This is a genomic window from Streptomyces sp. NPDC005017 (assembly GCF_042873115.1).
In the GTDB taxonomy this organism is placed as follows: domain Bacteria; phylum Actinomycetota; class Actinomycetes; order Streptomycetales; family Streptomycetaceae; genus Streptomyces.
On sequence record NZ_JBIALD010000005.1, the window covers coordinates 226,325 to 282,633 of the forward strand.

Below are 56,309 nucleotides of genomic sequence, written 5' to 3' on the forward strand. Positions count from 1 at the left end.
ATGAAGGCCCGGACGCCGAAGGGTGCGGTCGGGCCTGCCCATGGAGGTGTGGTGCGCGGAGTCGTGCGCAGGGTCCGTACGTGCATGACGTGCATGCGTGACGTACGCGGATGTCCTGCGTGATTCCGGTAGCCGTGACGGCATGGGCGCGTCACGGTGAGCGCGTCGTACTGGTGGGCCGGGAGCGTGCCTCTGGGGGAGCGGTGGTGCTTCGATCTGCGGGGCCGGGCTGTCTGGCAAGGGGTGTGGCTTCGTTGCGGGGAGGTGGTGCTGCTTCGTTGCGTGAGGCGGGCATCCGGGGATGCCGTCCGGCTTCGTCCTGGGGGTGGTCCTGCGAGGCAGGGCATCTGCGGGAGCACGGCGGTCAGCGCTGGAGCGGGATCGTGGCGCTCAGGGTGCCCTGGTGGCTGACGGTGGGGCCGACGGGGCTGTCGGTACGGCCGCTGGTGCGGCTGAGGGGGGAACCGCCGGCGTTGCCTGCCGCGGAGCCGCTGGTGATGCCGTCGGTGTGGCCGGCCGCGGAGCTGTCGGTACGGCCGTCGGTGTGGGTGTCGGACTCGGTGCCGGTGGCGCAGGAACCGGTCTGCGGCGCGTCGGCTTCCTCGGCGTCCGTGAGTGGGAGGGTGCGGCAGCCTGGAGTCCTGCCATGGGCCTCGGCACGGATGCGCTGCTTCATCGTGGGAGGCAGTGACCTGGCTTGGGACCAGGCCGCCCAGAGCGGCGTCGCCGCCGACGCCGCGAGCGGGGCGTCGGTGTTGCGGGCGGCCTCGCTCTGCGGTACCGACGCGGCCGCGGCCGTACCGGCGGTGGTGGTGACGAGACCGAGCGCCGTGCAGAGCGCGAGGAAGGCGGTGACGAAGGCGGTCCACAGCTGCATGACCTTGTTCCGGGCCATGACACCTCACTTTCGGGTTGGGCGATTTGCGTACTTTCCTCATGATGTGTATGCGGGCTGCGAAGTGGTGGACCGACGCCCGGGGCGCGTCGATCGTCAGATGAACACCACCCGGATGGACGCGGCGGCCCCCGAAAAGGCCCGGGAATGCCCGGGCTCGGCTCGGAAGGTCAGAGGAAGGAATGAATTGTCACGTTCCGTGGAGGTGTGATCACCCTCAGATCGCAATGATGTCCGGCCGTCTACTGCGCTGCCCCGGAACGGAGTTGAGGCCCGGACACAGGTCACCGATCGATATCGGTCGGTGTGTATAGTCGGGCGCCAGAGGTCCCCTACGTCAACGAAAGACGAGGTCGCGCGGTGAAGAAGCTTCTCCTGGTCGCACTGGCCGCCATCGGCGGGCTCCTCGTGTACCGCCAGATCCAGGCGGATCGCGCCGAGCAGGATCTGTGGACGGAGGCGACCGACTCCGTGCCCACGGGTTCCTGAGTCCCAGAATTCAAGATTCCGAACAGACCCCGGCCGCCTGTGCGGTCGGGGTTTTGTGTGTCCGGGGCGCGCGGCAGGATGGGCCCCTGGCCGACGAGGAGGGGTGGCACGCGATGGGGCGGCGTACGGGCTGGTGGCCGACGAGGGCGGAACGCGGCCGGCTCCCGGCAAGCGCACTCCCCCGCATGTTCTCGGCCGCACGCGTGGCCGCGTCGATGGTGTGCGTGGCCGCCGCCCTCGGCGCGCTGACCGGGACGTACCCGCAACCCGCCGCCGCGGCCGAGACTGCGGACGGCTACGCCTTCGCCGACGACGCCCTCCCCGTCACGGCCGCGCAGAGCACCACGGGCGCCGAGCGCCTGCGACTGGGCGGCACCTACCGCAGCAGCGTGGCGGTCGCCACGCAGGCGTACTACCGCCTCGACCTCGACGCCGCGGCCGACGCCTATGTCGCGGCCACGGTCGTCCCGCCGCCGGGCACCTCCGTCACCACGCTCGACGGGATCAAGGTGTCGGTCCAGGACGTCGACGGCGGCGTCTGCGACCAGGACACCGAGACCTTCGGCAGCGTCCGCAGCGCCCGCCCGCTCACCGCGTGGGCCGTACGGGAACTGACCTCCCGCCGCTCACGCTGCCAGGAGGCGGGGACGTACTACGTCGTCGTCGAGGCGGTGAAGTCCGACGACGAGGTGTTCGCGCCGGAGGAATGGGAGCTGGAGCTGGTCACCGTGTCGGAGCCGAAACTCGAGCGGTCCGGAGCCACCGAGGCGCCCGACTCCTGGAACTCAGCCCCGCCCTCCGGCCTGACCGGCGACCCCGGTCCCCGTACCGGCGGCGCGGGCTTCACACAGGCCACCCGCCTCGGTCAGGGCGTCTGGGAGGACGAGGTCCGGCCCGGGCAGACCCTCTTCTACGAGGTACCCCTGGGCTGGGGACAGCAGCTGTACGCCACCGCCGAGCTGGGCAGCTCGCCCGGCGGGTCCGGTGCCACGGCCGGCGCTCTCGAGCTGACCCTCTACAACCCGGTGCGCGGTCCGGTCGAGGACGAACGCGTCGGGTACTACGGGCGGCAGCAGTCCGCCGAACTGGACCCGCTGCCGCCGGTCGCCCACGAGAACCGGTTCGCCGTGTCCGACCGGATCAGCGGCATGCGGTTCGCGGGTTCGTACTACCTCGTCGTGCACCTCGCCGACCAGGTGGCAGAACGTTTCGGCGACGAGGCTCTCGGCCTCACGCTGCGCGTGCGCGTCGAAGGTGTGCCGCGCTCCGGGCCGGACTACGCGGGGGAGTCGCAGCCGAAGGGGCTGTTCGAGGCCGAGGGGGCGAGCGGACTGCCCTCGTCGCCCGGGGGAGGCGGGTCGGGGACGGCCACGGCTCGCGAGGCGACCGACGACGACACGGCGATGACGGCACTCGCGGTGGGCGGCCTCGGTGGCGGTACCGCTCTGCTGGCGGGGCTGGGGGTCTGGACGGTTGCGGCGCGGCGGCGGGCGGGGTAGGGCGCGTTGCGGGGGCCGCGGGGCTCGTGGGGCCTGCGAAGCCGTCGAGACGTGTCAGCCGTCCAGTGTGTCGTGCCGTTCAGATCTGCCGAACGGCTCAGATCCGCGTCAGAGCCCAGAAGCCCACGGCGTAGCAGACCAGCGCGAGCAGCAGCACCGGGACGGTCACGGCCGGGGGCGGCCCCGGGCGCCTACGGCGACGGCGGCGGTGCTGGCCGTCACCGCGGGGGGCGGGGGTGGCCGCGGGCCGCGGATCTTCCTGCGCGGGAGTGGGAACCCGCGAGTCCCGGGCGGTGTACGAGGCAGTGGAGGCATCGCTGAGCGGCTGAGGGGCGAACGGGGCATGAGCGGGTTGGCGGGGCGTCCGCGGGGAGGGCGCCTCGGCGGGGCGGGGCGGGCCCGGGGGAGCCTGTGGGAGCTGGTCCTCGCCGTGTATCTGCTGGTGACGAGGGTGGACGCCGGACGGCGGGGGAGCCGGGGGGCCGGTCGGTGCCTGGGGCCGGTGCTGGGCCGGGTCCGGGGGCTGTGGGACGGATCGTGGCCGGGAAGCCGTCACGGGAGGCGGCAGATGGAAGCTCCCGGTGTCCGACATGGAGACCTGGGCGGCGGACCCGCTGTCGGCTCGGCCGGAGTCCGGCACCGACCCCAGGCCCTGACGGGGATCGCTCGGCACAGAGCCGGTGGAGCCGGTGCCGCTCCCGCGCACGGGAGGAGCGGCCGGGGAAGCAGGGGGGGAACCGGCGGCGAGGCCGGCCCGGACCGTCGTCCCCGATGTGTCTCCCGACGGCTCCTCCACACCCGGCGCCCGCTTGAGCGGCCCGGTGGCCCCGAACCCCGAGGGCAGCGGCCCCAGCTGGTCGAAGATCTCGATCAGCTCGTCGTCGACCCCCGGCTCCGGCAGCAGCTCGGTCGTGGAGGCGAGCGCCTTGCGGGCTCCGTTGGCGGTGCGGAAGCGCGCCTGCGGGTCCGGCTGCAGCAGGGTCGCCACGATCTGCCACAGCGGCTCGGGAATGCCCTTGGGGGCGCTGGGTGTGCCATGGGCCGTGAAGTAGTCGACGAGGGCCTTGCTGTCCGGCTTGGCGCCCTCCAGGAGGTACAGCGCGACCAGGCCGACGGCGAACAGGTCGGACGGGAAGTCCGGTTCCGCGCCCAGGAGTTGTTCGGGGGCGAGATAACCGGGTGTGCCCACCACGAGGTTGGTCTCGGTCAGGCGTGGCTCGCCCAGCCGCATGGCGATGCCGAAGTCGGACAGCCGTAGCCGGGGACGCCCGGTTCCGGTGGCCTCCAGCAGCAGGTTGGCGGGCTTGATGTCGCGGTGCACCACGCCCTCGGCGTGCACGGCGGCCAGGCCGGAGAGCAGCTGGTCGAGCAGAAGGGCGACGAAGGAGGGCGGCAGGGGGCCGTAGTCCCCGACGAGGCGGACCAGCGACCCTCCGGCGACCAGGTCCATCGTGAACAGGACCTTGTCGTCGTCGGCGGCCCAGCTGGCGGGAGCGAGGACATGGGGGTGATCGATCCGCAGCGCCTGCTCACGGACGAACCGCAGCAGTGAGTGGGCGTCGCGCTGCTGGAGCACCTTGGCGGCCACGTACCGGCGCCGGCGGTGGTCCCAGGCGCGCCAGACGGCGCCGACGCCTCCGCGTCCGATCGGATCGGCCAGTTCGTACCGGCCGGCGAACACCTCACCCATCGCTGTGCGCTGCTCCTCCCCCTGCGCAGGACGTCCGCCCAGGCCCCCGAGATCCCTCGCTCCCCTTACTCCCCCGGCATTGCGCCGGTACTCCCCCGTGGCCCGACCCCGTGGCCCGACCTCGGGGCCCGACCCCGTAGTCCGGGACCGTCCTACCCGACGGTCCTCAGGAGCCGCTCTACCCGACGGCTGCCAGCCCGGCCGCCGCCCCCACGGCGCGCCGGGCCGGACGGTCAGTTCTGGTGGGACTGGTAGTGGGCGACGGCGTCGGAGGTACGGCCGGCGCCGTAGACACGGAGGAACTCCGCGAGCTCGGGGTGGGTGGGCGCGAGGGAGTCGGCGGCGTCGATGATGTCACCGGCGGCGGCGACGGAACGCAGCAGCGACTGGATCTCCCGGACGACGCGCTTGACGGTCGGGGCACCCGAAGTGCTGGTCGCCTGCGTCACGTTGCTCAGCACTGAGCCCCCTTGCGACTTCTTGATCTCGTCCATCCGCTCGGTGGCCTCGGCGGCGCTGACACTGCCGTCGGCGACCTGCGCGGCCAGCTCCTGGAGCAGCTGGACGCGCTGGACGACGGCAGGGTTGCCGATCTTCGCCCGCTGACCGCTCATCAGCTGCGACAGCATCGGTGCCGAGAGTCCCAGTACCCCCGCGAGACGAGCCTGGTTGAGCCCAAGATCGTCGATGAGCTTACGGAAGAGCGCCCCCAGCGGCTCCCCGTACCAGTTCCGCTGCAGTTCCCGCGCTCTCGCGGTGGCTTCCTGCTGTGCGGCGTCCATTGCGTCTCCCCATCGCTTCCCCAAGAACCGCGGTTCGCTGTAGCGAACCACGGTTGAGCATCTTACGGAGAGTGGTCGGCCACAGGGAGCCCCAATCTTTTTGCGAGATCCCGGGGGTGACCCGGTACTCTGGTCTGCGGCGCCTGCCGGTGCGAACGACTTCCGGCGGGGCGCTTGTCGCGGGGCCTTAGCTCAGTTGGTAGAGCGCTGTCTTTGCATGGCAGATGTCAGGGGTTCGACTCCCCTAGGCTCCACCCCGTACAACCCCTTCCACCTGCGGAAACGCGGTGGGAGGGGTTGTTTTTTCGTCCCCGGGCGTGAAGCGCGGGCGGTGCGCGGCGGTCGCGAAGTACGGGGCTGTGCGCGGCAGTTCCGTGTGAGGGGGGTCCGGGCGCGGGCTCCGCCCCCGGGAAACGGCGGAGCCGCCCGCGGTGTCCCGCGGGCGGCTCACCGGCCGGTCGTCCCTTCGGGGCTCAGCGCCCGTCCTCCCGCTCGGCCGCCTCTTCCTCGGCCTCCTTGGCCTGGACCTCCGGGTCGAGGACGTCGCTGCCGTCCACGGACGTCAGGGGGCCGGACTCGGGGACCTCGGTAGCGGCGGGGGGCTCCACCAGCCAGTCCGGGTTGGACTGCTTGTCCCACCACTTCCAGGCAGCGAAGGCGGTACCCGCCAGCAGGCCGGTCACGGCGAGGAACTTCACCGCGCGACGGCCTCGGGCCCGGCGCTCGTGATGGCGGATGATCTTGCGGATGTCCTCGGGCGTGACCTGGCCGCGCAGGGCGGCCAGTGTGGCGACGCCCCGGGCGGCCGCCTCGTCCCTCACGGGTCCGGCCGCGGCCACGGCCTGCTCGATCATCGGCCGGGAGTATTCGGCGGCCTGACGCGAGTACTCCGCTGCCTGCCGGGCGGCCACGCGCGCGCGTGCCGCCGCGTCATGCGCGGCCAGGTCGACCATGGGCGGCACATGGGTACGTACTTCCGCGATACGGGGCGCGAGATGGGACTCGTACTGCACACGGGCCTGCCCGGCGGCCAGGGCGACCTTCGGCGCGATGCGTACGCGCGCCTCCTGCGCGTAGTGCGCGGCCCTTTCCTTGGCGGTGTCGGCGTAGGGCGCCACCACTTCCGCGGCGTGCAGCACGCTGTCCTTCGCCGAGCCGGTCGCGGCGCGCACGCTGTCGATGCGGGTCACGGGATCCTCCTCCTCGGTGGCGATACGTTAATTCGACTTTCCACCCTTTTACGGATCATGCCTGCTGGAGCGTCCTGCGGCATGTGAGGGCGGGCATTTGGGTTCCGATGGACATGATCGACCCCAAAAGGGGCGAATGAGAGGCAACGGGGGCTTGTCGTCGACAATGCCACGGATTGCCCCGTCCCGCTGCGGAACACCGGGGGCGGGCGACGGACGGCGCCCGGCGTGCGAGGATCGGGGGGTCACAGAAAGACAACGGAAGGCAGATCGTGGCCGAGCAGCTCTACGCCACCCTGAAGACCAACCACGGCGACATCGAGATCCGGCTGTTCCCGGACCACGCGCCGCAGACGGTCAAGAACTTCGTCGAGCTCGCCCAGGGCGAGCGGGAGTGGGTCAACCCGGCCACCGGCGCGAAGTCCACGGACAGGCTCTACGACGGCACGGTCTTCCACCGCGTCATCAGCGGCTTCATGATCCAGGGCGGTGACCCGCTGGGCAACGGCACGGGCGGCCCGGGCTACCAGTTCGGGGACGAGTTCCACCCGGACCTGCGCTTCGACAAGCCGTACCTGCTGGCCATGGCCAACGCCGGCCCGGGCACCAACGGCTCGCAGTTCTTCATCACCGTCTCCCCGACGGCCTGGCTGACCCGCAAGCACACCATCTTCGGTGAGGTCACCGACGCGGCGAGCCAGAAGATCGTGGACGCCATCGCGGGTATCCAGACCAACCCGCGCACCGACCGCCCGCTGAACGACGTGGTCATCGAGTCGGTCGTGGTCGAGAAGCGCTAGGGCCTGCCCGGCAGAGCCCGGAGCCGGCCGGTCCCGGGCCCGTCGGGTCCGGCACCGGCCGCAGGGAACCATCGGCCCCGCTCGTCCGTAGGGATGGGCGGGGCTACTTTTACGCCCCCGGACGACGACTCACGACCTCAGACGACTCACGACCTCAGACGACGACCGAGGTGACATCGATGGAGCAGCAGGTGCCGGACGCGCAGCCCGTCCCGGTGTGCTACCGCCACCCGGACCGCGAGACCGGCGTGCGCTGCACCCGCTGCGAGCGCCCCATCTGCCCCGAGTGCATGATCAGCGCCTCGGTGGGCTTCCAGTGCCCCGACTGTGTGCGGGGGACCGGCGGGAGCGGCCCCGCCTCGCGGGCGACGGCTCCGCGCACCATCGCCGGCGCCACGATGGTGGGCGACACCCGCCTGGTCACCAAGATCCTGATCGGGATCAATCTCGCGGTCTTCATCGCGGTCCAGGTGTCGGACGAGCTGCTGGCGAGGCTGGTCCTGATCGGGTCCTGGCCGCCCGCCCCCTGGATGCCGACGGAGGGCGTCGCGGAGGGCGAGTGGTACCGGCTGCTGACCTCGGCGTTCACCCACCAGGAGTTCTGGCACATCGGCTTCAACCTGCTGAACCTGTGGCTGCTGGGCAGCCAGGTGGAGGCGACCCTGGGCCGGGCGCGCTATCTCACGCTCTATCTGGTGTCCGGGCTCGCGGGCAGTACCGTCGCCTATCTGCTGGAGTCGCCGACCACGGCGACGCTGGGGGCCTCCGGTGCCGTCTTCGGCCTGTTCGGCGCCTACGGCGTCCTGATGCGCAGACAGAACTACGACCTGCGTCCGATGGTGCTGCTGCTGGCGATCAGCATGATCTTCGCCTTCAGTCCCGGCTCGAACGTCTCCTGGCAGGCGCATCTCGGCGGTCTGGTGGCCGGCGTCGTGATCACCTACGCGATGGTGCACGCCCCGCGGGAGCGGCGGGCGCTCGTGCAGTACGGGACCTGTGGGCTGGTGCTCGGCGTGATCGTTCTCGCCACCCTTTTGAGGACCCTCCAGCTCACCTGAGCGGCCTGTTGTCCACAGCCTGTCGCGGATCTTGTGCACAGTGTGCGGGAACAACTGTGCCCCCTGTAGCTGAACCGTGGTTCCGCAGGTCAGGCAGGGGGCAAACAGGTTTTCGAGCTGACGGTGACGCCGGTAGTTCCGTCACACCGGCGTCAACCTCGGCGAGGTTATCCACAGATCGTCTTTCTTTTCCCCAGCATGTGGAAAGGTGCTGTGGATAACTCAGTGGATAGCCGTGGGCAGAGCTGCGTTCAGCCCCGGGCCACCGTCACTTCCACTGGGTGGAGACGCCGAATCCGGCCGCGATGAACCCGAAGCCGACCACGATGTTCCAGTTGTCCAGGCTGTCGATCGGCAGCGAACCGTCGGTCACGTAGAAGACGACGATCCAGGCCAGGCCGATGAGGAACATGGCCAGCATGACCGGCGCGACCCAGGCGCGGTTGGTGAGCTTGATGGCCTGCGCCTGCTTGGAGGGCGGCGGCGTGTAATCGGCCTTCTTGCGGATACGTGACTTCGGCACGAGGGTCTCTCCTGTCGATGCGCTGCGTGGCCGCGCAGGGTTTGGGTCGGGCTCGGGGCAGCGTACAAGGGGACACTGAGCGCTCCCCCGGGCGTCAGTTAGCGTAGTGCTTCCGTGGCGCCTAAGGAGATAAGGGTACGTTGAGCAATTCTGCCGACTCCCCCCAGCCGGGATCCAGTCCCGACCGCCGAGGACGATTCCGTCCCGCGCGGGTGCTCACGGTCGCCGTCTTCGCGCTCGCGGGCCTCATTTTCTTCACCAGCTTCAATACGGCCAAGGGCACCAACATCCGCACGGACACGTCCCTGTTGAAGCTTTCCGACCTCATCCAGGAACGCAGCCACAAGAACGGCGAACTGGACGAGACGAACGCCACCCTGCGCGACCGGGTCGACGCCCTCGCCGACGCCGACGACGGCAGCACCGAGGCCGAGGACGCCCGGCTCGCCGCTCTGGAGAAGAGCGCGGGCACCCAGAAGCTCAAGGGCGAGGCGATCACCGTCACCCTGAACGACGCCCCGCCGGACGCCACCGCCAAGCTCCCCGGCTACCCCGAGCCGCAGCCCGACTACCTGGTCATCCACCAGCAGGACCTCCAGGCCGTGGTGAACGCCCTGTGGCAGGGCGGGGCCGAGGGCATCAAGGTCATGGACCAGCGGCTGATCTCCACCAGCGCCGTGCGCTGCGTCGGCAACACCCTGATCCTCCAGGGCCGCGTCTACTCACCGCCGTACAAGATCACGGCCGTGGGCGACCCGGAGAAGCTCCAGAAGGCGCTCGGCGCCAGCCCGGCGATCCAGAACTACATGGTGTACGTCAACGTCTACGGCCTCGGCTGGAAAGTGGAGGAGAACGGGACGGTGACTCTGCCGGGTTACTCGGGCACAGTGGATCTGCACTACGCCGAGCCCGTGGAGTAACCCCCCTCTGGAGGCGCCGGTGCGCGTCGTCGTGAGGACCGTCAGCGAGCTGTGCATCACCGCCGGCACCGTGATCGTTCTCTTCGTCGGGTACGTGCTGTTCTGGACCGGAGTGCGGGCCGACGACGCCATGGACGAGCAGATCGACCGGCTCCAGGAGCAGTGGGCCCGTGAGCCCGCGCACCCCGCCGGGAGCACCCCGGCCCCGAAGCCGTACGTGGACGGCCGCCCTTTCGCGATCATGTACATCCCCCGGCTCGGTTTCACGTGGAACAAGCCGGTCCTGGAGGGCACCTCCACCGAGACCCTGAAGAAGGGCCTCGGCCACTACGCGGCCACCACCCGGCTCGGCGGCAGGGGCAACTTCGCCGTCGCCGGGCACCGCCGCACCTACGGCGACCCGTTCAAGGACTTCCCCCGGCTGCGGCCCGGCGACGCGGTGGTCCTGACCGACGGGACGACCTGGTTCACGTACCGCGTCGACAAGGGGCCGTACCGCACGGTCCCGACGGACGTGGCGGTCGTCGACCCGGTCCCGCGCAGGTCCGGCTACACCCGGCCCGGCCGCTACCTCACCCTCACCACCTGCGACCCCGAGTGGGGCCACAGCCACCGGCTGATCGTCTGGGCCCATCTCGACCGCACCGAGCCTGTGGACAACGGCGAACCGGAAGCCCTCCGCCGTTAATCTGGTGCGGGCGGCGTGAGTCAGGTGCCGTGGTACGGACGTAAGGGGCGGCATGTACGGCTGGATCTGGCGGCATCTGCCGGGCAACGCATGGGTGAGGGCGCTGATCTCGCTCGTGCTGGTGCTCGCGGTCGTCTACGTCCTGTTCCAGTACGTCTTCCCGTGGGCGGAACCGCTGCTTCCCTTCAACGATGTGACGGTGGACAACCAGTGAGCGCGCGCATTCTCGTCGTCGACAACTACGACAGCTTCGTCTTCAACCTCGTGCAGTACCTGTACCAGCTCGGCGCCGAGTGCGAAGTGCTGCGCAACGACGAGGTGTCCACCGCGCACGCCCAGGACGGCTTCGACGGCGTGCTCCTCTCGCCAGGCCCCGGCGCCCCCGAGCAGGCAGGCGTCTGCATCGAGATGGTCCGCCACTGCGCGGCCACCGGCGTCCCCGTCTTCGGCGTCTGCCTGGGCATGCAGTCGATGCAGGTGGCCTACGGCGGTGTCGTGGACCGGGCGCCCGAGCTGCTGCACGGCAAGACCTCGCCGGTCGAGCACGAGGGCAAGGGCGTCTTCGCCGGACTGCCCTCGCCCTTCACCGCGACCCGCTACCACTCGCTCGCCGCCGAACCCGCCACGGTCCCGGCCGGGCTGGAGGTCACGGCCCGCACCCACGACGGCATCATCATGGGCCTGCGCCACCGGGAACTCCCGGTCGAGGGCGTGCAGTTCCATCCCGAGTCGGTGCTCACCGAGCACGGCCACCGGATGCTGGCCAACTGGCTGGTGGAATGCGGCGACCAGGGCGCGGTGGCGCGGTCCGCGGGGCTCGCCCCGGTGGTGGGCAGGGCCACGGCGTGACCTCGGACTGGTACGGCTCGGAGGGGTACGCGACGGCGCAGGAGCCGTACGCGCCGTACCCGTCCGACGAGCCGTACCGGACGCCGTACGAACCGCCGTACGGGCCGCCGGCCGACGACGAGACGGTCGCGCTGCGGATACCCGGTGAATCCATGACGGGTCCTCTGCGGGCCTCGGAGGCGGCTGGGGCGCCCGAACCCCCGGCCGGGGGGCGAGCGGCCCGCAGAAAGGCCGCCAAGCGCCGCCAGGGGCGCCACGGAGGCAACACCCGCCCCTCCGGCACCGGGGAGGCGGCTCCCGGCCAGCCGCTGTCCCGGGTGGAGGCACGCCGGCTCGCGCGCTCCCGCAAGCCCGGCCCGGCGGTCGTCGTCAGCCGGGTGGTCGGCGAGCTGTTCATCACCACCGGCGTGCTGATGCTGCTCTTCGTCACCTACCAGCTCTGGTGGACGAACGTCCGCGCCCACGCGCAGGCCGGTGACGAGGCCAGCGACCTCCAGCGGGACTGGGAGAACGGCAGACGCAACCCCGGCGTCTTCGAGCCCGGCCAGGGCTTCGCGATCCTGCGCATCCCCAGACTGGACGTGGTGGTGCCGATCGCCGAGGGCGTCGACAACAAGAAGGTCCTCGACAAGGGCATGGTCGGCCACTACGGCGAGGGCGACCTGAAGACGGCGATGCCGGACGCGAAGACCGGCAACTTCGGCCTGGCCGGACACCGCAACACCCATGGGGAACCGTTCCGGTACATCAACCGGCTGGAGCCCGGCGACCCGATCGTGGTCGAGACCCAGGACACCTACTACGTCTACAAGATGGCCTCGATCCTGCCGGTCACCCCGCCCAGCAACGTCAGCGTCCTCGACCCGGTCCCGCCGGGCTCCGGTTTCACCGCTCCGGGGCGCTACATCACCCTCACGACATGCACGCCGGAGTTCACCAGCAAGTACCGGATGATCGTCTGGGGCAAGATGGTCGAGGAACGGCCGCGCAGCAAGGGCAAACCCGATGCGCTCGTCAGATAGGTCGTCGGCCGGGCGTCAGTCGAGGGCGGGAGAACAGTGGCAGCGACCACCGAAGGCACCGAAGAGCACACCGGGACCGACCGCCCGGACCACGTCCCGGCCCCCCGCCGCGGGCCCGGTCCGATCGCCACGGCGGTCAGCGTCTTCGGCGAACTCCTCATCACCGCGGGCCTGATCCTCGGCCTGTTCGTCGTCTACTCGCTGTGGTGGACCAACGTCCTGGCCGACCGAAAGGCGGGCCGCGAGGGCGACAGGGTCCGCGACCACTGGGCCCAGGACACCGGCCCCGGAGCCCTGGACACCAAGGACGGCATCGGCTTCCTCCACGTCCCCGCGATGGGCGGGGGCGAGATCCTGGTCAAGAAGGGCACCGCCGCGCAGCTCCTCAACGACGGGGTGGCCGGGTACTACACCGACCCCGTCAAGGCGACCCTCCCCACCTCCGGCCGCAACGGCAACTTCTCCCTCGCCGCCCACCGCGACGGCCACGGCGCCAAGTTCCACAAGATCGACCGGCTGCACGAGGGCGACCCGATCGTCTTCGAGACCAAGGACAAGTGGTACGTCTACAAGGTCTACGCGACCCTCCCCGAGACCTCGAAGTACAACGTCGCGGTCCTCGGCGCCGTCCCCCAGGAGTCCGGCAGGAAGAAGGCCGGCAAGTACATCACCCTGACCACCTGCACCCCCGTCTACACCAGCCGCTACCGGTACGTGGTGTGGGGCGAACTGGTCCGTGTCCAGAAGGTCGACAGCGAGCGCACCCCGCCCAGGGAACTGCTCGGCTGATCCCCGGGACACCCCGGACGGCGCGGAGCCCCGGCCCCCCGTGAGGGGCCGGGGCTCCGTCGTGCGCGGACCGGTCCGGTCAGTCGAGGCCTCCGATGATGCCCCCGTCGCCGCCGTTGCCGCCGCCGTTGTTCTGGCCGAAGGTGACGGTCGTCAGGGTGATCTGCTGGCCCGCCGGGTCCTCGGTCTTCTTGTCGGGCTTCGGGTCCTGGTCGATGACGAAGGCGTTGTCGTTGCCGTCGCCGTTGATCACGATGTTGGTGAAGCCCTGGGACGCCAGGATCGCCTTGGCCTCGCCGAGCGTCCGGTTGCGGACCTCGGGGACCTGGACCTCCTGCTTCTTCTTCTCACCGATGTTGATCGTCACCGTCGAACCCGGCTCGACCTGCTGGCCGATCGCGGGAACGGTGTCGATCACCACGTTGACCTTGCTGTCGTCGTCCGTGGGGACGTTGACGCAGTTGCCCTGGAGGTTGTTGGCCTCCAGCTGTGCCTTGGCGGCGTCGCAGCCCTGGCCGGCGACGTTCGGGACGGTCGCCTGCTCCTTCTCCTTGGCGACGGTGAGCTCCACGGTCGAGCCCTTCTCCACCTCGTCGCCGAGCTCCGGAGTCTGCTCCAGGACCGTGTTCGCCTCCTCGGTGGACGACTCCTCGTACGTCACCTTGACGGTGAAGTTGTACTTGTCGTCCTCCAGGATCGACTTGGCCTCGTCCAGGCTCTTGCCGGTCACACTCGGCACGGCCACCTTGGGTGCGCCCGTGGACACCACGAGGGTGACCGTCGAGCCCTTGTCGACCTCGTTGCCCGCCTTGACGTCCTGCTCGCAGATCTTGTCCTTGGCCGTGTTCTCGCACGGTTTGGGGTTGAACGTGAGCTTGAGCGAGACGTTGTCGGCTTGTCGCTGGGCCTCGTCCTTCGTCAGGTCGACGAAGTTCGGGACGGTCGCCGTGGCGTTGTCGGCGCCGTTGCCGTTGAAGATCCACTTGCCGATGAGGATCGCGCCGACCAGGACCAGGACGGCCGCCACGACCAGCAGGATCGTGGAGTTGCTCGACTTCTTCTGACGCCGCCGGTCGGGGCGGTCGTCGTAGCCGAAGCCGCCGTCGTCCGGGTTCATCGGGGGCAGCATCGAGGTGGCGCCCCCGTCGGCCTGGCGCAGGGCCGTGGTCGGCTGGTCGTCGGGGTAGCCGCCGTAGCCGACCGCGCCCATGGCGGCCGTCGCGGCGACCGGCTGGCCGTCGAGGCAGGCCTCGATGTCGGCGCGCATCTCGTCGGCCGACTGGTAGCGGTAGTTGGGGTCCTTGACCAGTGCCTTGAGGACGATCGCGTCCATCTCCGGCGTGATCTCGGGGTCGAAGACCGACGGAGGCTGCGCCTCCTCCCGCACGTGCTGGTAGGCCACCGCGACCGGGGAGTCGCCCACGAAGGGCGGCCGGACCGTCAGCAGCTCGTAGAGCAGACAGCCGGTGGAGTACAGGTCGGACCGGGCGTCGACCTGCTCGCCCTTGGCCTGCTCCGGCGAGAGGTACTGCGCGGTGCCGATCACGGCCGAGGTCTGGGTCATCGTCATGCCGGAGTCGCCCATGGCACGGGCGATGCCGAAGTCCATCACCTTGACCTGGCCGTTGCGCGTCAGCATGACGTTCGCCGGCTTGATGTCGCGGTGGACGATGTTGTTGCGGTGCGAGTACTCCAGCGCCTGGAGGATGCCGATGGTCATCTCCATCGAGCGCTCCGGCAGCAGCTTGCGGCCGCTGTGCAGCAACTCACGGAGCGTGGAGCCGTCGACGTACTCCATGACGATGTACGGGATCGAGACCCCGTCGATGTAGTCCTCGCCCGTGTCGTAGACCGCGACGATCGCGGGGTGGTTGAGCGAGGCGGCCGACTGGGCCTCCCGGCGGAACCGGGCCTGGAAGGAAGGATCGCGCGCGAGATCCGCGCGCAGCGTCTTCACCGCCACGGTGCGGCCGAGGCGCGTGTCATGCGCGAGGTAGACCTCGGCCATGCCACCACGGCCGAGCACCTGGCCCAGCTCGTACCGGCCGCCGAGGCGACGCGGCTCTTCCATAGCTACCTACCAGCCCTCTCCGTCGGGTCCCGGTCCGCACGCCTGTGCGGCCGGAGGCTGCCGTCCGGGCCTACCGTACCCGGCTCTCTTTGTGCGACCTGGCCAAGCCCGTCAACCCGATACAGGACCGGTATCGCAGCGTGCAACGATGTGAAGGGGATGTGCTCGGCATCACTTCTTGCTGTCGATGACCGCCTTCATCACATCCCGGGCGATCGGACCGGCCAGACCGCCACCCGAGATGTCGTCACGGTTGGCGGCGCCGTCCTCCACGACCACGGCCACGGCGACGGGCGCGCTGTCCCCGACCTTGGCGTAGGAGATGAACCAGGCGTAAGGCTTCTCACTGTTGTTCAGACCGTGCTGGGCCGTACCGGTCTTGCCGCCGACCGTGGCGTTCTCGATCTTGGCCTTTCCGCCGGTGCCCTGCGGTTCGTTGACGACGGACTCCATCATCTGCTGGAGCTTCTGCGCCGTCTCCGGGGAGACCGCCTGGGACAGCTCCTCGGGGTCGGTCGTCTCGATGGTGTCCAGGCTCGCGGTCTTGATCTGGTCGACCATGTACGGCTTCATCAGCGTGCCGTTGTTGGCGATGGCCGCGACGACCATGGCCATCTGGAGCGGGGTGGCCCGGTTGGAGGCCTGGCCGATGCCGTCCATGGCGTTCTGCGGCCGGTTGTCCTCGGGGTAGATGCTCTCCGCGGCGCGGACCGGGGTGTCCAGCTCCTTGTTGTTGTAGCCGAACTTCTCCGCCTGCTCGATCATCTTCTCGTTGGTGACGGAGTCCGCGAGCTTCGCGAAGACGGTGTTGCAGGACACCATGAGCGCGTACCGCAGGGTGGCGTTCTTGCACTCGCCGTGCTGGTTGGTCAGGTCGGTGCGGGTGCCCGGCAGCTCGTACGGGTCCGGGGTCTTGGTCTTGTCGTCGATGCCCGAGACGACACCGTTCTCCAGGGCCGCGGCCGCGGTGACGACCTTGAAGGTCGAGCCGGGCGGGTAGACCTCGCGCAGCGCCCGGTTCAGCATCGGGTCGTCGGCGTTGTTCTTCTTCTGGACGGCGTTCCAGGCCTTCTCGTCGTCGCCGGAGGTGCCGGCGAACTTCGAGGGGTCGTAGGACGGCGTGGAGACCAGTGCGAGGATCTTGCCGGTGGACGGCTCGATCGCGGCGACGGCGCCCTTCTTGTTGCCCAGACCCTCGTAGGCGGCCTTCTGCGCGGCCGCGTTCAGGGTGGTGACGACGCTGCCGCCCTCGCGCTCCTTGCCGGTGAGCATGTCCAGGGTGTTGCGGAAGAACAGCCGGTCGTCGTTGCCCGTGAGGATGCCGTCCTCGAGCTTCTCCAGCTGGTTGGCGCCGAAGGCCTGCGAGGAGTAGCCGGTGACCGGCGCCCACATGGGGCCGTTCACCCAGGTCCGCTTGTACTTGAAGTCGCCGGACTCGTTCTCGACGGAGCCGGTGATCGGCTTGCCGTCGACGATGATGTTGCCGCGCGGGATGGAGTAGCGCGCGATGTTGACCCGGCGGTTGTTGTCGTCGGTGGCCAGCTCGTTCGCCTTGACGTACTGGAGCCAGTTGTCGCGGATGAGCAGCGTCAGGATGAGCAGCCCGCAGAAGATCGCGATCCGGCGCAGGGGCTTGTTCACGGGCGGACCACCTGGGTCATCTCGGCGTCGGGGTTCGGGGCGGGGGACGGCGCCGGGCGGCGCGCGGTGTCGCTGATTCTGAGCAGGATGCCGATCAGCGCCCAGTTGGCGATGACGGAGGAACCGCCGTACGCCAGGAAGGGCATCGTCATACCGGTCAGCGGGATCAGCCCCATGACGCCGCCCGCGACGACGAAGACCTGGAGGGCGAAGGCGCCGGACAGGCCGATCGCGAGCAGCTTGCCGAAGGGGTCGCGGGCGGCGAGGGCGGTGCGCACGCCGCGTTCCACGATCAGGGCGTAGACGAGCAGGACCGCCATCAGGCCGGCCAGGCCCAGCTCCTCGCCGAAGGTGGCGAGGATGAAGTCGGAGTTGGCGGCGAAGCGGATCAGCTCGGAGTGGCCCTGGCCCCAGCCGGTGCCGAGGGTGCCGCCGGAGCCGAACGCCCACAGGGCCTGCATGGCCTGCTCGGAGTGGCCGCCCACACCCTGGCGGGAGAGCGTGTACTCGCGCATCGGGTCGAGCCAGGCGTCCACACGCTGCTGGATGTGCGGCTCGAAGGAGGCCACACCCACGGCGCCGACCGCGGACATCAGCAGACCGAAGACGATCCAGCTGGTCCGCTCGGTGGCGACGTACAGCATGATGACGAACATTCCGAAGAACAGCAGCGACGTACCGAGGTCGGTCTCGAAGACCAGGATGAGGATCGAGATCCCCCACACGACCAGGATCGGGCCGAGGTCGCGGCCGCGGGGCAGGTACAGGCCCATGAAGCGGCGGCTGGCCAGGGCGAGCGCGTCGCGCTTCACCATCAGGTAGCCGGCGAAGAAGATCGCGAGGACGATCTTCGCGAACTCACCGGGCTGGATGGAGAAGCCGGCGACGGAGATCCAGATCTTGGCGCCGTAGATGTTCTGGCCGAGGCCCGGCACCAGTGGCAGCAGCAGCAGGAACACGGCGCCGAGCATGGAGATGTACGTGTAGCGCTGGAGGACGCGGTGGTCCTTCAGGAAGATCAGCACCACGATGAACAGCGCGATGCCCATCGCCGTGTACAGCAGCTGACGGGGCGCGGCCGTACCGGCCTGCCCGATCGACTGCAGCAGCTCGGACTGGTCCAGGCGCCAGATCGCGACGAGCCCGAGTCCGTTGAGCAGCGTGGCCAGCGGCAGCAGCAGCGGGTCCGCGTACGGGGCGAACTTGCGTACGGCCAGATGGCCGACGCCGGCCAGCAGGCCGAGGCCGAACCCGTAGGCCAGCAGACCGGAGGGCACCTCGTCGTTGATGGCCAGGCCCACGTTGGCGTAGGCGAAGACCGGGATGACGACGGCGAACACGAGCAGCGCGAGCTCGGTGTTGCGCCTGCTGGGCGCTCCGATGGCGCCGATCGTGGACGTGTGGTGCGTCGACGTGTTGGTAGTACTGCTCATCGTGTGACGGGGCCTCTCACGGCTCGCCTACTGCTTACCGCAGAGCGAGACGACCTTCTGCTCTTCCTCCGACAGGCTCGGGCCGGGGCTGGGAGTGGTCGCGGTGGGGGACGTGGACGGGTCGGGGGTGGTGGCCGACGGGTTCGGCGATGGCGAGGCCGACGGTGTCGGCGACGCCTTGGACGCGAACGAGGTGCGGGTGGTTCCCGTGGTGCCGCCGGCCTCGCCCTCGCCGGTCTTCGCGTTCTTCTCGCTCTCCGCGGCGCGCCGCTCGGCGCTCTTGCGGCACGCGGAGGCCTGCACGGACAGCTCGTCGATTTTCGTCTGGGCGTTCTTCAGGCCGCCCTCGGCGATCGTCGCCTTGACCGCCTTCTGCTGGTACGGCGGCAGGTACTTGAGTTCGATCTCGGGGTGGTCCTTCTCCACCTTCGACAGCGACACCCAGGCCAGGTCCTGGCTGATGCCGCGGTAGAGGGCGACGTGCTCGTCGTTGGTGCCGACGTAGTACTGGGTCTGCGTCCAGCGGTAGCCGCCGTACAGACCCGCTCCCACGACGGCCAGCGCGAGCCCGATGTAGACCGAGCGCTTCAGCCATCTGCGGCGGGGACGCTCCTTGACGAAGTCGTCGTCGCCGAAACCGAAGCCGTCGGTGGGGATGAACCCGGTGATGTCGCCGGAGCCGGGCGGGCCGAACTCGCCGCCGCCCTGCTGCTGCCTGCGGCCGAGGCCGGAGGCGCGGCCGGCGGGCGTCTGCATGATGCCGTTGTCGTGCAGCTGGTGCTGGTTCTCGGCGACCGCGCCGACCACCACGGGGGCGTCGGAGATGTGGCCGGCGAGGGTGTCACCGGTGTCCAGGTCGAGGACGTCCGCGATGATCACGGTGATGTTGTCGGGGCCGCCGCCGCGCAGCGCGAGCTGGATCAGCTCGTGCACGGTCTCCTGCGGGCCCTGGTAGCTGGCGAGGGTGTCCTCCAGGGTCTGGTGGGACACCACGCCGGACAGGCCGTCGGAGCAGATCAGATAGCGGTCGCCCGCCCTGACCTCGCGGATCGACAGGTCGGGCTCGACATGGTCGCCGCTGCCCAGCGCGCGCATCAGCAGGGAGCGCTGCGGGTGGGTGGTGGCCTCTTCCTCGGTGATCCGGCCCTCGTCGACGAGGCGCTGCACCCAGGTGTGGTCCTGGGTGATCTGCGTCAGGACGCCGTCGCGCAGCAGATAGGCGCGGGAGTCCCCGACGTGGACGAGGCCGAGGCGCTGGCCGGTCCAGAGCAGGGCGGTGAGCGTGGTGCCCATGCCCTCCAGCTGGGGGTCCTCCTCGACCATGGAGCGCAGCTGGTCGTTGGCCCGCTGCACGGCGGCGCCGAGGGAGGTGAGCACGTCGGAGCCGGGGATGTCGTCGTCCAGGGCGACGATGGTGGAGATCGCCTCGGAGGAGGCGACCTCACCCGCGGCGGCGCCGCCCATGCCGTCGGCGATCGCGAGCAGCCGGGGACCGGCGTAACCGGAGTCCTCGTTGCCCTCGCGGATCATGCCCTTGTGCGATCCGGCGGCGAAGCGCAGTGACAGACTCATGCCCACCTCGCCCGTCGGCTCCGCATGCAGCCGGTCGTGTCGAGCCACACTGCCCACCCTCCGGTCGGGAGCGCGCCGGTGCCCGGGGTGCCGGTCTCCGCCGCGTGCTCGCTCCGCTCGCGCTCATTCATGATGTAGCACTACTTCCGCAGCTCGATGACGGTCTTGCCGATGCGGATCGGCGCACCCAGCGGAATCGGTGTGGGGGTCGTCAGCCGGCCGCGGTCGAGGTAGGTGCCGTTGGTGGAGCCCAGGTCCTCGACGATCCACTGACCGTCCCGGTCCGGGTAGATCCTGGCATGGCGGCTGGAGGCGTAGTCGTCGTCCAGCACGATCGTGCTGTCGTGCGCACGGCCCAGCGAGATGGTCTGCCCCTGCAGGGCGACGGTGGTGCCGGTCAGTGTGCCTTCTGTCACCACCAGCTTGGTGGGAGCGTTACGGCGGCCCCGGCCGCCCGCGGGTGCGGGCTGCTGGCGCTGCTGGGGCGGCGCCTGGCGGGCAGCCTGCTGCTGCCGCCCGGCGTCGCGGCGCGATCCGCGCTGGGTGACGCGCGTACCGAACAGGTCGCTGCGGATGACCTGCACGGCCACGATCACGAACAGCCACAGTACGGCCAGGAAACCCAGCCGCATGACCGTGAGGGTCAGCTCTGACATTGCCCCCGGATCACCCTTCGGCTTGCCTATAGATAACGGTGGTGCTGCCCACGACGATCCGCGAGCCGTCGCGGAGCGTAGCGCGGGTGGTGTGCTGCCCGTCCACCACGATGCCGTTGGTGGAGCCGAGATCCTGGACAGTCGAGGGCGTTCCGGTCCGGATCTCGCAGTGCCGTCGGCTCACACCGGGGTCGTCGATCCGTACGTCGGCCTCGGTGCTGCGGCCCATCACGAGCGTGGCGCGGGAGATCTGGTGGCGGGTGCCGTTGATCTCGATCCAGTAGCGGGTGCGTCCGCCGGCCGCGGGGCTGACGGGGGCGCCGCCGTGCCGCGGTCCGGCGGGCGGCTGCGGGGCGGGGGCGGGCTGCGGGTAGCCGTAGCCGCCGGCCCGGGCGCCGGGCGGCGGTGCGGCCGGCATCGGCGGGGCGCCCGCGGGGGCGCCTCCCGGCTGCGGGTATCCGTAGCCGCCGGGACGCTGGTTCGCGGCGGGGGCGCCGGGCGCCGGGGCCTGGCTGCTGGAGGAGGCGAGGGTGCGGCTGCGTACGCGGTACAGGCCGGTGTCGAGGTCCTCGGCCTTCTCCAGGTTGACCTTGATCGGTCCCATGAAGGTGTAGCGCTGCTGCTTGGCGTAGTCGCGGACCATGCCGGCGAGCTCGTCGCCGAGCTGCCCGGAGTACGGGCTGAGCCGCTCGAAGTCCGGTGTGCTCAACTCCACGATGAAGTCGTTCGGTACGACGGTCCGGTCGCGGTTCCAGATGGTCGCGTTGTTGTCGCACTCGCGCTGGAGCGCGCCGGCGATCTCCACGGGCTGGACCTCGGACTTGAAGACCTTGGCGAAGGTGCCGTTGACCATGCCTTCGAGACGCTGCTCGAAACGCTTCAGGACTCCCATGAGGCACCTCCTCTGTCGCTGTCGTCCTGCCTGCTGCTGCTTCTTGCCTGGCTGTTTCCTACCGGTACTGCTTACTGATCGTATCCACGCACCGGTGGATCGGCTGGTTCCCCCTGGTGAACCGGCCGACCGGTGTCATCAGGTGCCGACCGGCGACCGTCCGGAGCCGGCCCGGGTGGTGCCCGGGGCCGCTTGTCGCCGTCCGTGGTGCCGACTGGTTGCCGACGCCTCCGACAGTTCCCCCCGCGGGGCCCGTTCGAACTCCGCCGGGCTCCGCTTCTGCCATGGATCGTAGAGGCGGCCCCGGACCAGTGTCCCGCACGTGGCTGTGCTCGCGGTCCTGCTCCTGTGAGGACGGGGTGGACCGGTACAGGGTTGATACGTGCCACCGCCTGCCTCGGGCGGCCCCTGGGGGGCCGGGGAAAGGGATGTGAATCCATCCCGTCCAGCGTGCTAATGTTCTGCATGTCGGAAGGCGCCGCACCGAGAGGGAACGGAGCCCGAGGACACACCCAATGCGCGGGTGGCGGAATAGGCAGACGCGCTGGATTCAGGTTCCAGTGCCCGCAAGGGCGTGGGGGTTCAACTCCCCCCTCGCGCACCAGACGAGACGGTCGTCATCGTGAAAACGATGGCGGCCGTTTTGCGTTGGGCTTCTGGTCGCGGTTGTCCGGGGTGGGATGCCGGACAGGGTCTGGGCCGTGGTCTGCGTGGGGCCGGTCTTCGCGGCGGGGCGGCTCCGTGACGGGGCGGGTTCCTGGCGGGGCGGGTCCGTGGCGATGGCCGCACGGGGGCTACGGGGGACCGCGGGGCGAAGCCCGTTTCGCGGGGGCCGCGTTCGTGTGATGAAGGCCACGGGTGGGCGGGGCGTTGTCCACAGGGTGGCAGGCCACGGTGCGGACGGATGGAGTTGTCCACAGGGTCTGACGTGTTTCGGCCACCGGCTGTACGGTTCGGGCCTGATTGATGTTCATGTCGATGCGGCGCGGCAGGTACGCGTCCGTGGAGTGCGGGGGAGGCGGTCCTGGTGGCCGACGGTGCGGAGCGGCGACTGCCGCGGGTGCGGGGGTTCGCCGAGTGGCCGGGCGCTGGTTCGCCCCGTGAGGAGGGCAAGGAACTGCGCCGCCGGGTGCCGCGCGAGGCACACGCCCTCCTCGACCTCGACGACTCCCGGCCGGACGCGCTCGGTGCCGTGGAGGAGTCCAGCCGCGGCCGTCTGCCCGAGCTGGCGCCGATAAGGGTCGGCAGGATGGCGGCCAGCCCGTTCGCCTTCCTGCGCGGCTCGGCGGGCCTGATGGCCCATGACCTGGCCCGCACCCCCATGACCGGGATCCGCGCCCAGATCTGTGGCGATGCCCACGCCGCCAACTTCGGCCTCTACGGCGACGCCCGCGGCGGCCTGGTCATCGACCTGAACGACTTCGACGAGACCGTCGTCGGCCCCTGGGAGTGGGACCTCAAGCGCCTCGCCGCCTCGCTCGTGCTCGCGGGCCGGGAGGCAGGCGCCGACGAGGACACCTGCCGCAAGGCCGCCCGCGACGCCGCCGGTGCCTACCGGCGCACCATGCGGCTGCTCGCCAAGCTGCCCGTGCTGGACGCGTGGAACGCCATCGCGGACGAGGAACTCGTCTCCCACACCGACGCCCACGACCTGCTCGGCACGCTGGAGCGGGTGATGGAGAAGGCGCGCGCCAACACCAGCGGGCGCTTCGCCGCGAAGGCGACCGAGCCCGCCCCGGACGGCGGGCGCCGCTTCCAGGACGCCCCGCCCGTGCTACGGCGGATCCCGGACGCGGAGGCCGCCGCGGTGGCCGCCTCCCTCGGGGACTACCTCGGCACGCTCTCCGAGGACCGCCTGCCGCTGCTCGCCCGGTACGCGGTGCAGGACGTGGCCTTCCGCATCGTCGGCACCGGCAGCGTGGGCACGCGCTCCTACGTCGTGCTGCTCCTCGACCACCGCGGGGAGTCCCTGGTCCTCCAGGTGAAGGAGGCCCGTCCGTCCGCGCTGCTGCCGCATCTGGCCGCCGCCGGCCTGGAGGCGCCCGCCGCCGGGCACGAGGGCCGGCGGGTGGTGCTCGGGCAGAAGCGCATGCAGGTGGTCAGCGACATCCTGCTGGGCTGGACCACCGTCGACGGCCGGGACTTCCAGGTGCGGCAGTTCCGCAACCGCAAGGGCAGCGTCGACCCGGCCGCGCTCGCCGCCGACCAGGTCGACGACTACGCCCGGATGACCGGCGCCCTGCTCGCCCGCGCCCACTCGCACAGCGCCGACCCGCGCCTGGTCGCCGGGTACTGCGGGAAGAACGAGGAGCTGGACGAGGCGATCGCCACGTTCGCCGTCGCCTACGCGGACCGTACCGAGGCGGATCACGCGGAGCTGGTGGCCGGGGTCCGCGCGGGACGGATCGCCGCGGAGATGGGGGTCTGAGGCCGTGGTGGGTCGTGTGGGGTCGGGGGTCTGAGGGTGTGGCGGGTTCTGCGGAGGCAGGAGTCTGAGGTCGTGGTGGGTCCTGCGGTTCTCACGTTTCGGGAGGTCGTTCAGCCGTGTCCTACGCTGGTCGGGTGACGAGCTCGGAAGCTGAGCAGGGCGAGGGCAACGTGGCCGGGGTGACCGGGCCGGTGCCCGAGGGTGGTGTGCCGGGGTCCGGTGACGGGTCCCCGGAAGCGGGGGGCGGCCCGGGGGCCGGGGAGGGCTCGCAGGGCTCTTCGGCCGGCCAGGCCCCGCCGGAGGCTCAGGGTGCGCCGGAGGCGGCCGGCTCTCCGGGCGCGCAGGACCCTGGGGCCGAGCAGGGCCCGCAGGCCGCTACGCAGGCCGCCGCGCAGGCCTCGCCGGGCTCCGAGTCGCCCGAGGAGCGGCTGGAGCGGGCGGTGCGGGCGGCCGAGCAGGCGCTGATCGAGTTCGAGATCGCGGTGGAGACCTTCCGCATCGAGGTCGAGAACTTCTCCCGGCTCCACCACCAGCGGCTCGGCCCGATGTACGCCCGGCTCGAGGAACTGGACGCCCTCATAGCCGAGGCGCGCGCGGCCCGTACCCAGGACCCCGAGGACCTGCGGGTCGCCCAGGAGCTGCGGGCCCGGGTGCTGCCCATGCCCAGCGTCGAGGAGCTGTTCCACGGCTGGATGGACGGGGACGGACTGTTCCCGGAGGCCACGGCGATGCTGACCGGTCAGGCCGTGCAGCCGCCCGCGCGGGTGCGCCCCAGCGAGGAGGCCCGCAAGCTCTATCGCGAGCTGGCCCGCAAGGCGCATCCCGACCTGGCGCAGGAGGAGGGCGAGCGCATGCGGCGTGAGGAGTTCATCACCCGGGTGAACTCCGCCTACGCCCGCGGCGACGTGGCGCAGCTGCGGCAGCTGGCCGAGGAGTGGGCGCAGGGCCCCGCGCCCGTGGACCGCGGCCCGACCCGCAGCGAGGAGCTGTACGCCCGCCTCGACTGGCTGGCCCGGCGCAAGGAGATGCTCTCCGTGATCGCCAAGGAGCTGGAGGAGGGCGCGATCGGCGCGATGCTCCGGATCGCCCCGGACGACCCGGACCGGCTGCTGGACGAGATCGCCGAGCAGCTGCTGACGGAGGTCGCCAAGCGGGAGGCGGAGCTGGCGGGGCTCCAGGGGTAGGGCGTAGCTCCACGGGGGCTTCGTCCGGTGGGCGTCGGCCGACCGACGGTGGCCGGTCGGCGGTCGGCGGTGGCCCGACCGACGGTGGCGGGTCGGCGGTGGGCGGATCGCGGGCCCGCGGTGCTTCGGCCGAGGTCGGGTAGCGTCGGAGGCATGAATTTCGGAGGAGTGCCCACGGTCGAGGTCACGGACCTCAAGGACGACGACTTCCTGCTGGACGTCCGTGAGAACGACGAATGGCAGGCCGGTCACGCCGAGGGGGCGCTGCACATCCCCATCAGCGAGTTCGTGGCCCGCTACGGCGAGCTGACCGAGGCCGCGCCGCAGGACGGCCGGGTCCATGTGATCTGCCGCTCCGGCGGGCGTTCGGCGCAGGTCACCATGTACCTGGTCCAGCAGGGCATCGACGCGGTGAACGTGGACGGCGGCATGCAGGTGTGGGCTGCCGTGGGCCGGCCCGTCGTGACGAACGAGGGGCAGCCCGGGTTCGTCCTGTGATCGCGGACCTGGGGCGGCTCGGGTCGGTCTTGTGAGCCGCCCCGGGCGCGCTCCCGTCGCCGCGGCCCGTCCGGCGGTCAGCCGCTGAGGGGGTGGGCCGCCAGCAGGTCTCCCAGGGCTTCCTCGTGGGCCGCCGCCGGGCCGAGCGACAGTTCCAGGTGCTTGGCCCAGGCGTGATAGCGGTGCAGGGGGTAGTCGACGTCCGCGCCGAAGCCGCCGTGCAGATGCTGGGCCGTCTGCACCACGCGGCGCACCCCCTCCGACGCCCAGATCTTCGCGACGGCCACGTCCCCGGACACCGGGAGCGCGCCCGGCGTCCCCGAACCGAGCCGCCAGGCCGCCTGCCAGAGGGTGATCTCCATCGCGCGCAGGTCGATGTAGCGGTCGGCGGCCTGTACGGCGACCGCCTGGAACGTGGCGAGCGGGTGCCCGAACTGCTCGCGTGTGCCGGTGTAGTCGGCGGTCATCCGCAGCACCCGTTCCCCGAGGCCCAGCGCCAGGGCGCAGGTTCCGGCGGCCAGCAGCCCGCGCAGCCACTCCCAGGCCCCGTCCGCCGTCACCACGCATCGCCGCGGCAGACGTGCCGAGTCCAGCCGCAGTTCGCCGAGGCGTTCGCCGGCCGTGGAGATCTGCTCGGCGAGGGTGGTGCCGGGGTGGCCGTGCGGGACCAGGGCGAGGACGCTGCGGCCGCTGCCGGTGTGCGCGGGCACGAGGACGTGGTCGGCGTCGAACGCCCACGGCACCGCCGTCTGCACGCCGTCCAGCACCCATTCCGGCCCGTCCGGGCGCGCGGTGACGGCCAGTTCGGCCGGGTCGTGGCCGGTACGGCCGTGCGCGGCGACGGTCAGCACGACCTCGCCCCGGCCGGTTCCGGCGAGCAGCCCGGACGTCAACTCCGGTTCGGCGTGGGCCTGGAGGGCGGCGGCGGCCGCACAGCTCTCCAGCAGGGGGACGCGGGCCAGCACCTTCCCGGACTCGCGCAGCACCCCGCACAGCGCGACCGCGTCCAGGCCCGCTCCGCCGTGCGTCTCGTCCAGCAGCAGGCTCAGCAGATCCGCCTCGGCCAGCCTGGCCCACAGCTCCCGGTCGAAGCCCTCGGCGACGGCGCCCCTGGTGAGCGAGGGGCTGGGTACGGAGTCGGGCGCCACGTCCGCGAACACCCCGCGGGCCGCCTCGGCGGCCGCCTCCTGCTCCTCGGTGAAGGTGAAGTCCACGGTCCTGGCCTCCCGGCGACTCCGCCGGCCCGGCACGGCTGCCGGACCTGACGGGGCGTCAAGATAGAACAGGTTCCAGGAGAAGGGAATGCCGTGTCCTCAGCGGTCTCAGCGGTCGAAGTCCAGCTCCACCTTCTCCGTCGCCGGGTGCGACTGGCAGGCGAGGACGTATCCGGCGTCCGTCTCCTCCGGCTCCAGCGCGAAGTTGCGGTCCATGCGGACCTCGCCGGAGACGAGGAAGGCCCGGCAGGTGCCGCAGACCCCGCCCTTGCAGGCGTAGGGCGCGTCGGGGCGGTTGCGCAGCACCGTGTCGAGCAGGGACTCGCCGTCCTGCACCGGCCAGGTGCCGCCGCGGCCGTCGAGCCGCGCGGTCACCGTGCTGTGCGCGGGGGTGGCGATACGGGCCCTCGGGGCGTCGCCGTTGTCCACGTGGAAGATCTCCTCGTGGATCCGGGTGCGGGGCACGCCGAGGCCGCGCAGTGTCTGCTCGGCGCCCTGCACCAGGCCGTACGGCCCGCACAGGAACCAGCCCGCGACCTCGTCCACCGGCAGCAGCGCGGGCAGCAGCCCGGTCAGCCGCTGCCGGTCGAGCCGGCCCGTGGGCAGCCCGGCCTGCTGCTCCTCCCGGGAGAGGACCGTGACCAGCTGGAACCGCTCGGGGTAGCGGTCCTTCAGGTCGGCGACCTCTTCCAGGAACATCGTCGAGGCGGCCGTGCGGTCGCCGCGTATCAGGCAGAACCGCGCTCCGGGCTCGCGCGCCAGCAGGGTGGAGACGATCGACAGCACGGGGGTGATCCCGCTGCCGCCGACGATCGCCGCGTACAGTCCGGGCGCCGGGTCGAGGGTGAAACGGCCGGCCGGGGTCATCACCTCCAGCTCGTCGCCGATGTTCACCTCCTTGAGCGCGTACGTCGAGAACGCGCCGCCGTCCACCAGGCGCACGCCGACCCGCAGGGTGCGGGGGCCTTCGTCACCGGGTGCGGGGGCGGGGGCGCAGATCGAGTACGTCCGCCGGATCTCGGCCCCGTCGGCAGGCCGCCGCAGCGCCAGATGCTGGCCGGGCGCGAAGCGGTAGGTCTCGCGCAGCTCCGGGGGCACGGCGAAGGTGAGGGCCACGGAGTCGTCGGTGAGCCGGTCGACCGCGGCCACCGGGAGCGTGTGGAAGCGGGCCATCACAACTCCTTGAAGTGGTCGAAGGGTTCACGGCAGTCGAGGCAGCGGCGCAGGGCCTTGCAGGCCGTGGAGGAGAAGCGGGTGAGCAGCTCGGTGTCGGCGGAGCCGCAGTGCGGGCAGGTCACCGGCTCCGCACCGGGGCCGGGCCCGGCCGCCGTGGGGGCCGCGGTGCGGGTCGCGCCGAGGGTCAGGGCCACCGGCCCGGAGTCGTGAAGCGCCCGCGGGGGCGCGATGCCGAACTCCCGCAGCTTGCGGCGGCCTTCGGCCGATATGTCGTCCGTGGACCAGGCCGGGGCGAGCACCGTGCGGACCGTGACCTCGCGCATCCCGTGCGCGTGCAGCACCCGTTCGATGTCGGCGGACATGGTCTCCAGCGCCGGACAGCCGGTGTACGTCGGGGTCAGCTCGACCTCGACCGCGTCCGCGCCGCGCAGATGCACGGCACGCAGTACGCCCAGCTCCTCCAGGGTGATCACGGGGAGCTCGGGGTCGGGCACCGATCCGGCGAGCGCGAGCAGCTCGGCCTCCAGCGGGGTGACGGTCACCATGACGCCCCCGGGTGGCTGCGGTGCAGGTGCTGCATCTCGGCGAGCATCCGGCCGAACGACTCGGTGTGCAGGCCCTCGCGGCCCGCTCCGGCCGCCCAGGCCCCGGTGCGCGGGCCCTCGGGGACGGTCAGGGTGGCCTCGCGCAGCACGTCCTCGACGGCGGCGAGCCAGGCCGCCTCCAGGGTCTCGCGATCCACGTCCAGGCCTTCCACCGGGCGGAACATCTCGCCGGTGAACCGCCACAGCGCCTGACAGGCCCGCTGCATGCGCTCATGGCTGACGTCGGTGCCGTCGCCCAGGCGCAGGGTCCACTGCCGGGCGTGGTCGCGGTGGTAGGCGACCTCCTTGACGGCCTTCGCGGCGAGCGGGGCGAAGGGGCCGTCGCCCGCGGCCAGTTCGGCGTACAGCAGGTGCTGGTAGGTGGAGAAGTACAGCTGGCGGGCGATGATGTGCGCGAAGTCGCCGCCGGGCTGCTCCACCAGCTGGAGGTTGGTGAAGGCGCGCTCCTCGCGCAGGTAGGCCAGTTCGTCCTCGTCGCCCGCCATCGACAGCAGCACGCGCGCCTGGCCGAGCAGGTCGAGCGCGATGTTGGCGAGGGCGACCTCCTCCTCCAGGACGGGGGCGTGGCCGATGGTCTCTCCCAGGCGGTGGGAGAGCACGAGGGCGTCGTCGCCGAGGGCGAGGGCGGCCGTGACGGTGCTGGTGACGGTCGCCTCGGGGGTGACGGTCGTCTCGGAAGCGGTCACAGGTGCTTCACCCCCTCCGGGATCTCGTAGAACGTCGGGTGCCGGTACGGCTTGTCGGCGGACGGCTCGAAGAACGGGTCCTTCTCGTCCGGGGAGGACGCGGTGATCGCCGACGAGGGCACGACCCAGATGGACACGCCCTCGCCGCGCCGGGTGTACAGATCGCGGGCGTTGCGCAGGGCGAACTCCGCGTCCGGTGCGTGCAGGCTGCCGGCGTGGGTGTGGGAGAGGCCTCGGCGCGAGCGCACGAAGACCTCCCACAGGGGCCAGTCGGTGGTGCTCATGCGTGCGTCTCCTCGCGCTCACCGATGTGCTGGGTGCTGTGCTTGGCCGCGTAGGCCGCGGCCGCGTCCCGGACCCACGCGCCTTCGTCGTGGGCCTGCCTGCGCTGGGTCAGGCGCTGTTCGTTGCAGGGGCCGTTGCCCTTGAGGACGTCCCAGAACTCCGTCCAGTCGATGGCGCCGAAGTCGTGCTGTCCCCGCTCCTCGTTCCACTTCAGGTCCGGGTCGGGCAGCGTCAGGCCCAGGGACTCGGCCTGCGGGACGCAGATGTCGACGAAACGCTGGCGCAGCTCGTCGTTGGAGTGGCGCTTGATCTTCCACTCCATCGACTGCGCGGAGTGCTGTGACTCGTCGTCGGGCGGGCCGAACATCATCAGCGACGGCCACCACCAGCGGTCGACCGCGTCCTGCGCCATGGCGTGCTGCTCCGGGGTGCCGTTGCTCAGCGCCAGCAGCGCTTCGTACCCCTGGCGCTGGTGGAACGACTCCTCCTTGCAGATCCGGACCATCGCGCGCGCGTACGGCCCGTAGGAGCAGCGGCACAGCGGCACCTGGTTGGTGATCGCGGCGCCGTCCACCAGCCAGCCGATCGCGCCGACGTCCGCCCAGGTCAGGGTGGGGTAGTTGAAGATCGAGGAGTACTTCTGGCGGCCGCTGTGCAACTTGTCGAGCAGCTCGTCACGGCTGGTGCCGAGCGTCTCGGCCGCGCTGTACAGATACAGCCCGTGGCCCGCCTCGTCCTGGACCTTGGCCATCAGGATCGCCTTGCGGCGCAGCGAGGGCGCGCGGGTGATCCAGTTGGCCTCCGGCTGCATGCCGATGATCTCGGAGTGCGCGTGCTGCGCGATCTGGCGGACCAGGGTCGCGCGGTAGGCGTCCGGCATCCAGTCGCGCGGCTCGATGCGCTCCTCCGCGGCCACGGCCGCGTCGAAGACGCGCTGGTACGCCTCGGCGGCCTCGTCGGTGCCGCCGGGGCCTTGCTGCTCCGGTGTACGGGCCGTCTGGTGCGCGGCTGCTGTCGCCATGAGGTCCCCTCGACCACGGGCTCTGCCCTGAGCCTCTCCCGACCGATCGTTCGGTCCGTGCGATTCCATGGTGGGACGGGCGCCGTAAGGTGTCAACCGTTGTGGATAACCCGTCCGGGGTCGCAGGTCCGTCGTGGGTCCCCGCCGGGGGCTGCGCCGGGACGGCCGGGCTGAGTACCGTTCCGCGTGCGAGTGCCGGGGGACGGTCCGTGCGGACCTCTCGAGTCCGTCGGCCGTGGCGCTCGCCGCATCGACGGGCCGGCTGCGAGGGCCGCACCGCGGGTCGGCGCGGGTCGGCGCACGCGGGCGCGGGTGGTCGCGGGCAGTCGCAGGTATCGGACCGGCGGGGAATCGGGGAATCGGGGCGTGATGGACGCGCACGGCGCTAGGGACGCGGACGAGGGGCGCACGCCTGCCCTCGGCGAACCGCCGGAGGGCCGTTCCGCGGCGGATGCCCGCCCTGTGACTCGAGCCGTTCCCGAGCCGGAGCGCGGGTCCGTCTCCGCTGCCGAAGCCGAGGCGGTGCCGGAGCCTCGTTCCGTGCCCGCTGCCGAAGCCGAGTCGGTGCCCGGGGCCGGTTCCGTGCCTGTTGAGGAAGCCGAGGCGGTGCCCCGGCCCGGTTTCGTACCTCATGCCGAAGCCGAGTCGGTGCCGGAGCCTCGTTCCGTGCCCGCTGCCGAAGCCGAGTCGGTGCCCGGGGCCGGTTCCGTGCCTCCGGCCGCCGGGGTGGCGCCTGTCGGCGGCGTTCCCCGCGTAGGGGCGCGTACCGGGATCGCCGCGCTCTCCCCGCGCTACCAGGTCGGTGTCGCGCTGGCGCTCGCCGCTGTCGCCGTAGGGGTCTGTGTGCACCTGGGCATGGTGTTCCTGCACATCGCGCCGTCGAACACGCTCTCGAAGAAGCACGCCGAGACGATCGACGACTGGGTGTACCCGGAGTTCGAGCAGAACTGGAAGCTCTTCGCGCCCAACCCGCTCCAGCAGAACATCGCCGTCCAGGTGAGGGCGCAGATCAGCACGCCGGACGGCGGCAGGCGGCTCACCGGCTGGCAGGACCTGTCGGCGCAGGACGGCCGCGCGATAGACGGCAACATCTCGCCCAGCCACACGCAGCAGAACGAGCTGCGCCGGGCCTGGGACTTCTTCCAGTCGACGCACGACGCCGACAACCGTCCGGCCGGGGTGCGCGGAATGCTCGCCGAGTCCTATCTGCGGCGGATCGTGGTGCTGCGCCTGGAGCGGGCAGGCACGACCGGCCGGGGCGAGGCCGTCGAGCTGGTCCAGGTGCGCTCCAGCACGACGAACGTGCCGCCGCCCGAGTGGAGCGAGGAAGAGGTGTCGCTGAAGCCGGCCCACCGGGTGTTGCCCTGGTGGACGGTGTCGCGGGACGAGGCGGAGGAGGCCGAGGGATGAACCGGTTCTCCCTGGCCGTCTCCGGCGCCATAGCCCGGGTCACCGAGGCGGCCCTCGGCCCTTACCAGGCGGCCGTGATCCGTATCGGCTTCGCCCTGACCTGGCTGCTGTTCCTGCTGCGCGAGTTCCCGCACCGCCATGAGCTGTACGGCCCCGACAGCCCGTGGAGCTGGGAGCTCGGGCAGCAGCTGGTCGACCTCAACCACGCGTTCACCGTGCTGATGTGGACGGACAGCCGGTTCTGGTTCGAGGCCGTCTATCTGCTCGCCGTGCTGTCCGCCGCGCTGCTGCTGGTGGGCTGGCGGACCCGGGCGATGTCCGTGGTGTTCATGGTCGGCGTGCTGTCGCTCCAGAACCGCAGCGTCCTGATGGGCGACGGCGGCGACAACGTGCTGCATCTGATGAGCATCTATCTGGTGTTCACGCGCTGCGGCCTGGTCTGGTCGCTGGACGCGCGCCGGGCGCGGCGCGGCGAGGCGGCACGCGCGCGTGGGGCGGACGTCGTGGACCGCGCGGGGCCGGTGCTGTGGGGTCTGGCCGGTCTGGTGCTGGTCGTCGCGACCCTGGCCGGGAAGCTCGGCGACGACTGGATGCTGAAGGCGGCCGAGTCCGGCGGCGGCGGTGCGGCGGAGCGGGTGTGGATCTTCCTCGTCTCCGCCGTCAACGGCCCCGGCATGGTCCCGGCCCTGCTGTGGTCGGCGTGGGCGGCGCAGGGACTGTGGTGGTTCGCCGTCCGCAGGGCCCGCACCGAGCAGCCGCGCATCCTGCTGGACGTCGTGGCGAACATCCTGCACAACGCCGCCCTGCTGGTGATCATGGCCGAGGCGTGTCTGATCTATGCCACGGCCGGCTGGTACAAGGTCCAGGGTTCGCGCTGGCAGGACGGCACGGCGGTCTACTACCCGCTGCACCTCGACTACTTCTCCCCCTGGCCCGCGCTGAGCGGCGCGCTGTCCGCGAGCGCCACGATGCTGATGCTGGTGACCTACGGGACGGTGCTGGTCCAGGTCGCCTTCCCGTTCACCCTGCTCAACCGGCGGGTGAAGAACGTCCTGCTCGCGGTCATGATCACCGAGCACGCGGTGATCGCCGTGGTGCTCGGGCTGCCGTTCTTCTCCCTGGCCATGATCGCCGCGGACGCGGTGTTCCTGCCCACGGCGTTCCTGCGCCGGCTGGGCACGCTCGCGGCACGCGCGCGTGGCCGGCTGTTCCGCGCGGACCCGGGCCCGGAGCTCCCCGATCGGCTGGTACGGGAGGTGCCGGAGCAGCCGGGGCCCTCGCGGGTCACCCGCACGTAGGCTTCGGCGCATGAACGACCCCGTCGGCGCCTGGCGCCGCCTCGCCGAGGGAGACGCCCGCGTCCTGCTCGACGGCTTCCACGCCCTCAAGCACGCCCTGCGCTTCGGCGCCGAGGTCCCCGTCGCGGTGACCGCCGACCGGGCCGCCACGCTGGCCCTGGCCGACGAGCTGGCACCCGATGTGCGCCCGGCGCTGGAGGAACTGCTGGCCGAGGTGGAGCAGGCGGTGTACGCCTCGCTGGTGCCGCGCCCGCACCCCACGGCCGTGGCCGCGCTCGCCGTACGGCCCTCGCGGGCGGGTCATCTGGAACGGCTCGCGCGCTCCCCGCGCACCGCTCCCGTGGTACTGCTCGACCAGCCGCGCAACCTCGGCAACGCGGGGGCGGTGATCCGTCTGGCTGCCGGGTTCGGCGCGACCGGCGTGGTCACCACCGGCACCCTCGACCCCTGGCACCCCACGGTGGTGCGCGGCGGGGCGGGCCTGCACTTCGCGACCGCGGTGGAGCGCCTGGAGGTGGCCGAACTGCCGCCCGGTCCGCTGTTCGCGCTCGACCCGGAGGGCGACGACATCCGGGGCGTGAAGCTCCCGGACGACGCCGTCCTCGCCTTCGGGTCGGAGCGCAGCGGCCTGTCCGCGGAGGTACGCGCGCGGGCGGACCACCTGGTGGCCCTGCCGATGCGCCCCCAGGTCTCCAGCTACAACCTCGCCACCAGCGTGGCCATGACGCTGTACCACTGGAGCCTGGGCGGCGCCCCGGACCTCCGTCAGTAGGCTCAGGCCTCCCGGCGCACCTCGACCACCCGGAAGCGGTTGGCGACGAACGCCCCGTCGCACAGGGCGGCGTTGGCCGCCGGGTTGCCGCCCGAGCCGTGGAAGTCGGAGAAGGCGGCGGTCTGGTTGACGTACACCCCGCCGGTGAGGTTGAGCGAGAGCTGCGCGGCCTCCTCCAGGCAGACCTCCTGCACGGCCTGCTCGACCTCGGGGTCGACGGTGTAGGCGCCCACGGTCATGGCGCCCTTGTCGCGGATCGTGCGCCGCAGCAGTTCCACCGCGTCGGCGGCGGAGTCGACGGCGACGGCGAAGGACACGGGGCCGAAGCACTCGTTCATGTAGGCGGCCTCGTCGTCCGGCTTGGCGCCGTCCAGCTTCACGATCACCGGGGTGCGCACGACCGCGTCCGGGAACTCCGGGTTGGCGACCTCGCGCGAGGCCAGCGCGACCTCGCCGAGGCCGGCGGCCGCCTCCAGGCGGGCCTTGACGTCCGGGTTGACGATCGCGCCCAGCAGCGCGTTCGCTCGGGCGTCGTCGCCGAGCAGGCCGTCCACCGCGCGGGCGATGTCGGCGGCGACCTCGTCGTAGGTCCTGGGGCCCTCGTCGGTGCGGATGCCGTCGCGCGGGATCAGCAGGTTCTGCGGGGTGGTGCACATCTGGCCGCTGTAGAGCGAGAGCGAGAAGGCCAGATTGGAGAGCATCCCCTTGTAGTTGTCGGTGGAGTCCACCAGGACCGTGTTGACGCCGGCCTTCTCGGTGTAGACCTGCGCCTGGCGGGCGTTGGCCTCCAGCCAGTCGCCGAAGGCGGTGGAACCGGTGTAGTCGATGATCCGGATCTCGGGGCGGGTGGCGAGGGCCTTGGCGATGCCCTCGCCGGGGCGCTCGGCGGCCAGCGCCACCAGGTTGGCGTCGAAGCCCGCCTCGGCGAGCACCTCGCGCGCGACCTGCACGGTCAGCGCCAGCGGGAGCACCGCGCGCGGGTGGGGCTTGACCAGGACCGCGTTGCCGGTGGCGAGGGAGGCGAAGAGGCCCGGGTAGCCGTTCCACGTCGGGAAGGTGTTGCAGCCGATGACCAGGCCGATGCCACGCGCGACGGGCGTGAACTGCTTGGTGAGCGCGAGCGGGTCCCGCTTGCCCTGCGGCTTCGTCCACTCGGCGGTGTCGGGGGTGCGCACCTGCTCCACGTACGCGTACGCCACGGCCTCCAGGCCGCGGTCCTGGGCGTGCGGGCCGCCGGCCTGGAACGACATCATGAAGGCCTGGCCGGAGGTGTGCATCACCGCGTGCGCGAACTCGTGCGTCCGGTCGCTGATCCGCTTGATGATCTCCAGACAGACCGCCGCCCGCAGCTCCGCGCCCGCGTCGCGCCAGGCACGCTGTCCGGCCTTCATGGCGGGCAGCAGGACGTCGAGGTCCGCGTGCGGGTAGGTGACGCCGAGCTCGATGCCGTACGGGGAGACCTCGCCGCCGACCCAGTCGTCGGTGCCGGGCTGGCCGAGGTCCACGCGGGTGCCGAGGAGGGCGTCGAAGGCGGCCTTGCCCGCGGCCGCGTCCAGGCTGCCGTTCTCCCCGTAGGCCTTGGGATGCTCGGGATGCGGGGACCAGTACGCGCGCGTGCGGATCGCTTCCAGCGCCTGGTCGAGGGTGGGCCGGTGCTGGGCGATCAGCTGGTGCGCGGTGAGTTCGGCGGCCATGCGGGACCAACTCCTCGTGTGGAGAACTCTTCCTTGAGCTCGTGACCTGTCCCGAAACATGGGCGGGGACAGGCGGTCAGAGTTAGAGTAACCGAACGATCGGTCGGTTCAAGGGGGACCGCCGCATCTGTGGAAAACCCCGTGCGGGAGGATCGCGCACATGACAGCACTCGACCTCGGCAGCCCTGTGGCGGTCGTCGGCACCGGCACCATGGGCCAGGGCATCGCCCAGGTCGCCCTGGTCGCGGGCCATCCCGTACGCCTGTACGACGCTGCTCCCGGGCGTGCCCGGGAGGCGGCCGACGCGATCGGCGCCCGCCTGGACCGGCTCGTCGAGAAGGGCCGGCTCGCCGCCGCCGACCGCGACGCCGCGCGCGCCCGACTGGAGCCCGTGGAGGACATCGCCGGGCTCGCCGACTGCGGGCTGGTCGTCGAGGCGATCCTGGAGCGGCTCGACGTCAAGCAGGAGCTGTTCCGCGCGCTGGAGGACGTCGTCGCGGACGACTGTCTGCTGGCCACCAACACCTCGTCCCTGTCGGTCACGGCCATCGGCGGCGCGCTCGCCCACCCCGGCCGGTTCGTGGGCCTGCACTTCTTCAACCCGGCCCCGCTGCTGCCGCTGGTCGAGGTCGTCTCCGGGTTCGCCACCGACGTCACCTCGGCCACGCGCGCGTACGAGACCGCCCGGGCCTGGGGCAAGACGCCGGTCGCCTGCGCCGACACCCCCGGCTTCATCGTCAACCGCATCGCCCGGCCCTTCTACGCCGAGGCCTTCGCCGTCCTCGAGTCCCAGGGCGCCGACCCGGCCACCGTCGACGCCGTGCTGCGCGAGTCGGGCGGCTTCCGGATGGGCGCGTTCGAGCTGACCGACCTGATCGGGCAGGACGTCAACGAGTCGGTGACGCACTCGGTGTGGACGTCCTTCTTCCAGGACATCCGCTTCACGCCCTCCCTCGCCCAGCGCCGCCTCGTCGAGGCGGGCCGGCTCGGCCGCAAGTCCGGACACGGCTGGTACGACTACGCCGACGACGCCGAGCGCCCCGAGCCGCACACGGCCGAGAGGGAGCAGCCGCCCGCCTACGTCGTCGCCGAGGGCGACCTCGGTCCGGCCTCCGAGGTGCTCGCGCTGATCCGCGAGGCGGGCATCCAGGTCCGCGAGGAGGAAGAGGACCACGGCACCCGCCTGGTGCTGCCCAGCGGCGGCCAGCTGGCCCTCGCCGACGGCCAGACCTCCGTCGAGTTCCGCGACGTCGTCTACTTCGACCTGGCGCTGGACTACCGCGCGGCCACCCGCGTCGCCCTGTCCGCCTCCCGGGACACCTCCCCGCAGACCCTCGGCGAGGCCGTCGGCCTGTTCCAGGCGCTCGGCAAGAAGGTCAGCGTCATCGGGGACGTCCCGGGCATGATCGTCGCCCGTACGGTCGCCCGGATCATCGACCTCGCGCACGACGCCGTCGCCAAGGGCGTGGCCACCGAGGAGGACATCGACACCGCGATGCGCCTCGGCGTCAACTACCCGCTCGGCCCCTTCGAGTGGAGCCGCAGGCTCGGCCGGAACTGGGCGTACGCCCTGCTCGACGACCTGCATCTGCGGGACCCCTCCGGCCGCTACGCACCGTCCCTCGCGCTGTACCGCCACGCGTACGCGTCCGACAAGCGGGAGGGGAGCACCTCATGACCACGGCCAGACGCGACACCTACACGCCCGAGACGCTGCTGTCGGTGGCCGTCCAGGTGTTCAACGAGCGCGGCTACGACGGCACGTCCATGGAGCACCTGTCCAAGGCGGCCGGCATCTCCAAGTCCTCGATCTACCACCATGTCGCGGGCAAGGAGGAACTGCTGCGCCGCGCGGTGAGCCGGGCGCTCGACGGGCTGTTCGGCATCCTGGAGGAGGAGCACGCGCGCGTGGGGAGCGCCGCCGAGCGCCTCGAGTACGTCGTGCGGCGCATGGTCGAGGTGCTGATGGCCGAACTGCCGTACGTGACGCTGCTGCTGCGGGTGCGCGGCAACACCGGCACCGAGCGGTGGGCGCTGGAGCGGCGCCGCGAGTTCGACCACCGGGTCGCCGACCTGCTGAAGGCGGCCGCCGCGGACGGCGAGGTGCGCGGCGACGTGGAGGTGCGGCTCGCCACCCGGCTGCTCTTCGGCATGATCAACTCGATCGTCGAGTGGTACCGCCCGGACGGCCGCGGCGCCAGCGAGCGCGAAGTGGCGGACGCGGTGGTGCGGCTGGCCTTCGGCGGGCTGCGGCGCGAGGACTGAGTCCGGGCGCGGCGGCGGGGCTCGCGCCGAGCACCCCGGCGCGCGGCGGCCCGGACCCGGCCGAGTCCTTCCCTTGAGGACGCGCGCGTGCCGGGATGAGCACGCCGCCCCATGACCCGGCCCGGCACGCGCTGATGGGGTGGGGGCATGCCGCAGAACGCCGTGCGAACCGACTCCCCCGCCCGGGGCGCCGCCCACCCGACCTGGTGGCGGGCGCCCCTCGTGGCCACCCTGGCCGGGCTGCCGTTCCTGGTGCTGGAGTTCCACTGGTTCCGGTCGCAGGACGGCTTCGGCTTGCTCGGGGGACTGTTCTCCTGGTCGTCGGGCCTGCTCGTCCTCGCCCGGGTGCTGCCGCGCCGACGGTCCCTGCGGACGCCGCGGATGCTGATCTCCGGTGCCGGGCTCGGCTGCGTGATGCTGCCGGTGCTGTTCGCGCCGGCGCTCGGCATGGCCATGAGCTAGGGCTGAGACCCGCCCTCGCGGGTCAGCCCTGCGGCTCCAGGTCCTCCTCCTCGAACACCAGCAACGTGCGGCTGCTGAGCACCTCCGGGATCGCCTGGAGCCGGGTGAGCACCAGTTCGCGCAGCGCGCGGTTGTCGGAGGTGTGCACCAGCAGCAGGACGTCGAAGTCGCCGCCCACCAGGGCGATGTGGGCCGCTCCGGGCAGCTGCCTGAGCTGCTCGCGCACCGTGCGCCAGGAGTTCTGGACGATCTTCAGAGTGATGTACGCCGAGGTGCCCTGGCCCGCGCGCTCATGGTTGACGCGGGCGCCGAACCCGCGGATGACCCCGTCCTCGACGAGCCGGTTGATACGGGCGTAGGCGTTGGCCCGGGAGACGTGGACCCGCTCGGCCACGGAACGGACGGAGGCGCGCCCGTCGGCCTGGAGCATCCGCAGGATGTCCTGGTCCACCGCGTCCAGCGGTCGCGCCGACGGCGGTACGGCGGCGTCGGGGCCGTCGGCCATTTGTTCAGGTGCCATGTCCCCCCGCCTCCCTGCCATGGACGTACTGCATCCATCTCAGGCTGTGGAGAACCGTTTGTCCACAGCCTGGTGCCGCCTGTAGCCAAAATGTGCCGACGACCGAACAATCGGTAGGTGAGGCGCATCACAGGAGCTGCGTCTCCTAGTCGCTCCCACGAGGAGGTGCCGTCATGACGGTCATGGAGCAGCGGGGCGGGTACCGGCCGTCCCCGCCGCCCGCCTGGCAGCCCCGCACGGACCCCGCGCCGCTGCTGCCGGACCCGGAGCCCTACCGCGTCCTCGGCACCGAGGCGGCCGCCAAGGCCGACCCGCAGCTGCTGCGTCGGCTCTACGCGGAACTGGTGCGCGGCCGCCGCTACAACACGCAGGCCACGGCCCTCACCAAGCAGGGCCGCCTCGCCGTGTACCCGTCCAGCACCGGCCAGGAGGCCTGCGAGGTCGCCGCCGCGCTGGCCCTGGAGGAGCGCGACTGGCTCTTCCCGAGCTACCGCGACACGCTCGCCGTCGTCGCGCGCGGTGTCGAGCCGGTCGAGGCGCTCACGCTGCTGCGCGGCGACTGGCACACCGGCTACGACCCGCACGAGCACCGGGTGGCCCCTCTCAGCACCCCGCTGGCCACCCAGCTGCCGCACGCCGTGGGCCTCGCGCACGCCGCGCGCATCAAGGGCGACGACGTCGTGGCGCTCGCCATGGTCGGCGACGGCGGCACCAGCGAGGGCGACTTCCACGAGGCGCTGAACTTCGCCGCCGTCTGGCAGGCCCCGGTCGTCTTCCTCGTGCAGAACAACGGCTTCGCCATCTCCGTCCCGCTCGCCAAGCAGACCGCGGCGCCCACCCTGGCCCACAAGGCCGTCGGGTACGGCATGCCGGGCCGCCTGGTCGACGGCAACGACGCCGCCGCGGTGCACGAGGTGCTGACCGAAGCCGTGCGCCGTGCGCGCGAGGGCGGCGGGCCGACCCTGGTGGAGGCGGTGACGTACCGGATCGACGCCCACACCAACGCCGACGACGCCACCCGTTACCGCGGCGACGCCGAGGTCGAGGCCTGGCGCGACCACGACCCGATCCTGCTCCTGGAGCGCGAGCTCACCGACCGCGGACTGCTCGACGAGCAGGCGATCGACGCGGCCCGCGAGAACGCCGAGACCATGGCCGCCGCCCTGCGCGAGCAGATGAACCAGGACCCGGTGCTCGACCCCATGGACCTCTTCGCCCACGTCTACGCCGAACCCACGCCCCAACTGCGCGAACAGCAGGCCCATCTGCGCGCCGAGTTCGACGCCGAGGCCGACACCCAGGAAGGGACCGCGCGATGACCACCGTCGCCGTGAAGCCCGCCACCATGGCGCAGGCCCTCACGCGCGCGATGCGCGACGCCATGGCAGCCGACCCGTCCGTGCACGTCATGGGCGAGGACGTCGGCACCCTCGGCGGTGTCTTCCGCGTCACCGACGGCCTGGCCAAGGAGTTCGGCGAGGACCGCTGCACCGACACCCCGCTGGCCGAGGCCGGCATCCTCGGCACCGCGGTGGGCATGGCCATGTACGGCCTGCGGCCGGTCGTGGAGATGCAGTTCGACGCGTTCGCCTACCCGGCGTTCGAGCAGCTCATCAGCCATGTCGCCCGTATGCGCAACCGCACCCGCGGCCGCATGCCGCTGCCGATCACCATCCGCGTCCCCTACGGCGGCGGCATCGGCGGCGTCGAGCACCACAGCGACTCCTCCGAGGCGTACTACATCGCGACGCCGGGGCTCCACGTCGTCACACCCGCCACCGTGCCCGACGCCTACGGCCTGCTGCGCGCCGCCATCGCCTCAGACGACCCGGTCGTCTTCCTGGAGCCGAAGCGGCTGTACTGGTCGAAGGACTCCTGGAACCCGGAGGACCCCCAGAGCGTTGAGCCGATAGGCCGCGCGGTGGTGCGGCGCACCGGCCGGAGCGCCACACTCATCACGTACGGTCCGTCCGTTCCGGTCTGCCTCGAAGCCGCCGAGGCCGCCCGGGCCGAGGGGTGGGACCTCGAAGTCGTCGACCTGCGCTCGCTGGTGCCGTTCGACGACGAGACGGTCTGCGCCTCGGTGCGCCGGACCGGGCGAGCGGTCGTCGTCCACGAGTCGGGCGGGTTCGGCGGACCGGGCGGGGAGATCGCGGCCCGGGTCACGGAGCGCTGCTTCCACCATCTGGAGGCACCGGTGCTGCGCGTGGCCGGGTTCGACATCCCCTATCCGCCGCCGATGCTGGAGAAGCACCACCTGCCCGGCGTCGACCGGATCCTGGACGCCGTGGCGCGTCTGCAATGGGAGGCCGAGAGCTGATGGCACAGGTGCTGGAGTTCAAGCTCCCCGACCTCGGGGAGGGGCTCACCGAGGCGGAGATCGTCCGCTGGCTGGTGGAGGTCGGCGACGTCGTCGCCATCGACCAGCCGGTCGTCGAGGTCGAGACGGCCAAGGCGATGGTCGAGGTGCCCTGCCCCTACGGCGGTGTGGTCACCGCCAGATTCGGCGAGGAGGGCAGCGAACTGCCCGTCGGGGCACCGCTGCTGACGGTCGCCGTGGGCGCGTCCGCCTCCGACGGTCCGGCCGGGACACCGGGCGGACAGCCGGGCGGGGCCTCCTCCATCGGTTCCGGAACGGACTCCGGCCCCGCCGGCAGGGCGTCCGCGGCCTCCGGCAACGGCTCGGCCGAAGGCTCGGGCAACGTCCTGGTGGGCTACGGCACGAGCGCTCCCCCGGAGCGCCGCCGCCGGGTGCGCCGCCCGGCCGTCACCCCGGCGGCCACCGCGGGCACGGCCGGTACACCCGCCGCCACGTTCGCGGCCGACGCCCCCGTCGTCGAGACCTCGCGGGGCGAGGGCCCCGTTCCGGTGATCTCGCCGCTGGTGCGCCGCCTCGCCCGGGAGAACGGCCTGGATCTGCGTGATCTCACGGGCTCCGGCCCCGAGGGCCTGATCCTGCGGGCGGACGTGGAGTACGCGCTGAAGGCGGCAGCCGCGCAGGGCCGCGTCGCCCAGCCGTCGGCCGGTCCGCACCCGCACGTGGCGGAGGCCGCGGCGAACGCGGCACCCGCCGTCGCACGGGTCCGCTCCTCCGCCACGCAGGGAGGGGTCCGTGTGCCCCTCAAGGGCGTGCGCGGCGCGGTCGCCGACAAGCTCTCGCGCAGCCGGCGCGAGATCCCGGACGCCACCTGCTGGGTGGACGCCGACGCGACCGAACTGATGCGGTCGCGTGCCGCGATGAACGCCGCCGGCGGGACGAAGATCTCCCTGCTCGCCCTGCTGGCCCGGATCTGCACGGCCGCGCTCGCCCGGTTCCCCGAGCTGAACTCCACGGTCGACCTGGACAACCGCGAGATCGTCCGGCTGGAGCAGGTCCACCTCGGCTTCGCCGCGCAGACCGAGCGGGGCCTGGTCGTGCCCGTCGTCCGGGACGCGCAGGCGCGGGACGCCGAGGGCCTGACCGCGGAGTTCGCGCGGCTCACCGAGGCGGGCCGCGCCGGGACGCTCACCCCCGCGGAGCTGACCGGCGGCACGTTCACGCTGAACAACTACGGGGTGTTCGGGGTCGACGGCTCCACGCCGATCATCAACCACCCCGAGGCCGCGATGCTCGGCGTGGGCCGCATCATCCCCAAGCCGTGGGTGCACGAAGGTGAACTGGCGGTCCGCCAGGTCGTGCAGCTGTCGCTGACGTTCGACCACCGCGTGTGCGACGGCGGCACGGCGGGCGGCTTCCTGCGCTATGTGGCGGACTGCGTGGAACAGCCGGCGGTGCTGCTGCGCACCCTCTGAGGGGCGTCGCGCTCCGAGGTGCCTCGCGGGGGCGTTCCGGCGCCCCCGCGGGCCCCGCACCGGACCGGTGGCCTGTTGCCCGTCCGTGGGCCGGCCTGTCGCCCGGCCCCCCGACTGGCTGTGGAAGGCCTCACCCGGATACCCGTGGGCCCCGGCGGGCCCGCATACTCAGGGGGTGACCGAGAGCGCCCCTTCCGACACCGCGTACGACGCCGTCGTGCTCGCCGGAGGCGCCGCGCGCCGGCTCGGCGGGACGGACAAGCCCGGAGTACGGGTGGGCGGCCGCGCCCTGCTCGACCGCGTGCTCACCGCCTGCGCGGACGCGGGGACGACCGTGGTCGTCGCCGATCCGCGGCCCACGGCCCGGCCCGTGCGCTGGGCGCGCGAGGAGCCGCCCGGAGGCGGACCGCTCGCCGCGCTGGACGCCGGGCTGCGGTCCGTCGGCGCGCCGTACGCCGCCGTGCTCTCCGCCGATCTGCCCTTCCTGCGGGAGGGAACCGTCCACCGGCTGCTGGCCGCGGCACGGGCGGGCGGCACCGACGGAGTGCTGCTCAGCGACGCCGACGGCCGTGACCAGCCGCTGGTCGCGGTCTACCGGACGGCCGCCCTGCGCCACGGTCTGGCCGCCCTCACCGCCGAGCACGGCTCGCTCACCGGGCTGCCGCTGCGGCGGCTGACCGGCGGCCTCGGTCTCACCCGCCTCACCGACCCCGTCGCGGCCTTCGACTGCGACACCTGGGACGACATCGCCGCCGCCAGGGCCCGCATCAGGGAGCATGAGCACGTGTTGGACGAATGGATCTCCGCAGTCAAGGACGAGCTCGGCATCGACCTGGACGTCGACACCGGTCTCCTGCTCGACCTGGCCCGCGACGCCGCGCACGGCGTGGCCCGGCCCGCCGCGCCGCTGACCACCTTCCTCGTCGGATACGCCGCCGCCCGTGCGGGAGGTGGTCCCGAAGCGGTCGCCGAGGCCTCCCGCAAGGCCGCGGCCCTCGCCCTGCGCTGGGCCCAGGAGGACGCCGGCAGCAAGCCCGACGCCGCCCCCGAAACCTCCGCGGACGCCGGATGACCGCGCGAGGCCTGGGACGGGACGCCGACGACTTCGACGTCGAGGAGGCCCTCGCCCTGGTGAAGCGGCCCAGCGGCACCGAAGCCGCCGTACCCCCGCCCGCCGCGGGCTCCGGCGCGCACGCGCCGGAGCACCGGCACCGGGCCACCCCCTGGCCCGAGGCCCGGGCCGTCGCCGCGCGGGCCGCGCGCCGGGTCGTGCGCCGCGCCCCCGTGCCGGTGCCCCTCGACGCCGCGCTCGGTCTCGTCCTGGCCGAGCCGCTCACCGCCCTCACCGACCTGCCCTCCTTCGACACCTCGGCCATGGACGGCTGGGCCGTCGCCGGACCAGGGCCCTGGACCGTGCGCGACGAGGGGGTGCTGGCCGGGCACGCCGGGCCCGTCCGCCTGGACGACGGCGAGGCGGTCCGGATCGCCACCGGCGCCCGCATCCCCCCGGACACCACCGCCGTGCTCCGCAGCGAGCACGGCCGCACCGACGACAAGGGACGTCTGCACCCCACCCGCGAGGTCGCCCACGGGCAGGACATCCGGCCGCGCGGCCAGGAGTGCCGCAGCGGCGACCAGCTGCTGACCGTCGGGACGCCGGTGACGCCCGCCGTGCTGGGCCTGGCCGCGGCCGCCGGATACGACACCCTCAGCACCGTGCCGCGCCCCCGCGCCGAGGTGTTCGTCCTGGGCGACGAGCTGCTCACCGAGGGACTGCCGCACGACGGGCTGATCCGCGACGCGCTCGGCCCGATGCTGCCGCACTGGCTGCGCGCGCTGGGCGCCGAGGTCGTCGCCGTGCGCCGCCTGGGCGACGACGCGGAGGCCCTGTACAAGGCCGTCACGGCCAGCGACGCCGAGCTGGTCGTCACGACCGGCGGTACCGCGGCGGGCCCCGTCGACCATGTCCATCCCACCCTGCGCCGCACCGGCGCCGAGTTGCTGGTGAACGGCGTGAAGGTGCGCCCCGGCCATCCCATGCTGCTGGCCCGCACCAAGGAGAACCAGCACCTGGTCGGTCTGCCGGGAAACCCCCTGGCGGCCGTCTCCGGGCTTCTGACGCTCGCAGAGCCGCTGCTGCGCACCCTGGCCGCCCGGCCGGCCCCGGAGCCTTGCACGCTGCCCCTGCGGGACGCCGTACAGGGGCATCCGCACGACACCCGGCTCGTCCCGGTCACGCTGCGCGCCGATCACGCCGTTCCGCTGCACTACAACGGCCCGGCGATGCTGCGCGGGGTGGCGGCCTCCGACGCCCTGGCCGTCGTACCGCCCGGTGGCGCTCTCCGGGGGCAGGAGGCGGAACTGCTGGAGCTGCCGTGGGCGACCACGGGGCTGGGAGTGTGTTTCACGTGAAACAGGGCGGAGTGCGGTGTTTCACGTGAAACGGCGCCGACCGGGCGGATCTCACTCAGGACCGCACGGGCTTCCGGTTCCGCCCCGGTCTACTCCGGCTCCTCCACCGCGATGACGCGCCGCACGGTGACCACGCGGTCGCCGGCCCGCAGCGGTGCGGCGCGTTCGTCGGCGTAGTCCAGTACCTGGCGGCCACGTACGACGGCCATGACCAGGTCGGCGCAGGCGCTGGGCGGCTGCCCCGCCTCGGCGGCGGTGACGGGACGTTCGATGAGGTCGAGCCCGTTGCCGAGGGTCATCAGATCCTCCAGGGTCCGGGCCACGACCGGGCTGACCACCGAGACACCGAGCAGTCGGCCCGCGGAGCTGGAGCTGGTGACGACGGTGTCGGCGCCGCTCTGCCGCAGCAGCGGCACGTTCTCGTCCTCCCGGGCCGCCACGACGATGGTGGCGTGCCGGTTCAGCTGGCGGACGGTGAGGGTGATCAGCGCGGCCGTCTCGTCGCGCTGCGGGGCCACGATCACCCGGGCCGCGGTCTGCGCCTCGGCCTTCATCAGCGTGTCGGACCGGGTCGCGTCACCGGTCACGGACACGAGCCCGTCGTCCCCGGCCGCGGTCGCCGCCTTCCGCTGGGCGTCCACCACCACGATCCGGTCCTTGGTCACGCCCTGCCCGGTCAGGGTCTGCACCGCGTGGCGCCCCTTGGTGCCGTAGCCGACGACCACGGTGTGGCCGCTGGTGCGCGAGCGCCAGCGGTGGATGCGGACCTGCTGACGGGTGCGTTCGGTGAGCACCTCCAGGGTGGTGCCGACCAGGATGATCAGGAACAGCACGCGCAGTGGCGTGATGACCAGGATGTTGATCAGCCGCGCGGAGTCGCTGACGGGCGTGATGTCGCCGTATCCGGTGGTGGAGAGGGTGACGGTGGCGTAGTAGGCCGCGTCCAGCAGGCTGACGCTGCCGTTGGAGTTGTCGTTGTAGCCGTCGCGGTCGGCGTAGACGATCAGCGTGGTGAGCGCCAGCACTCCCAGCGCGAGGGCAAGGCGCCGCAGCACCTGCTGGAGCGGGGGCAGGGCCGTGCCGGTCGGCATGACGATGGATCGCCCGGCCTCGGCGTCGTCGCGGGCCTCTGTGCGCGAGCGGTACCAAAGGGACCGGAACATGGAGAACCGGGTCAATTTGGTCGTTCGTCTCTCGTCATGCCTCATCGTGTGCCCCCACGTCGGTGATCGGTAAAACAATGCACCATGGTCGCGGGGCGGGCGCGTGCAGAGGCAGGCAACTCGTCCACCCGTGGAACAAGCCGAGGAGGCCCTGTGCGTGACCACACTGTCGTCGTGGGATTCGGTACGAAGGGACGTACCGCGATCCGGACCGTCTGCGCGGCGGGGCTGCGGCAGAACCAGGTGGTCGTGATCGACCCGAGCGCCAAGGCCGTCGCCGCGGCCGCGGCGGAGGGCTTCGAGGCCGTGGCCGGGGACGCGACGCGCAGCGACGTACTGCGTCAGGCGGAGGTGCAGCGGGCCAAGAAGATCATCGTCGCGACCCAGCGCGACGACACGGCCGTCCTGGTCGTGCTCACCGCGCGACAGCTCAACCCCGGGGCGACGATCGTGGCCGCGGTCCGCGAGGAGGAGAACGCCCCGCTGCTGCGGCAGTCGGGCGCGGACGAGGTCGTCACCGGCGCGAGCGCGGCCGGCCGGCTGCTGGGCATGTCCGCCCTCAGCCCCTCCGCGGGCCTGGTCATGGAGGACCTGATGCGCCAGGGCAGCGGCCTCGACATGGCCGAACGGCCGGTCACCAAGGCCGAGTCGGGGCGCGGCCCGCGTGAACTGGCCCAGCTGGTGGTGAGCGTCGTACGCGGGCACCGGGTGCTGGCGTACGACGACCCGGCCATCGGCGTGCTGGAGCCGACGGACCGGGTCGTGGTGATCGTGCGCGCGGAGGGCGGTGTGCAGGGCTAGGCCCTGTCGTCGAACTCCCGCCTGCCCCGCGACGCCACGCACGCTCCCCCGCTTCGTGGGAGGCGCCCCCACTCGCCGCACCGGGCACCAGCCCGAGTACGTCCCGTACGAGGGCTTGCACCCGGCACTCCCCCGGAGGGGGGACCCCCAGAGCACGCACCTGACGCCGCGGGGCCGCCCTCCGGGCGACGACGGGAGTTCGACGACAGGACCTAGGGGCCGTCCGACCGCCCGGCAGGAGGCGATCCGCCGGACACGCCCCGGGGTCGGTCCTCTGCCCGTCGGCCCCGGAGCCGCCCGGTACGACAGGCCCTCGCGGGCCCCGGGTCACTTGCGGTTGTAGAGCCGCATCGTGACCGGGCCGAAGACCAGCACGAACAGGGCGGCCCAGCCGAGCGTCCAGGCGAGCTCGGCGGCGGGCCACTGGCCGGCCATCAGCTCGCGCACGGAAGTGGCGAGATGGGTGATGGGGCTGTTGTTGACGAAGGCCTGGAGCCAGCCGGGCATCGTGTCCGGGTCGACGAAGACGTTGGACAGGAAGGTCAGCGGGAAGATCACCATCATGCTGACGCCCATCACCGACTTCTCGGAGCGCAGCATCAGCCCGAACATCGTCCAGATCCACGAGAACGAGAACGAGAAGACGATCAGCAGCGCCACCCCGGCGAGGACACCGGCGAACCCGCCGCCCGGGCGGTAGCCGAGGATCAGGCCGACCAGCAGCATCACCGCGGACGCGATCGTGTAGCGCAGGGCGTCGCCGAGCAGATAGCCGACCAAGGTCGACGGCCGCCAGATGGGCAGGGACCGGAAGCGGTCGAAGACGCCCTTCTCGATGTCGGTGTTCACCGAGACGCCGGTGTACATCGTGATCATCACGACCGACATCACCAGGATGCCCGGCAGCAGGAACTGGATGTACTCCTTCGGCGACCCGGCCAGCGCCCCGCCGAACAGGTACGTGTACATCAGCACCATCATGATCGGGAACGCCGTGACGTCGAACAGCTGCTCCGGCACGTGCTTGAGCTTCAGGACGGAGCGCCAGCCGAAGGTCAGCGAGGCCGACAGGGCACTGGGCCGGGGCGGGCGTTCCTTGGTCACGAGCAGGGCGGCGAGCGAATCGGCCCTGACGGGGGCGAGTTCGCCGGTCTCGGTGGTGGTCGCGATGCTCATGCCGCCGCCTCGCCTTCGGTGTCGTCGTCGGTGGCGCGTGTCTCGGTGGCGTGTCCGGTCAGGGCGAGGAACACCTCGTCCAGGCTGGGCTGGCCCAGGGAGAAGTTGTCGACGGTGACGCCCCCGCGGGCCAGCTCCGCGAGCGCGCGGGCGGCCTGCTCGGCGGCGCCCCGACCGTTGTCCGCGCCCGCCCCGACCCGGGCCGTCAGCGCCAAGGGGTCCGCTTCGAGCTGGACGTCCGCGTCCAGGGTCAGCCGCAGGACCTGCTCGGCCGCGGGCCGCTGGGCCGCGTCGCGCAGCCGCAGGTGGACCGAGCCGGCGCCGACCGAGGCCTTCAGCTCGCCCTTGGTGCCCTCGGCGATCACCTTGCCCCGGTCGATCACGGCGATCCGGGACGCCAGCTGGTCGGCCTCGTCCAGATACTGCGTCGTCAGCAGCACGGTGGTGCCCTGGGCGACCACGGCACGCACGATGTCCCACACCTGGTTGCGGCTGCGCGGGTCCAGGCCGGTCGTCGGCTCGTCGAGGAACAGCAGGTCGGGGGTGTTGAGGATGGACGCGGCGATGTCGATACGGCGTCGCATGCCGCCCGAGTAGTTCTTGACCTGCTTCGCGGCGGCCTCGGTCAGCCCGAACGCCTCCAGCAGCTGCGCGGACCGTTCGCGCGCGGCCTTCTTGTGATGGCCGAGCAGCCGGCCGAGCAGGACGAGGTTCTCCGTGCCGGTGAGGTCCTCGTCGACCGACGCGTACTGGCCGGTCAGGCTGACCCGCCCGCGCACCTCGTCGGCCTCGCGCACGACGTCGTGGCCGAATACATGCGCCTCGCCCCCGTCGGGCCTGAGCAGGGTGGCGAGCATCTTGACCGTGGTGGTCTTTCCGGCGCCGTTCGGGCCGAGGACGCCGTAGACCGTGCCGGTCGGCACGGCGAGATCGACGCCGTCGACGGCCCTGGTCTCACCGAACGTCTTCACCAGGCCCGCGGTCTCGATGGCCAGGCCTGGGGTCTGCTGGCTCATGGTGGGTTGTCCTTCCGCGTACGTGGGCTACGCATGGGGAGACCTTCGGCGTGACGCGAACTCATCGGTCGCGCCCAGGGACATCCGAAAAGTCCGGTCGAAGGGCGGAGGGGACCGGGACCTCGGACGCAGGGCGGGCGGTCCGTGCGGCGGTGGGGGAAGGCGGGGCGTGGCCGGGGCGGACGCAGTAGCGTCCGTTTCATGTACGCGATCACGATTCCCGAACCTGGTGGGCCCGAGGCGCTGGTCTGGGCCGAGGTGCCCGACCCGGAGCCCGGGCCGGGCGAGGTGCTCGTCGACGTGACGGCCAGTGCCGTCAACCGGGCCGACATCCTCCAGCGGCGCGGCTTCTACGACCCGCCGCCCGGCGCGTCCCCCTACCCCGGGCTGGAGTGCTCCGGGCGGATCGCCGCGATCGGCACCGGTGTGTCCGGCTGGTCCGTCGGCGACGAGGTGTGCGCGCTGCTCTCCGGCGGCGGATACGCCGAGAAGGTCGCCGTTCCCGCGGGTCAGCTGCTGCCCGTGCCCCGGGGCGTCTCCCTGACGTGGGCGGCGGCGCTGCCCGAGGTGGTCTGCACGGTGTGGTCGAACGTGTTCATGATCTCCCACCTGCGTCCCGGCGAGACGCTGCTCGTGCACGGCGGCTCCAGCGGTATCGGCACCATGGCCATCCAGCTGGCCAAGGCCGTCGGGGCGAGGGTCGCCGTCACGGCCGGCACGCGGGAGAAGCTGGAGCGGTGCGCCGGGCTGGGGGCGGACATCCTGATCGACTACAAGGAGCAGGACTTCGTCGAGGAGATCGCCAAGGCCACCGACGGGGTGGGGGCCGACGTCATCCTCGACAACATGGGGGCCAAGTATCTGGACCGCAATGTGCGGAGCCTGGCGGTGAACGGGCGGCTGGCCATCATCGGTATGCAGGGCGGTGTGCAGGGGGAGCTGAACATCGGGGCGTTGCTTCGGAAACGGGCGGCTGTCACCGCGACGTCTTTGCGGGCTCGGCCGGTGGAGGAGAAGGCGGCGATCGTGGCGGCCGTGCGGGAGCATGTGTGGCCGTTGGTCGAGGGTGGGCGGGTGCGGCCTGTTGTCGACCGGGAGGTGTCCATGGGCGATGCGGGTGCGGGGCATCGGGTGTTGGAGGGGAGTGGGCATGTGGGGAAGGTGCTGTTGGTAGTGGCGGGGCCTGCCGGGGCCGGGGGGTAGGGCGGGGTTCTGGCGGGGCCTGGGGGTAGTGCCGGGGGCTGCCGGTGGGTGGGTGCGGCGGGGTTGTGGCTGGTCGCGCAGTTCCCCGCGCCCCTAAAGATTTGCGCAGTTCCCCGCGCCCCTGAAGATTGCGCAGTTCCCCGCGCCCCTGAGGTAGCGCGCAGTTGCCCACACTCCTATGGACGTGCGCTGTTCTGCGCGGTCCTGAAGTGTCAGTCTCGGCGTAGGCGTAGGGCTATGAAGGCCAGGCCCAGGCCCAGGCCTATGAGGACCAGGCCGCTTCCCAGGGGGAGGATCTCCAGTACGGGTTCGGTGGGGACCGCGGCCTGGGGTGCTGCTGCCGAGGGGGGCCGGGCGGCCGGGGACTGCGGGGCTGTGGGGGGCACCGGGCCGGTGTCGGAGGCCTGCTCCTCCTCGGCCAGTTCCTCGTCGGCGCCGGGGTCCTCCTCGGGGGGCTCCCGTCGGCCCGGGCGTTCCTGGCCCTCCCCGGCCCGGCTGCCGGCCCGGGTGGACTCGGCCTCGGGGGGATCGCTCTCGGGGGCCGATTCGGTCGGGTCGGCCGAGTCCTCGGCGCGCGGTCCGTGGGCCGGGGGCCGGTGCGAGGGGCCCGCGGTGTGGTGGATGGAGGAGGGGGAGGGGAGGGCCGAGCCGTGGTGGCCTTCCGAGCCGTGGTGGCCTTCCCAGACGGGCGAGGCCGGGCCCCGGGCGGGAGGCGAGGCCGTCCCCCGCGGGCGATCGGGCCTGCCGCGGTCCGCGGAAGGACCCACGCCGTGCGCAGGCGTCCCGGCCGCCACCGACTCCCGCGGTCCCGGCGGGCCCGCCGCGGCCACACCGGGCGCGGCGTACACACCGGCACCGACCAACCCGGCCACCAGCACGACCGGTACCAGCCCCCGTACCCTCGTCCCCCACGGCCAACGGTTCACCCCCCTACCCTCACACCGCCGCCCCGCCCCGGCATGTCGGACTCCGCCACCCGAGCCACCGAAGAATTGCCGCGGAAACGGTGGATCACCCTCCTCAGGGGGCACCACGATGATGAGCTGTACGGGTGCGAGAGAATGGCGGCATGGAGATGCCGAGGAACGAAAGGTCGCCGGAGAACCAGCAGATCCTGGTCGTGGGCCAGGACGGCATGGCGCTCAGCGGTGGCAACGGGGACGAGGACTCCCGCGAGATCCCGGTGACGGAGCAGGTCGAGCAGCCTGCCAAGGTCATGCGGATCGGCAGCATGATCAAGCAGTTGCTGGAGGAGGTGCGCGCGGCTCCCCTCGACGAGGCCAGCCGGGCCCGGCTGAAGGAGATCCACCGCAGCTCCGTGAAGGAGCTGGAGGACGGTCTGGCGCCGGAGCTGGTGGAGGAGCTGGAGCGGCTGTCTCTGCCCTTCTCGGACGGCTCGACCCCCTCCGACTCGGAACTGCGGATCGCGCAGGCGCAGTTGGTCGGCTGGCTGGAGGGTCTCTTCCACGGCATCCAGACCACGCTGTTCGCCCAGCAGATGGCCGCGCGGGCCCAGTTGGAGCAGATGCGCCGTGCCCTCCCGCCGGGCGTGGGCCACGAGGGCGAGGAGCACATGGGCGGCCGCTCGGGCGGTCCCTACCTCTGAGCGACGGCCCGGCGTCCGGAGCCCCGGCGCGTCGGACCCGGCACCCCAGCCACCCAGGACACCACCCCCAGCCATCAGTCATCAGCCATCGGAAAGGCCCGGCCGCATCCCCGCGGCCGGGCCTTCCTTCACTTGGGCGCCGGAACCCCGGCGGCAGACCTCAGGATCCCGTCGGCAACCTCAGGATCCCGTCGGCAACCTCAGGATCCCCTCGGCAACCTCAGGAACCCGTCGGCAACCTCAGGGACCCGTCGCATTCGACTTCAGGAATCCGTCGGATTGCCCGTCGAGATGCTCAGCTGGATCTCGCCCGGGTTCTTGGGGTCGACGTCCGTGCCCGGGGCGGGGAACTGGTCCAGGACCGTGCCGTCGCCCCAGGTGTTGTTGTCGACTTCCTTCTTCTTCAGGTGCCAGCCCGCGGCCGAGAGGCACTCCCGGACGGAGGTGATGTCCTTGAACCGGAAGTCGGGGATCTTCACCTTCTCCGGGTCGTTGTAGGACTCCAGCGGCTCGGTGCACTGGGTCGAGTCGATGGTGCGGGAGGTGTCCGGCGGGCGGTAGCCCTCCTTCTGGGTGGCGGACGCGGAGGCGCTGGCCCCGCCGCCCTTGCCCTCGTTCCCGCCGTCGCCGCCGTTCAGCGAGATCGCGACGATCAGCCCGGCGACGGCGGCGACGGCGACCACGATCGAGCCGATGACCACCGAGCGGTTGCTCCTGCGGCCCCCGCCCGGCGCGGACGGGTGCGTCTGCGGGGTGATGTTGTACGGCGGCGGCGTCGACGCACCCGGCTGCGGCGCGTACCCGCCGGGGTGCGGCTGCTGGTAGCCGCCCTGGTGCGGATAGCCGTACGCCGGGGCGGGCGCCGGAGTCGGCGCCGGGGTGCTGTACGGGTTCACCGGCGACGGCTGGTACGGCGTCTGCACCGGCCCGTTGGGAGCCGGGGTCGCCTGGTCGACCGGCGGGAACACCGCCGAGCCGACGCCCGCGCCGCTCGCCGTCGGGGCGCCGGGGACGATGCTCGGCGCGGCCGCCTGGAAGGAGGCCGCGACACGCAGACACTCGTCGCGCATGGCGACGGCGGTCGGGAACCGCTCGTTCGGGTTCTTCTTCAGCGCCCGGGTGATCAGCGCGTCGACGGCAGGCGGCAGCGCGCGGTTGATGGAGGACGCCGCCACCGGCTCCTCCTGGACGTGCGCGTACGCGATGGCCAGCGGCGAGTCCGCGTCGAACGGCAGCCGCCCGGTGACCAGTTGGAACAGCATGATGCCGACCGAGTACAGGTCGGAGCGGGCGTCCACACCGCGGCCGAGGGCCTGTTCGGGCGAGAGGTACTGCGGGGTGCCGACGACCATGCCGGTCTGGGTCATCGAGGTGACCCCGGACTGCATGGCGCGCGCGATGCCGAAGTCCATGACCTTGACCACACCGCGCTTGGTCATCATCACGTTGCCGGGCTTGATGTCGCGGTGGACCAGCCCCATCTCGTGGCTGATCTCCAGCGCCGCGAGCACATCGGCGGTGATCTTCAGCGCCTTGTCGGCGGGCATCGCGCCGAACTGCCGTACGTCGTCGTCGAGCACGGAGCCGAGCGGGCGGCCCTCGACGTACTCCATGACGATGAACGGCGTCGTCATGCCGCCGACCTCGTCCTCGCCGGTGTCGAAGACGGAGACGATGTTGGTGTGCGTGAGCTTGGCCACGGCCTGCGCCTCGCGGCGGAACCGCTCGCGGAAGGCGGCCTCGCGGCCCAGCTCGGTGTGCAGCGTCTTGATCGCCACCTGGCGGTCCAGCACACTGTCGTACGCGAGGTGCACCGCGGCCATACCGCCCTGGCCCAGCAGGTCGCGCAGTTGGTAGCGGCCACCGGCGAGCGCCCGTGCCGTGTAACGGTCCTGTGCGCCGTCCTGGCTCATCGTTCTGCGTCCCCCATAGGCGCCGGCGACAGCGGCTGCTGTGCTCCCGCGTGATCGAAAACAGTTATTCCCGGCCAAGTCTGCCCCAGGGCACCGACACGTCAAGCTCGGTGCCCGTTCCGTGACCGTACGCGAAAGAAGCGTCGCGGAAGCGTTACAGCGCCCGTGCGAGCGCCCCACACGATTTGCGCCACGGCTGGAAACCACGGTTTGATGACCGGTCCGTCTCCTGCCCGTGAGGGGGCCAAGCCGGACCGGTGGCTCGCGCGGAGGCTGTAGCGTGGCCGACGGAGACCGTGACAACACCGCGCGCACCGCGGGCAGAAACGACGGCGAGGACTGATGGCACAGCAGCAGCGCGCTCAGGGCCCGTCCGAACCCGAGGCGACTGGCGGCGGCATGTCGGACGCGCCGGAAGTCTGGGGCAACGGAGGGCTTGTCGGGGACGGCCGGTACCGGCTGACCGGCAGGCTAGGCCGGGGCGGCATGGCGGAGGTGTTCGCCGCCGAGGACGTACGCCTCGGCCGCACCGTCGCCGTCAAGCTGCTGCGCGCCGACCTCGCCGAAGACCCGGTCTCCAAGGCCCGGTTCACCCGTGAGGCACAGTCGGTCGCCGGACTCAACCACCATGCCATCGTCGCCGTGTACGACTCCGGCGAGGACCAGGTGGGCGGCCAGGCGGTGCCGTACATCGTGATGGAGCTGGTCGAGGGCCGCACCATCCGCGACCTGCTGCTCAACGCCGAGGCGCCGGGTCCGGAGCAGGCCCTGATCATCGTGTCGGGTGTGCTGGAGGCGCTGGCCTACTCGCACCAGCACGGCATCGTGCACCGCGACATCAAGCCCGCGAACGTCATCATCACGCACAACGGCGCCGTGAAGGTCATGGACTTCGGCATCGCCCGCGCCCTGCACGGGGCGTCGACGACGATGACGCAGACCGGCATGGTCATGGGCACCCCGCAGTACCTGTCCCCTGAGCAGGCCCTCGGCAAGGCCGTCGACCACCGCTCCGACCTGTACGCGACCGGCTGCCTGCTCTACGAACTCCTCGCGCTGCGCCCGCCGTTCGTCGGCGAGACCCCGCTGTCGGTGGTCTACCAGCACGTCCAGGACATCCCGGTGCCGCCGTCGGAGGTCTCCGACGCCTCGCCGCCGGAGCTGGACGGCCTGGCGATGCGCGCGCTGGCCAAGGAGCCGGACGACCGCTTCCAGACCGCCGAGGAGATGCGCGGTCTGATGCAGTACGCCCTCCAGATGCTCTACGACCAGGGCGGCCACACCGGCACCTGGAACACCGGCCCGGTGGACATGCACGAGGGCCGGCACACCCCGGCCGGGGGCATGGCGGGCACGACGGCGCTGCCGCACCCGATGGACGGCGCGTCGGGCACCACCCAGATCCCGCAGCCGATCCTCCAGCCCTACGGGCACGGCGGCGACGACGGCGGCTTCGAGGGCCACGGCAACCGCGGCAGCGGCCGCGGCAAGCTGTGGATCCTGGCCGTCCTGGCGGTGATCGCCATCGCGGGCGGTGTCGCGCTGGCCGTGAAGAACGCCGGTGACGGCGGGGGCGGCTCCGGCAAGTCCCCGACGCCGACGGTCTCGCAGACCAAGGAAGAGGACAAGGCGACCGAGGAGCCGTCCGACGAGGCGACCGAGGAGCAGCCGACGAACCAGCAGACGGAGGACGACAACGGCGGCGGGGGCGGCTGGGACTACACCCCGACCCCGACCCCGTCGTGGACGCCTTCCGTCTCGGCCTCGACCTCGCCGACCGGTGAGCCGACGGACACCGAGCCGACGGACCCGGAGCCGACCCCCGAGCCCACCGACGTCGAGCCGACCCCCGAGCCCACCGACGTCGAGCCGACGGGCACGGCCGGAGCGGACGCGGGCGGCGTCGCGGGCTGAGGCGAGGCGGCACCGGGGGCCGGACGGCACCCGCAGAGCACGTGAGGACGGGGCTCCACGCGCACGCGTGAGGCCCCGTTCCGCTGTCCAGGTCCTCGCCGTTCCGCCGTGCGGGTCCCTGCCGTTCCGCCGTGCGGGTCCTCGCCGAGGGCATCGGCCGAAGACCGTTCACCCGAACGGGTGCGAATCCTCCCCGCCCTGGTGGGAACGGATGTGCGCCCCTGATAAAAGGGGGAGCGAACTGCCGTCGGAACCGTACAAACAGACAGCCCCTATTTATTACTGACCGGTTGGTTCACCTGGGTGTCACTCCAAGAAGACTCTTCCCGTGGCCCG

At 71.9% G+C, this 56,309-nt stretch carries 50 protein-coding genes, 2 tRNA genes and 2 pseudogenes; 30 read left to right on the forward strand and 24 right to left on the reverse strand.

Annotated features, from left to right (window positions below; translation table 11 throughout):
* Positions 1–364: 364 nt before the first annotated feature.
* On the reverse strand, positions 365–895 hold the full coding sequence (locus ACFYR0_RS10285; protein ID WP_389324288.1) for a DUF6344 domain-containing protein: 531 nt from the start codon (positions 893–895) through the stop codon (positions 365–367).
* 360 nt (positions 896–1,255) lie between these two features.
* Between ACFYR0_RS10285 and ACFYR0_RS10290 the strand changes: the two genes are divergently transcribed.
* Positions 1,256–1,384: a DLW-39 family protein gene (locus ACFYR0_RS10290; protein WP_003999697.1), complete on the forward strand. Its 129-nt coding sequence runs from the start codon at positions 1,256–1,258 to the stop codon at positions 1,382–1,384.
* 185 nt (positions 1,385–1,569) lie between these two features.
* Positions 1,570–2,883 (forward strand): hypothetical protein, encoded by a 1,314-nt coding sequence (locus tag ACFYR0_RS10295; RefSeq protein ID WP_389324291.1) that lies wholly within the window; start codon positions 1,570–1,572, stop codon positions 2,881–2,883.
* Between the two features lie 97 nt (positions 2,884–2,980).
* Here the strand turns inward: ACFYR0_RS10295 and ACFYR0_RS10300 are convergent, their stop codons facing one another.
* On the reverse strand, positions 2,981–4,573 hold the full coding sequence (locus ACFYR0_RS10300) for a protein kinase (protein WP_389324294.1): 1,593 nt from the start codon (positions 4,571–4,573) through the stop codon (positions 2,981–2,983).
* 233 nt (positions 4,574–4,806) lie between these two features.
* Positions 4,807–5,355: a helix-turn-helix domain-containing protein gene (locus tag ACFYR0_RS10305; RefSeq protein ID WP_389324297.1), complete on the reverse strand. Its 549-nt coding sequence runs from the start codon at positions 5,353–5,355 to the stop codon at positions 4,807–4,809.
* Between the two features lie 181 nt (positions 5,356–5,536).
* Between ACFYR0_RS10305 and ACFYR0_RS10310 the strand changes: the two genes are divergently transcribed.
* Positions 5,537–5,609: transfer RNA gene (locus tag ACFYR0_RS10310), tRNA-Ala, on the forward strand.
* Positions 5,610–5,828: 219 nt separating this feature from the next.
* On the opposite strand, the gene ACFYR0_RS10315 is transcribed toward ACFYR0_RS10310, so the two are convergent.
* Positions 5,829–6,545, reverse strand: coding sequence for a DUF5324 family protein (locus ACFYR0_RS10315; protein ID WP_389324300.1), 717 nt, complete (start codon positions 6,543–6,545; stop codon positions 5,829–5,831).
* Positions 6,546–6,817: 272 nt separating this feature from the next.
* Between ACFYR0_RS10315 and ACFYR0_RS10320 the strand changes: the two genes are divergently transcribed.
* Positions 6,818–7,345 carry a peptidylprolyl isomerase gene (locus ACFYR0_RS10320; RefSeq protein WP_389324303.1) on the forward strand — a complete coding sequence of 176 codons (528 nt, stop codon included), beginning with the start codon at positions 6,818–6,820 and terminating at the stop codon, positions 7,343–7,345.
* A 179-nt stretch (positions 7,346–7,524) separates the two neighbouring features.
* On the forward strand, positions 7,525–8,403 hold the full coding sequence (locus tag ACFYR0_RS10325; protein WP_389324306.1) for a rhomboid family intramembrane serine protease: 879 nt from the start codon (positions 7,525–7,527) through the stop codon (positions 8,401–8,403).
* 268 nt (positions 8,404–8,671) lie between these two features.
* On the opposite strand, the gene crgA is transcribed toward ACFYR0_RS10325, so the two are convergent.
* Positions 8,672–8,926 carry a cell division protein CrgA gene (gene crgA, locus ACFYR0_RS10330; RefSeq protein WP_389324309.1) on the reverse strand — a complete coding sequence of 85 codons (255 nt, stop codon included), beginning with the start codon at positions 8,924–8,926 and terminating at the stop codon, positions 8,672–8,674.
* Positions 8,927–9,066: 140 nt separating this feature from the next.
* Between crgA and ACFYR0_RS10335 the strand changes: the two genes are divergently transcribed.
* The 6 genes and pseudogenes from ACFYR0_RS10335 to ACFYR0_RS10360 all read left to right on the forward strand — a co-directional run bounded on the left by ACFYR0_RS10335 (position 9,067) and on the right by ACFYR0_RS10360 (position 13,194).
* Positions 9,067–9,846 (forward strand): DUF881 domain-containing protein, encoded by a 780-nt coding sequence (locus ACFYR0_RS10335; RefSeq protein WP_389324311.1) that lies wholly within the window; start codon positions 9,067–9,069, stop codon positions 9,844–9,846.
* A gap of 19 nt (positions 9,847–9,865) precedes the next feature.
* On the forward strand, positions 9,866–10,534 hold the full coding sequence (locus ACFYR0_RS10340; RefSeq protein WP_389324314.1) for a class E sortase: 669 nt from the start codon (positions 9,866–9,868) through the stop codon (positions 10,532–10,534).
* A 15-nt stretch (positions 10,535–10,549) separates the two neighbouring features.
* Positions 10,550–10,748, forward strand: a pseudogene (locus tag ACFYR0_RS10345) (hypothetical protein).
* Positions 10,745–11,383 (forward strand): aminodeoxychorismate/anthranilate synthase component II, encoded by a 639-nt coding sequence (locus ACFYR0_RS10350; RefSeq protein WP_389324317.1) that lies wholly within the window; start codon positions 10,745–10,747, stop codon positions 11,381–11,383. The pseudogene ACFYR0_RS10345 and the gene ACFYR0_RS10350 overlap by 4 nt, the downstream one beginning before the upstream one ends.
* Complete coding sequence (locus tag ACFYR0_RS10355) at positions 11,314–12,405, forward strand: class E sortase (protein WP_389324320.1); 1,092 nt, start codon at positions 11,314–11,316, stop codon at positions 12,403–12,405. Before ACFYR0_RS10350 ends, ACFYR0_RS10355 begins: the two co-directional genes overlap by 70 nt.
* Before the next feature lie 36 nt (positions 12,406–12,441).
* Positions 12,442–13,194 carry a class E sortase gene (locus ACFYR0_RS10360; protein WP_389324322.1) on the forward strand — a complete coding sequence of 251 codons (753 nt, stop codon included), beginning with the start codon at positions 12,442–12,444 and terminating at the stop codon, positions 13,192–13,194.
* A 79-nt stretch (positions 13,195–13,273) separates the two neighbouring features.
* On the opposite strand, the gene pknB is transcribed toward ACFYR0_RS10360, so the two are convergent.
* From pknB to ACFYR0_RS10390, 6 genes are all read right to left on the reverse strand, one after another.
* Positions 13,274–15,265, reverse strand: coding sequence for a Stk1 family PASTA domain-containing Ser/Thr kinase (gene pknB, locus ACFYR0_RS10365; protein WP_389324325.1), 1,992 nt, complete (start codon positions 15,263–15,265; stop codon positions 13,274–13,276).
* Positions 15,266–15,436: 171 nt separating this feature from the next.
* Complete coding sequence (locus ACFYR0_RS10370) at positions 15,437–16,906, reverse strand: peptidoglycan D,D-transpeptidase FtsI family protein (protein WP_389324328.1); 1,470 nt, start codon at positions 16,904–16,906, stop codon at positions 15,437–15,439.
* Positions 16,903–18,339, reverse strand: coding sequence for an FtsW/RodA/SpoVE family cell cycle protein (locus ACFYR0_RS10375; RefSeq protein ID WP_389324331.1), 1,437 nt, complete (start codon positions 18,337–18,339; stop codon positions 16,903–16,905). The genes ACFYR0_RS10370 and ACFYR0_RS10375 overlap by 4 nt, the downstream gene beginning before the upstream one ends.
* Before the next feature lie 27 nt (positions 18,340–18,366).
* Positions 18,367–19,911: a Stp1/IreP family PP2C-type Ser/Thr phosphatase gene (locus ACFYR0_RS10380; protein ID WP_389324333.1), complete on the reverse strand. Its 1,545-nt coding sequence runs from the start codon at positions 19,909–19,911 to the stop codon at positions 18,367–18,369.
* A gap of 140 nt (positions 19,912–20,051) precedes the next feature.
* A complete protein-coding gene (locus ACFYR0_RS10385; protein ID WP_386377929.1) occupies positions 20,052–20,567 on the reverse strand; it encodes an FHA domain-containing protein in 516 nt (171 codons plus the stop codon).
* 10 nt (positions 20,568–20,577) lie between these two features.
* Positions 20,578–21,459, reverse strand: a complete 882-nt coding sequence (locus ACFYR0_RS10390; protein ID WP_389324337.1) for an FhaA domain-containing protein — start codon at positions 21,457–21,459, stop codon at positions 20,578–20,580.
* 517 nt (positions 21,460–21,976) lie between these two features.
* Here ACFYR0_RS10390 and ACFYR0_RS10395 point away from each other — a divergent pair.
* From ACFYR0_RS10395 to ACFYR0_RS10410, 4 genes are all read left to right on the forward strand, one after another.
* Positions 21,977–22,063: transfer RNA gene (locus tag ACFYR0_RS10395), tRNA-Leu, on the forward strand.
* A 420-nt stretch (positions 22,064–22,483) separates the two neighbouring features.
* Positions 22,484–23,887: a DUF2252 domain-containing protein gene (locus ACFYR0_RS10400; protein WP_389324622.1), complete on the forward strand. Its 1,404-nt coding sequence runs from the start codon at positions 22,484–22,486 to the stop codon at positions 23,885–23,887.
* A gap of 206 nt (positions 23,888–24,093) precedes the next feature.
* Entirely contained in the window at positions 24,094–25,071 is a 978-nt protein-coding gene (locus tag ACFYR0_RS10405) for a hypothetical protein (protein ID WP_389324625.1), read from the forward strand.
* Between the two features lie 168 nt (positions 25,072–25,239).
* Positions 25,240–25,569, forward strand: coding sequence for a rhodanese-like domain-containing protein (locus tag ACFYR0_RS10410; protein WP_389324628.1), 330 nt, complete (start codon positions 25,240–25,242; stop codon positions 25,567–25,569).
* Positions 25,570–25,646: 77 nt separating this feature from the next.
* Here the strand turns inward: ACFYR0_RS10410 and ACFYR0_RS10415 are convergent, their stop codons facing one another.
* The 6 genes from ACFYR0_RS10415 to paaA form a co-directional block, all read right to left on the reverse strand.
* The gene (locus tag ACFYR0_RS10415) at positions 25,647–26,783 is read right to left on the reverse strand and encodes an acyl-CoA dehydrogenase family protein (RefSeq protein ID WP_389324341.1); all 1,137 of its coding nucleotides are present in this window, start codon (positions 26,781–26,783) and stop codon (positions 25,647–25,649) included.
* A gap of 108 nt (positions 26,784–26,891) precedes the next feature.
* Entirely contained in the window at positions 26,892–27,956 is a 1,065-nt protein-coding gene (locus ACFYR0_RS10420; RefSeq protein ID WP_389324344.1) for a 2Fe-2S iron-sulfur cluster-binding protein, read from the reverse strand.
* Positions 27,956–28,504, reverse strand: coding sequence for a 1,2-phenylacetyl-CoA epoxidase subunit PaaD (paaD, locus tag ACFYR0_RS10425; RefSeq protein WP_389324347.1), 549 nt, complete (start codon positions 28,502–28,504; stop codon positions 27,956–27,958). The genes ACFYR0_RS10420 and paaD overlap by 1 nt, the downstream gene beginning before the upstream one ends.
* Entirely contained in the window at positions 28,498–29,250 is a 753-nt protein-coding gene (paaC, locus tag ACFYR0_RS10430) for a 1,2-phenylacetyl-CoA epoxidase subunit PaaC (protein ID WP_389324350.1), read from the reverse strand. Before paaC ends, paaD begins: the two co-directional genes overlap by 7 nt.
* Complete coding sequence (gene paaB, locus ACFYR0_RS10435; protein WP_356689295.1) at positions 29,247–29,534, reverse strand: 1,2-phenylacetyl-CoA epoxidase subunit PaaB; 288 nt, start codon at positions 29,532–29,534, stop codon at positions 29,247–29,249. Before paaB ends, paaC begins: the two co-directional genes overlap by 4 nt.
* A complete protein-coding gene (paaA, locus tag ACFYR0_RS10440) occupies positions 29,531–30,556 on the reverse strand; it encodes a 1,2-phenylacetyl-CoA epoxidase subunit PaaA (RefSeq protein ID WP_389324354.1) in 1,026 nt (341 codons plus the stop codon). Before paaA ends, paaB begins: the two co-directional genes overlap by 4 nt.
* Positions 30,557–31,222: 666 nt before the next feature.
* Here paaA and ACFYR0_RS10445 point away from each other — a divergent pair.
* The 3 genes from ACFYR0_RS10445 to ACFYR0_RS10455 are packed head-to-tail and all read left to right on the forward strand — an operon-like array spanning position 31,223 to position 34,036.
* Positions 31,223–31,966, forward strand: a complete 744-nt coding sequence (locus ACFYR0_RS10445) for a DUF5819 family protein (RefSeq protein WP_389324357.1) — start codon at positions 31,223–31,225, stop codon at positions 31,964–31,966.
* Positions 31,963–33,264, forward strand: coding sequence for an HTTM domain-containing protein (locus tag ACFYR0_RS10450; RefSeq protein ID WP_389324360.1), 1,302 nt, complete (start codon positions 31,963–31,965; stop codon positions 33,262–33,264). The genes ACFYR0_RS10445 and ACFYR0_RS10450 overlap by 4 nt, the downstream gene beginning before the upstream one ends.
* Before the next feature lie 10 nt (positions 33,265–33,274).
* Positions 33,275–34,036, forward strand: coding sequence for a TrmH family RNA methyltransferase (locus ACFYR0_RS10455; RefSeq protein ID WP_389324363.1), 762 nt, complete (start codon positions 33,275–33,277; stop codon positions 34,034–34,036).
* 2 nt (positions 34,037–34,038) lie between these two features.
* Here the strand turns inward: ACFYR0_RS10455 and paaN are convergent, their stop codons facing one another.
* A complete protein-coding gene (gene paaN / locus ACFYR0_RS10460; RefSeq protein ID WP_389324366.1) occupies positions 34,039–35,730 on the reverse strand; it encodes a phenylacetic acid degradation protein PaaN in 1,692 nt (563 codons plus the stop codon).
* Positions 35,731–35,890: 160 nt separating this feature from the next.
* Between paaN and ACFYR0_RS10465 the strand changes: the two genes are divergently transcribed.
* The 3 genes from ACFYR0_RS10465 to ACFYR0_RS10475 all read left to right on the forward strand — a co-directional run bounded on the left by ACFYR0_RS10465 (position 35,891) and on the right by ACFYR0_RS10475 (position 38,457).
* Positions 35,891–37,408: a 3-hydroxyacyl-CoA dehydrogenase gene (locus ACFYR0_RS10465; protein ID WP_389324369.1), complete on the forward strand. Its 1,518-nt coding sequence runs from the start codon at positions 35,891–35,893 to the stop codon at positions 37,406–37,408.
* Positions 37,405–37,995 carry a TetR/AcrR family transcriptional regulator gene (locus ACFYR0_RS10470; protein ID WP_389324372.1) on the forward strand — a complete coding sequence of 197 codons (591 nt, stop codon included), beginning with the start codon at positions 37,405–37,407 and terminating at the stop codon, positions 37,993–37,995. The genes ACFYR0_RS10465 and ACFYR0_RS10470 overlap by 4 nt, the downstream gene beginning before the upstream one ends.
* A 147-nt stretch (positions 37,996–38,142) precedes the next feature.
* Positions 38,143–38,457, forward strand: a complete 315-nt coding sequence (locus ACFYR0_RS10475; protein WP_389324375.1) for a hypothetical protein — start codon at positions 38,143–38,145, stop codon at positions 38,455–38,457.
* Between the two features lie 22 nt (positions 38,458–38,479).
* Here the strand turns inward: ACFYR0_RS10475 and ACFYR0_RS10480 are convergent, their stop codons facing one another.
* Positions 38,480–38,977, reverse strand: a complete 498-nt coding sequence (locus ACFYR0_RS10480; protein ID WP_389324378.1) for an Lrp/AsnC family transcriptional regulator — start codon at positions 38,975–38,977, stop codon at positions 38,480–38,482.
* A 173-nt stretch (positions 38,978–39,150) separates the two neighbouring features.
* Between ACFYR0_RS10480 and pdhA the strand changes: the two genes are divergently transcribed.
* The 5 genes from pdhA (at position 39,151) to ACFYR0_RS10505 (ending at position 45,181) form a co-directional block, all read left to right on the forward strand.
* Positions 39,151–40,296, forward strand: coding sequence for a pyruvate dehydrogenase (acetyl-transferring) E1 component subunit alpha (gene pdhA, locus ACFYR0_RS10485; protein WP_389324381.1), 1,146 nt, complete (start codon positions 39,151–39,153; stop codon positions 40,294–40,296).
* Entirely contained in the window at positions 40,293–41,297 is a 1,005-nt protein-coding gene (locus ACFYR0_RS10490) for an alpha-ketoacid dehydrogenase subunit beta (RefSeq protein WP_389324384.1), read from the forward strand. Before pdhA ends, ACFYR0_RS10490 begins: the two co-directional genes overlap by 4 nt.
* The gene (locus ACFYR0_RS10495) at positions 41,297–42,769 is read left to right on the forward strand and encodes a dihydrolipoamide acetyltransferase family protein (RefSeq protein WP_389324387.1); all 1,473 of its coding nucleotides are present in this window, start codon (positions 41,297–41,299) and stop codon (positions 42,767–42,769) included. Before ACFYR0_RS10490 ends, ACFYR0_RS10495 begins: the two co-directional genes overlap by 1 nt.
* 175 nt (positions 42,770–42,944) lie before the next feature.
* On the forward strand, positions 42,945–43,841 hold the full coding sequence (locus ACFYR0_RS10500) for an NTP transferase domain-containing protein (protein ID WP_389324390.1): 897 nt from the start codon (positions 42,945–42,947) through the stop codon (positions 43,839–43,841).
* Complete coding sequence (locus ACFYR0_RS10505) at positions 43,838–45,181, forward strand: molybdopterin molybdotransferase MoeA (protein WP_389324393.1); 1,344 nt, start codon at positions 43,838–43,840, stop codon at positions 45,179–45,181. Before ACFYR0_RS10500 ends, ACFYR0_RS10505 begins: the two co-directional genes overlap by 4 nt.
* 89 nt (positions 45,182–45,270) lie before the next feature.
* Here the strand turns inward: ACFYR0_RS10505 and ACFYR0_RS10510 are convergent, their stop codons facing one another.
* Positions 45,271–46,344, reverse strand: a complete 1,074-nt coding sequence (locus ACFYR0_RS10510) for a potassium channel family protein (RefSeq protein ID WP_389324396.1) — start codon at positions 46,342–46,344, stop codon at positions 45,271–45,273.
* A 153-nt stretch (positions 46,345–46,497) separates the two neighbouring features.
* On the opposite strand from ACFYR0_RS10510, the pseudogene ACFYR0_RS10515 reads away from it, so the two are divergent.
* Positions 46,498–47,145, forward strand: a pseudogene (locus ACFYR0_RS10515) (potassium channel family protein); the annotation flags it as partial.
* A 327-nt stretch (positions 47,146–47,472) separates the two neighbouring features.
* Here the strand turns inward: ACFYR0_RS10515 and ACFYR0_RS10520 are convergent.
* Both ACFYR0_RS10520 and ACFYR0_RS10525 read right to left on the reverse strand, forming a co-directional pair.
* Positions 47,473–48,321, reverse strand: a complete 849-nt coding sequence (locus tag ACFYR0_RS10520; RefSeq protein ID WP_389324399.1) for an ABC transporter permease — start codon at positions 48,319–48,321, stop codon at positions 47,473–47,475.
* Positions 48,318–49,337, reverse strand: a complete 1,020-nt coding sequence (locus tag ACFYR0_RS10525) for an ATP-binding cassette domain-containing protein (RefSeq protein WP_389324403.1) — start codon at positions 49,335–49,337, stop codon at positions 48,318–48,320. The genes ACFYR0_RS10520 and ACFYR0_RS10525 overlap by 4 nt, the downstream gene beginning before the upstream one ends.
* A 201-nt stretch (positions 49,338–49,538) precedes the next feature.
* Between ACFYR0_RS10525 and ACFYR0_RS10530 the strand changes: the two genes are divergently transcribed.
* On the forward strand, positions 49,539–50,540 hold the full coding sequence (locus tag ACFYR0_RS10530; RefSeq protein WP_389324406.1) for an NAD(P)H-quinone oxidoreductase: 1,002 nt from the start codon (positions 49,539–49,541) through the stop codon (positions 50,538–50,540).
* A 212-nt stretch (positions 50,541–50,752) separates the two neighbouring features.
* Here the strand turns inward: ACFYR0_RS10530 and ACFYR0_RS10535 are convergent, their stop codons facing one another.
* Positions 50,753–51,466 carry a hypothetical protein gene (locus tag ACFYR0_RS10535; RefSeq protein WP_389324409.1) on the reverse strand — a complete coding sequence of 238 codons (714 nt, stop codon included), beginning with the start codon at positions 51,464–51,466 and terminating at the stop codon, positions 50,753–50,755.
* A 143-nt stretch (positions 51,467–51,609) separates the two neighbouring features.
* Here ACFYR0_RS10535 and ACFYR0_RS10540 point away from each other — a divergent pair, with 143 nt between their 5' ends.
* A complete protein-coding gene (locus tag ACFYR0_RS10540; RefSeq protein ID WP_389324412.1) occupies positions 51,610–52,146 on the forward strand; it encodes a bacterial proteasome activator family protein in 537 nt (178 codons plus the stop codon).
* Positions 52,147–52,409: 263 nt separating this feature from the next.
* Here ACFYR0_RS10540 and ACFYR0_RS10545 read toward each other — a convergent pair whose 3' ends face one another.
* Entirely contained in the window at positions 52,410–54,059 is a 1,650-nt protein-coding gene (locus tag ACFYR0_RS10545; RefSeq protein WP_389324415.1) for a protein kinase, read from the reverse strand.
* A 342-nt stretch (positions 54,060–54,401) separates the two neighbouring features.
* Here ACFYR0_RS10545 and ACFYR0_RS10550 point away from each other — a divergent pair, with 342 nt between their 5' ends.
* On the forward strand, positions 54,402–55,973 hold the full coding sequence (locus ACFYR0_RS10550; protein ID WP_389324419.1) for a protein kinase: 1,572 nt from the start codon (positions 54,402–54,404) through the stop codon (positions 55,971–55,973).
* Positions 55,974–56,309: the final 336 nt, after the last annotated feature.

Coding starts and splice junctions, on each gene's coding strand:
- ACFYR0_RS10285 (WP_389324288.1), bottom strand. CDS start 895: ATGGCCCGGAACAAGGTCATGCAGCTGTGGACCGCCTTCGTCACCGCC.
- ACFYR0_RS10295 (WP_389324291.1), top strand. CDS start 1,570: ATGTTCTCGGCCGCACGCGTGGCCGCGTCGATGGTGTGCGTGGCCGCC.
- ACFYR0_RS10300 (WP_389324294.1), bottom strand. CDS start 4,573: ATGGGTGAGGTGTTCGCCGGCCGGTACGAACTGGCCGATCCGATCGGA.
- ACFYR0_RS10305 (WP_389324297.1), bottom strand. CDS start 5,355: ATGGACGCCGCACAGCAGGAAGCCACCGCGAGAGCGCGGGAACTGCAG.
- ACFYR0_RS10325 (WP_389324306.1), top strand. CDS start 7,525: ATGGAGCAGCAGGTGCCGGACGCGCAGCCCGTCCCGGTGTGCTACCGC.
- ACFYR0_RS10355 (WP_389324320.1), top strand. CDS start 11,314: ATGCGGCGACCAGGGCGCGGTGGCGCGGTCCGCGGGGCTCGCCCCGGT.
- pknB (WP_389324325.1), bottom strand. CDS start 15,265: ATGGAAGAGCCGCGTCGCCTCGGCGGCCGGTACGAGCTGGGCCAGGTG.
- ACFYR0_RS10375 (WP_389324331.1), bottom strand. CDS start 18,339: ATGAGCAGTACTACCAACACGTCGACGCACCACACGTCCACGATCGGC.
- ACFYR0_RS10380 (WP_389324333.1), bottom strand. CDS start 19,911: ATGAGTCTGTCACTGCGCTTCGCCGCCGGATCGCACAAGGGCATGATC.
- ACFYR0_RS10385 (WP_386377929.1), bottom strand. CDS start 20,567: ATGTCAGAGCTGACCCTCACGGTCATGCGGCTGGGTTTCCTGGCCGTA.
- ACFYR0_RS10390 (WP_389324337.1), bottom strand. CDS start 21,459: ATGGGAGTCCTGAAGCGTTTCGAGCAGCGTCTCGAAGGCATGGTCAAC.
- ACFYR0_RS10420 (WP_389324344.1), bottom strand. CDS start 27,956: ATGGCCCGCTTCCACACGCTCCCGGTGGCCGCGGTCGACCGGCTCACC.
- paaD (WP_389324347.1), bottom strand. CDS start 28,504: ATGGTGACCGTCACCCCGCTGGAGGCCGAGCTGCTCGCGCTCGCCGGA.
- paaB (WP_356689295.1), bottom strand. CDS start 29,534: ATGAGCACCACCGACTGGCCCCTGTGGGAGGTCTTCGTGCGCTCGCGC.
- paaA (WP_389324354.1), bottom strand. CDS start 30,556: ATGGCGACAGCAGCCGCGCACCAGACGGCCCGTACACCGGAGCAGCAA.
- ACFYR0_RS10450 (WP_389324360.1), top strand. CDS start 31,963: ATGAACCGGTTCTCCCTGGCCGTCTCCGGCGCCATAGCCCGGGTCACC.
- ACFYR0_RS10455 (WP_389324363.1), top strand. CDS start 33,275: ATGAACGACCCCGTCGGCGCCTGGCGCCGCCTCGCCGAGGGAGACGCC.
- paaN (WP_389324366.1), bottom strand. CDS start 35,730: ATGGCCGCCGAACTCACCGCGCACCAGCTGATCGCCCAGCACCGGCCC.
- ACFYR0_RS10465 (WP_389324369.1), top strand. CDS start 35,891: ATGACAGCACTCGACCTCGGCAGCCCTGTGGCGGTCGTCGGCACCGGC.
- ACFYR0_RS10470 (WP_389324372.1), top strand. CDS start 37,405: ATGACCACGGCCAGACGCGACACCTACACGCCCGAGACGCTGCTGTCG.
- ACFYR0_RS10475 (WP_389324375.1), top strand. CDS start 38,143: ATGCCGCAGAACGCCGTGCGAACCGACTCCCCCGCCCGGGGCGCCGCC.
- ACFYR0_RS10480 (WP_389324378.1), bottom strand. CDS start 38,977: ATGGCACCTGAACAAATGGCCGACGGCCCCGACGCCGCCGTACCGCCG.
- pdhA (WP_389324381.1), top strand. CDS start 39,151: ATGACGGTCATGGAGCAGCGGGGCGGGTACCGGCCGTCCCCGCCGCCC.
- ACFYR0_RS10490 (WP_389324384.1), top strand. CDS start 40,293: ATGACCACCGTCGCCGTGAAGCCCGCCACCATGGCGCAGGCCCTCACG.
- ACFYR0_RS10495 (WP_389324387.1), top strand. CDS start 41,297: ATGGCACAGGTGCTGGAGTTCAAGCTCCCCGACCTCGGGGAGGGGCTC.
- ACFYR0_RS10505 (WP_389324393.1), top strand. CDS start 43,838: ATGACCGCGCGAGGCCTGGGACGGGACGCCGACGACTTCGACGTCGAG.
- ACFYR0_RS10510 (WP_389324396.1), bottom strand. CDS start 46,344: ATGTTCCGGTCCCTTTGGTACCGCTCGCGCACAGAGGCCCGCGACGAC.
- ACFYR0_RS10520 (WP_389324399.1), bottom strand. CDS start 48,321: ATGAGCATCGCGACCACCACCGAGACCGGCGAACTCGCCCCCGTCAGG.
- ACFYR0_RS10525 (WP_389324403.1), bottom strand. CDS start 49,337: ATGAGCCAGCAGACCCCAGGCCTGGCCATCGAGACCGCGGGCCTGGTG.
- ACFYR0_RS10530 (WP_389324406.1), top strand. CDS start 49,539: ATGTACGCGATCACGATTCCCGAACCTGGTGGGCCCGAGGCGCTGGTC.
- ACFYR0_RS10540 (WP_389324412.1), top strand. CDS start 51,610: ATGGAGATGCCGAGGAACGAAAGGTCGCCGGAGAACCAGCAGATCCTG.
- ACFYR0_RS10545 (WP_389324415.1), bottom strand. CDS start 54,059: ATGAGCCAGGACGGCGCACAGGACCGTTACACGGCACGGGCGCTCGCC.
- ACFYR0_RS10550 (WP_389324419.1), top strand. CDS start 54,402: ATGGCACAGCAGCAGCGCGCTCAGGGCCCGTCCGAACCCGAGGCGACT.